The organism is Nocardia sp. NPDC003979 (assembly GCF_053605015.1).
The window spans coordinates 168,096-223,893 of sequence record NZ_JBSGIJ010000006.1 but is presented as its reverse complement, the minus strand read 5'-3'; the positions used below and the strand labels follow the sequence as shown (position 1 = coordinate 223,893).

Below are 55,798 nucleotides of genomic sequence, written 5' to 3'. Positions count from 1 at the left end.
TGCGCAGTTCCGCGCATACGGGTCCGAGTTGCTGCCGGATCCACTCGATGACGAATCCGTGCTCGTCGTTGTTCTTGCTGCTGGACAACAACTTACGGGCCTGCGCCGCGTCGGCTGCGGCATCGGGCAGGCGCGGCAACGTGCCCGCGAGCGGATGCAGGCTCACGCGGTCACCGTGGCGCGTGACCAGTACCTCGGGCGTCGCGCCGAGCAGTGTCTGCGATACCCGGCCCGCCACCGACAGGTCGACCGCGTACACATTGGCCGTCGGATGCCTGGTGAGCAGGTACCCCGCGAGCACTTCGGGATCCAGCGGCGCATCGGCTTCGACGACAACGCTGCGCGCGGCGACCACCTTGCGCAACTCGTCGGCCGGATCGGCCAGCTGTTCCACCAGCTTCCGAACGCGCGCCACATGCTCTGCCGCACTGGGCGATTCGGATACAACGCGCATCTGCGGCAACGGTGGCAGCGCGGCCGGACGCCACGGCCCGGCCGTGTGCAGAGCGGTCTCGGGCTGCCACAGCGCGGCGGGTTCGCGGGGATCGAACGGCAACGCACCGACCACAAACTCGGGCGCCCCGTCGCGCAGCGCCGCGACCGCCGCCGTCGGATCGGCGAAACTCGCGCGCACCCCCTCGGCGCGCAGCACCGCGTCCGGCCGGGCCAGCAGAAATCGGTTCATAGTGCTTCGACCATAACGCCGGGAACCCACCGCCGAACCGCGAGAGCGACGCAACTCTCAGTGCTCGGGCGGCACCAGGAACACCGGCCGGTGCCCGTGCTTGAGCACCGCCTCGGCCACACTGCTGTGCAATAGTGCACGCAACCCGGTATTACCCCGTGTACCTGCGACGATGATGTCAACATCGAGCTCGTCGGCACAGTCGACGATGGCGTTCCAGATGGTTGTCGTGCACTCGACGGTTCGCGCCTCGGCATCGATACCGGCCTGCTTGGCCAGCTGCACGCCCTCGGCATTGATCTTGCGGGCATCGGTGTAGGCGATGTCCTCGATCTCCTCGTCGGGCACCCATTCCGGTTGCATCACCCCGGCGAGCCCGGAGATGCGGGCGGCCTGGCGGACCATCGGTTCCCAGGCGGTGAGCAGAATGGCGCGTTCGGCGGAGAGGAACCGGCCCGCGTACTGCACGGCGCGCTTGGCATGTTCGGAACCGTCGTAGGCGATGAGCATCCGATCGCACGGCATGACGACCTCCTGCGCAGGGTCTTTCCCCCAGGTTACCCGGCCATTTGCCGCTTGAACCCAACCTGACGACGGCACCGGTTCCGGTCCGGGTCTACCGTGGAGTGCATGCGGAAATCGCCTGTGGTCGTGTTCGCAGTTGTCGCTGCCGTCGCCACCGCGTGTTCGGGAGGGTCGTCGACCGAGACGACCACCGCCGCGAGCAGCAGCGGTACGGCGCCGTCGTCGGAGAGCGGCGCGCCTGCCGCCACCACCGGAGACCAAAAACCTTGCGGCGCCGATTATCTCGGCACCTTCTCGCAGCGCGAGAAGCTCGCCCAGCTGCTCACCGTCGGCATCACCGGCGCCGACGACGCCACGAATGTGGTGACCACCGAGCAGGTCGGCGGCATCTTCGTCGGAAGCTGGACCGATCCGGGCCTGCTCGATCGCGCCCAGCTCGACGCGGTGAAAGCCCTCGCCAAAGCGCCGTTGATGGTGACGATCGACGAGGAAGGCGGGCGTGTCTCGCGCGCGTCGGCCGTGATCGGTGAGGCGCCCTCGGCTCGGGTGGTCGCCCAGACGCAGACGCCCGAACAGCACTACCAGAACACGCTCACCCGGTCGAAGGCGTTGAAGGACCTCGGCATCACGGTCGATTTCGCGCCCGACACCGATGTGAGCGCCCAGCCCGACAACAGCGTCATCGGCGACCGCTCCTACAGCGACGACCCGCAGGTGGTCACCGAATACGCCGACGCCTACATCCGCGCCTCCAACGAGGTCGGCCTCGGTTCGGTCATCAAGCATTTCCCCGGCCACGGCTCGGGTTCCGGCGATTCGCACACGGGCGCGGTGCGCACGCCCCCGTTCGACGAGCTGAAGACCAAGGACCTGATCCCGTTCCGCGATCTGGTGAACTCCGGCGCGGCCGTGATGGTCGGCCACCTCGATGTGCCGGGCCTCACCGAACCCGACACCCCGGCCAGCATCAGCCCGGCCGTGATGTCGCTGCTGCGCCAGGGCACCGGCTACGGCGCCGCGCCGTTCAACGGCCCGATCTTCACCGACGATCTGGGTGGCATGGCCGCCATCACCGACCGCATGACGATCGCCGAAGCCGTCGAGGCCGCGCTCGTCGCCGGGGCCGACAACGCGCTCTGGATCACCACCGATGCGGTGCCGCAGGTACTCGACCGCTTGGAGCTGTCGGTGTCGAGTGGCAAACTGCCCGCTGATCGAGTCGATGCGTCGGTGCTGCGGATGGCCCGCTACAAGGGTGTCGCACTGGGCTGCTGAGCGGCGTGGCGACTGTGCGGCAAATGGGCACGGGTGGAACTTACCTTGCAGTAAGATGGGGTCTCACCCTGCGGTAGGAGAGTGGATGGCAGGCGGGACGAAGCGGCTTCCCCGGGCGGTTCGCGAGCAGCAGATGCTCGATGCCGCCGTCGAGGTATTCGCGCGCAAAGGCTTCCACGACACATCGATGGACGCGATCGCCGCCGAGGCGAAGATCTCCAAACCCATGCTCTACCTGTATTACGGCTCCAAGGACGAGCTTTTCCGCGCGTGCATCCAGCGCGAGGGGCTTCGCCTGATCGAGGCCGTCGCGCCCGCGGGCAACCCCAAACTCACGCCGCACGAGCAGGTGCGAACGGCACTCGAGGGCTTCCTCGATTTCGTCGACCGCAACCGGCAGTCCTGGCAGGTTCTCTACCGGCAGGCAATCGGTCAGCAAGCATTCGCCGCCGAGATCGAGAACGCCCGCGAGCGCGTCATCGAACTCACCGCGAAGCTGCTGGAATCCAGCGCCAAGCACGCCGAGCCAGGCACCAATTTCGAGGTCGTCGCCGCCGCGGTGATCGGTGCTGGGGAGGCCATCGCCGACCGCGTCGCCGGTGGCCGCATCGAGGTGGCCGAGGCGGTCGACCTGCTCGACGATCTGGCCTGGCGCGGTCTGGCGGGCCGCAAACCCGAGTAGCGGTTGCCCCGGCCGTCGCGACCTGCGATCGTGCTTGTCTGGTAGTTCACGACCGACGGGGTGGCAGTGTTCGGAGTGTTGAAGCCGTGTGCGCACGGTGCGGCGAAGTACGGCATCGATCCGGACCAATGGCAGGCGCACATGTGCGGGCTGTGTCTCGGCCTGCGCGACGGCCACGGCCAGCTGGCCCGCGCGGCGACCAATACCGATGCGATCGTGCTCAGCGTGCTCACCGAGGCGCAGGCGGGCACGGGTTCCCGGACGAACGCCGCGCCCTGCCCGTTGCGCGGTATGCGCCGGGCATCGGTGGTCGCGGCCGACGCGCCGGGTGTGCAGCTGGCCGCCACGGCGTCACTCCTGTTGGGCGCCGCCAAGATTCGCGATCACGTCGACGACGGCGATGCCGGTGCCCTCGCGCGCGGCCCGATGCGTAAGGTCTCCCACTCCTGGGCGGCCCGAGCGCAACGTCAGGCCGACAACATCGGCCTCGACGTGGCTCCGCTGTTGGCGGCGATCGCGACGCAGTCGAGCATCGAAAAACGGGCAGCATCAGGGCATCTCGTGTCGAACGCGGCACCCGCGACCCTGGACGCCCTCACCGGCCCCACCCAGCTGTGCGCGGCCACCCTGTTCGGCCACACCGCCACCCTGGCTGGCAGGCCGGAAAACGTTGCCGCCCTCGAGGAGATCGGCCGCCACGTCGGCCGCATCGCCCACCTTGCCGATGCGATCGAAGACCTCGAACGCGATCGCGCCCGCGGCCGCTTCAACCCGCTCGACGCGACCGGCACCGATATGCCGCGCGCTTACGAACTGGTCCGCGAGAGCGAGGCGAGCATCCGCCGGGCGGCAGCCGAGACCGAACTCGACCAGGTGCCGACGGTGCGCTGGGCCCTGCTCGATCCGCTGGCTGCGCTGTTGCGCAACCTCGGCCGCGGGCTCGGGCTCGTCACCGGGCACACCTGTCGCGCCTCGGCGAATCACCAGCCCTACCAATTCCCTTCCGCACCGGAGCAGAAGTCGTCCGGACCCGGCCCGCTGAAAGCGATCGGCCAGATCTGCGGCGTCTACTGCACCGGTGCGGCGTGCTGCGTCGACCACAACAGTCCCTGCGACGGCAGGCGAAAGAAGGCCTGGCGCAAGAAGTGCAAGGACTGCTGCGACGCGTGCGAGTGCTGCGGCAACTGCGGCGAGTGCGGCAAATGCTGCGGCGACGGTTGCTGCTGCGACTGCAACTGCTAGGAAAACCTCACTCGCACTTCACGATCGGGATGGGGTCGTACTTCACGGTCCGCGTGTGTCGCGAGATCTGCTGCCCCGTCTTGCGATCGGTGATCACCCTGGTATCGGAGATGGTGAATCCGGGCGCGCCCTCGGAGGCGATGCAGTCCTTGCCCTTGGGCAGGGTGATCTCGGTCGGTTCCGTCGGCTTGGTCTTCTCGCCCGTGATCGACTCCACGTCGACGGTTTTCGTTCCCCACAGCCGCACCGTGATGTCGGACCCGGTGGCGACGGCCTGGATGAATACACCGTGTTCGGAATTGTTGCGGAAGGCGAGGTCGATCGCGCCGTCGAACACTGTCGCCTCGCGCGCGGCGGGGTAGCGCGAGATGTAGTAGCTGTGCTCGGTGTGCCCGGCGTCTTCCATGCCCGCGAAGTAGGCGGCGTTGTACAGCGTGGTGGCGAACTGGCTGATGCCACCGCCGACCGCCGTGCTCGGCCTGCCCTTGTCGATGATCCCGGACTCGACATATCCTTCCGCGGCGGTGCGCGGACCGGTGAACCCGTTGAGCGAGAACGTATCTCCGGGTTTCACGACGGCACCGTTCACCTTGGCGGCCACGGTCCGGATGTTCACCCCGGAGGGTCCGCTGAACCCGCCGGTGGTGAATTCGCCGATGGTTTCGTTGATGCCGAGCTTCTCGGCGGCCTCGGTGGTGAGCTTCGGTTCGATGCGCTGATAGACGGCCTCGAACGCCCGCTCGCCCGGCTGGGTGAGCAGCGCGGGCAGCTTCTCCAGCGTCTTGGCCCAGTCGATCTTTTCGCCGACCACCGCCGGTACGACCGTCGGCTTTCCGGCGCCGACGGTGAACGTGGCGTCCTTGGGCTCGATCTCGGTGGTCACCACCTGTGGGCCGAGCAAGCCGATCACGGCGTCGTTGTCGATCTGCGGTGCAAGCCCGCCCTTGCCGTCGGGTACGAAACTCAGCACGCTCGCGATCTGCTCGGGCGTCAGTGCCACCCGGGTGTCCTTGGCCGCCAACGTGATCGGCGAGGCGACAGCTGGCGTGGCGATATCGCGCAACGCCGCCTGCACCGCTTCGGTTCGCACCTCGACCGGTGCCGCGACGACGGGCAGGTCGAGCAGGCTCACCTCGGCCCAGCGCTCGGTGATGGTGCTGCGCGCGCCGTCGATGTCGAGCACCCGGCCCGGGACCGGCGGCACCGCGACGGGTGCGCCGTTCTCGAAGCGAACGGTGCCTTCCACGGTGGGGTTGTCGTGAGTGCGGAACGTGCTCAACTGCTGATCGAGCGCGGCGTTGTCAACGGTGCTGGACACGGGGACGTCGCGCGTCCCGAACAGTGAGACCAATCGACCGACCGGGTTCAGCGGCTGACCGCCGACGGCATCCCAGGTGGCGTCCCAGTCGATGCCGAGACCGGCTGCCGAGGGCACCATGCTGGCCTGCACATCACCGATGCGCACGGGCAGCGGTTGGTCGGCGCGTGGGCCGAGGACGCTGCGCAGCTTGGCGTCGGCCTCGCCCTGTTCCATCCCGCCGACCTCCACGCCGGCGACGACGACGCCGCGTGGCACCTCGCCCACGTTCAGCGCTAAGTCGGCCAGATAGGCGGCGGTGCCGACCGCGAACACGGCACCGACGGCGATCCCGATCCGCTTGACCAGCTGCTGGTCGCCCGGCGGGGTCGGCTGCGGCGCCTGTGGGCGGTGGTCACGGGCGATGGTGCTGATGGGCTGGGTGGGCAGGGCGGTGGTGTCGGCATCGAAAGTGCGATTTGCTTCGAGCAGCTTGCGTAGTCCGACCTCGCCCCGCCCTCGGTCCGCCGGTCGTCCGGCGGTCGACTCGCTGGGCACGGAGGTCCTTCCGTTTCATGGGCCCCGTTGGGTTTACCGGGTGCCCGCCAAGGGTAACGGCCCGGCGCGCACTCGGCAGCCCGGCGAAGTGGGGCAGACAGCAGGAAGGCCCCGTGTAGTTGCCGGGTCGGGGGTCTGGCAACTACACGGAGCCGATCTGTTTATCGCGGCCCTCACCGGGGCGTTACAGCCGATTTTCGGTCGATTTCGACCGGGCGCGCGATGCCGCCGGGCAGCTGGGCTCGGTCGCACGCGACAATCAGGGGTGAGACTCGCCACCAGGGACCGGACAACGAGGGAGAACTGATGCAGTTGGGAATGATCGGCCTCGGCCGGATGGGCGCCAATATCGTGCGCCGCATCGCGCGTGACGGGCACAGCGCCGTCGGGCACGAGCGCCACCAGGGCCACATCGACGAGCTGTCCGCCGAGCTCGGCGACAGCTTCCGGGGCAGCACCGACCTGAAGGAATTCGTCGGGATGCTCGACGCGCCACGGGTGGTGTGGGTGATGATTCCCGCCGGTGCCACCGGCGCCGCGATCGACGAGCTCGCCGACCTGCTCGAGCCGGGCGACACCATCATCGACGGCGGCAACAGCCGCTACCACGAGGACATCAAGCGCTCGAAGGCGCTGGCCCCCAAGGGGATCCACTACCTCGATGTCGGTACCTCGGGCGGCGTCTTCGGTCTGGAACGCGGCTTCTGCCTGATGATCGGCGGCGAGGACGAACAGGTGCGCAGGCTCGAGCCGCTGTTCAAGTCGATCGCGCCCGGTGTCGATGCCGCACCGCGTACCCCCGGCCGCACCGGTGAGCCGACCCCGTCCGAGCAGGGCTGGCTGCACTGCGGCCCGGCGGGCGCGGGTCATTTCGTGAAGATGGTGCACAACGGCATCGAGTACGGCGCGATGAGCGCCTACGCCGAGGGGCTGAACATCCTCAAGCACGCCGATATGGGCGCCGATCACGGCGGCGAGCACTCCGCCGAGGAAACCCCGCTCGAGCACCCGGAGTACTACCAGTACAAGCTCGACATCCCGGAGATCACCGAGGTGTGGCGGCGTGGTTCGGTGGTGGCCTCCTGGCTGCTCGACCTCACCGCGGGCGCGCTGTTCGCCGACCCGAACCTCGATTCCTTCAGCGGCCGGGTGTCCGATTCCGGCGAGGGCCGCTGGACCATCGACGCCGCCATCGACACCGCCGTCCCGGTTCCGGTGCTGTCGGCCGCGCTGTTCCAGCGCTTCTCCTCGCGCGGGGAGGCCGAATACGCCGACAAGATGCTCTCGGCCATGCGCAAGGCGTTCGGCGGCCACATCGAGCTGCCGAAGTAGACGTCCGCACCCGGCCGCCCGTCATCACGGGCGGCCGGGCCCGCGTGGGGCACAAACTTCCGGAGATTACCTGGTCAAACGAGTCTTCGAGAGTAAAACAAGGATGTTCCACAAATAATGGAACACGTTCTTGTTTTTCAGGACAACTGTCCAGTTCCGCCGTTACCTTGTCGCCAGAGGGGGAGCACCACTCGATGAGGATTCGCCCCACCTGTCCAGGGTGGGCTTTGGAGGAAATCATGATCCGGACTTCGCGCACCGCCGCGGGAATCGCCACGACCGCGCTGGTCATCGCCTGCGCGGGCGTAGCCCTCGGCTCCGGCGTCGTCGCCGCCGACAGCACCTGCTCGGTTCGTAGTCACGCCGAGAAGCGCGACGCGAGCACCGTCGGCGTCACCCACGTCTACGACAAGATCGCGAGCGCCGAGGAGATCGGCGTGGGCACCACGGTCACCTACAAGGTGGTCGTCGGGACCACCGGCATCGGCAACCCCTACGTCAACACCATCACCGACTTCCCGCCCAGCGGCTTCGGTGCCCCCGTCAAGACCACGGTCACCGCCTATCACGCCATCGGCGGCCAGGTCACCGAGGATGTGACGCCCGAACCGAACGCCGGCGGCTGGAAGGTCACCAGCACCGGCTGGTTCGTGAACTCGGGCAACCCCGTGACCCTCACCATCACCTACCCGGTCCCGTCCTCGTTGCAACCAGGTCAGCAGGTGACCAGCGGTGGTGTCGGCGTCGCGGGCACGGTGGGCGTGAGCAACGAAATGCCCAACCTCACCGCGTGTTTCACCGCGCGTGGCGCCAATGCGGGCGAGACGGTGATCGGCAGTCTCGGCGAGAACGGCCTCGGGTCCTCCGACGGTCAGCTGAGCTCCACCGGTTCGGCCACCGACATCCTCTCCGACGTGCTGCGCAACCTGATCGGCAGCTGATGTTCGCCCGGCTGTGTTCGATCGTGGCAGCGATCTCGGCGTCGATAGTGCTCACGGTCGGCACGGCCGGGGCCGATGTCTCCCGCCTCGACAGCGTCGAGCGGCCCGGTCAGCGGCAGCAGACGCTGCACGTGTACTCCGCGTCGATGGACCGGGTCATCCCCCTGCGGGTGATCACACCCTTCGACACCAGCGAACCCCGCCCGACCCTGTATCTGCTGAACGGCGCGGGCGGGGGCGAGGACGTGGCGAACTGGTACGACCAGACCGATATCGTCGAGTTCTTCGCCGACAAGAACGTCAACGTCGTCACCCCCGCCGAGGGCGCGTTCTCCTACTACACCGACTGGCAGCGCGACGACCCCAAGCTCGGACGCAACAAGTGGCAGACCTTTCTCACCGAGGAGCTGCCGCCGATCATCGACGTCACCCTCGGCACCACCGGGGTGAATGCGGTTGCGGGCCTGTCCATGTCGGCCACCGCTGCCCTGAACCTGGCCATTGCCGCCCCTGATCGCTACCGCGCAGTCGGCGCTTTCAGCGGCTGCGCCACGGTCGAAGATCCGATGAGCCGCGCGTTCATCGACCTCGTTCTGGCCCGCGCCGGCGCCGATCCGGTGAACATGTGGGGCCCGCCCGACGACCCCGCCTGGCGGGCCAACGACGCCTACCTCAACGCGGATCGACTGCGCGGCAGGACGATCTACCTGTCCAGCGCCTCCGGGCTCCCCGGACCCGCCGAAACCCTTCCGCCCGGAGCGACTCCCGGCAAAGCCCTCGGCATGGCCAACCAGATCATGCTCGGCGGCGCCATCGAAGCGGCGGCCAACTTCTGTACTCAGCGGCTGGCTGCACGCCTGAACGAGTTGAACATCCCCGCGCACACCATCTTCCGGCCTGCGGGCGCGCACACCTGGCACTACTGGGAGCAAGATCTGCATGCCTCTTGGCCGTTGCTCGCCGCCGCCATAGGTACGGAATAGCCAGTTACACAAAAGGTTTCGCGAGTCAAGCCCCCACAAGTTTCGGAAACGCCCTCGCTGAAACCCCCGATGTGACAGTTAGCTCTGCTCAGTTACCCGAGAGGTTCCCCCATGCACCGTCGAATGATCCGAGTCCTCGTCACCACCGCTGCTGTCGCGGGCATCGCCGCGGGCGCCACCTCCCCGGCCCTCGCCGCCCCCGCGCAGCCCGCGGTCATCGCCGAGTCCGGCTCCGCGGGCACCGGTTCCGCCCTCATCGACTTCCCCCTCGGCATCATGAAGCTTCTCATCTGCGGTCCCTGGGGCGCCGCCGAGCCGCACCCGAACCCGATGTGCCGCTGACAAAGGCGCGAAGACAACTACGGCGGCCCCCGGATTCCGGGTGCCGCCGTAGTTGTTTCAGCGTGTGACTACCGCTCGATGATCGCGACGACGCCCTGGCCGCCCGCGGCGCAGATGGAGACCAGCGCGCGGCCGGAACCCTTCTCCGCCAGCATCTTCGCGGTCGAGGCGACGATGCGGCCGCCGGTCGCGGCGAACGGGTGGCCCGCGGCGAGCGAGGAACCGTTCACGTTGAGCTTGCTGCGGTCGATCGAGCCGAGCGCACCGTCGAGACCCAGGCGCTCCTTGCAGTAGGCGTCGGACTCCCACGCGGCGAGCGTGCACAGCACCACGGAGGCGAAGGCCTCGTGGATCTCGTAGTAGTCGAAGTCCTGCAGCTTCAGGCCGTTGCGGGCCAGCAGACGCGGCACCGCGTAGGTGGGCGCCATCAGCAGGCCGTCGGGGCCGTGGATGTAGTCCACCGAGGCCACCTCGGAGTCCACCAGGTGCGCGAGCACCGGCAGCTTGCGCTCGGCGGCCCACTCGTCGGTCGACAGCAGCACCGCCGACGCGCCGTCGGTGAGCGGGGTGGAGTTGCCCGCGGTCATGGTGGCGTCGCCCAGCTTGGTGCCGAACACCGGCTTCAGCGTGGCCAGCTTCTCGACGGTCGAACCGGGACGCAGGTTGTCGTCGCGGGTCAGCCCGAGGAACGGGGTGATCAGGTCGTCGAAGAAGCCACGGTCGTAGGCGGCGGCCATGTTCTTGTGCGAGAGGTAGGCCAGCTCGTCCTGTGCCTCGCGGGAGACGCCGAATTCCTTGGCGGTGATGGCGGCGTGCTCACCCATCGACAGCCCGGTGCGCGGCTCGGCGTTGCGCGGGATCTCGATGCCGAGCATCGAGGGCCGCAACTGCCCGACCAGCTTGAGCCGGTCCTTGTTGGTCTTGGCGCGGTTGGCGTTGAGCATCCACTCGCGCATGTCCTCGCTCACGCCGATCGGCGCGTCGGAGGTGGTGTCGGTACCGCCGCCGATGCCCGCCTCGATGCGGCCCATCGCGATCGCGTCGCCGACGGTCGCCACGGCCTGCAGGCCGGTGCCACAGGCGAGCTGCAGGTCGTGTGCGGGGGTGTAGGGCGAGAGCTTGGAGCCGAGCACGCTCTCACGGATCAGACTGTGCTCGCCGACGCGCTTGAGCACGGCGCCGCCGACGACCATGCCGAGGCGTTCGCCCTGCAGGCCGAAGCGGCTGACCAGCCCGTCGAGGGTGGCGGTGAACATGTCCTGGTTGGACGCGTGCGCGTAGGCCTTGTCGGAGCGCGCGAACGGAATTCGGTTACCGCCAACGATCGCGACCGGGCGCTGCGTCTTCGCGGTTTTGGCGGTACCTGCCTTGGCCGCCGTCGAGCGGGCTTTGCTTGTCACTCGAGTTCTCCATGGTCTCGTCGGGTGATCGGTTGTCATCCAACTTACTCTGGAGTAAGTTCGTTGTCGACACCGTACCCGCGAATGTGAAGGTAGGAACAGTGGCAGCCAAGAGCAAGGGCGCACCCAACCTCTACGGATCCTTCATCCACTCCGCCCCCGGCGCGTTCCTCGCGAGCAAGCTGGGCCTGCCCCAGCCCGCGGAGCTGCGCCGCTACAAGGCAGGCGAGCCCGCGCTTCCGGGCCCGGTGCTGCTCGGCGGCAAGGGTCGCCTCGCCGAGCCGATCCGTGCCCTGCTCACCGATTACACCATCGCCGACTCGCTCGAGTCCGGAACCAAGTACGGCGCGCTGGTCTTCGACGCCACCGGCATCGACTCCATCGAGAAGCTCGAGCAGCTGTTCGAGTTCTTCCAGCCCGCCATGCGCAACCTCGCGCCGTCGGGCCGCGTCGTGGTGCTCGGCAGCACGCCGGAGCTGGTCGGTTCGGTCGACGAGCAGATCGCCCAGCGCGCGCTCGAGGGCTTCACCCGGTCCGTTGCCAAGGAACTGCTGCGCGGCGCCACCGCCCAGCTCGTCTACGTGCACCCCGAGGCCGGCTCCTCGGCCACGGGTGTCGAGTCGACCCTGCGCTTCCTGCTCTCGGCCAAGTCGGCGTTCGTCGACGGTCAGGTCATCCGCGTCGGCAAGGCCGATTCCGTGGCGCCCGCCAGCTGGGACAAGCCCCTCGCGGGCAAGGTCGCCGTGGTCACCGGTGCCGCGCGCGGTATCGGTGCCACCATCGCCGAGGTGTTCGCCCGTGACGGCGCCACCGTGATCGTCGCCGACATCCCCGCCGCCGGTGAGGCCCTGTCCGAGACCGCCAACAAGGTCGGCGCCACCGCCCTGGCGCTCGACGTCACCGCGCTCGACGCCGCCGAGCGCCTCGCCGAGTTCGCCACCGAGCGCTTCGGCGGCATCGACATCGTCGTCCACAACGCGGGCATCACCCGCGACAAGCTGCTCGCCAACATGGACGAGGGCCGTTGGAACTCGGTCATCAACGTCAACCTCGCCGCGCCGCACCGCATCACCTCCGGCCTCGTCGCCAAGGGTGTGCTCTCCGAGGGTGGCCGTGTGATCGACGTGTCCTCCATCGCGGGCATCGCGGGTAACCGCGGCCAGACCAACTACGGCGCCTCCAAGGCGGGCGTCATCGGCATGGTCGACGCCGAGGCGCCGCTGCTGTCGGAGAAGGGCATCACCATCAACGCGGTGGCCCCCGGCTTCATCGAAACCGCCATGACCGCCGCCATCCCCGTCGGCACCCGCGAGGCGGGCCGCCTGATGAGCTCGCTGCTGCAGGGCGGCCAGACCGTCGACGTCGCCGAGACCATCGCCTACTTCGCCAGCCCGGCGTCGAACGCGGTGAGCGGCAACGTTGTTCGCGTCTGCGGGCAGAGCCTGATCGGCGCCTGATGACCCAGACCATCACGCTCACCGAGATCCCGGGCAACGGCTCGCTGTACGCGAAGGCGGCCATCGGCGCCGTCCCGCTGCCCGCGCCGCTCTCGGGCCGCAAGCCCGTACTGCCCGACCGCCGGGTCGCCATCGAGGGTGTGCGGGTCGACCCCGACCACCTCGCAGCCTACTGCCACGCCACCGGCCTGCGCTTCGGCGACACCCTCCCGCTCACCTACCCGTTCGTCCTGGCGTTCCCGCTGATGATGGAACTGCTCGTGGCGCGGGACTTCCCGTTCACCGCGGTGGGTTCGGTGCACTTCTCCAACGTCATCGAACGCACCCGTGAGATCTCGGCGGCTGAGCCGTTGGACTTCACCGTGCACACCGAGAACCTGCGCGAGCACCCGAAAGGCCTGCTGGTAGACGCGGTTACAGAGATCCGCGTCGGCCGTGAACTGGTGTGGCGTCAGGTGGCGACCATGCTGCATCAGCAGCGCACCTCGCTGTCCGGCGGTCCGAAGTCCGCACCCCCGCCGGAGGAGGTTCCCCCGCCGCCGCTGCGCGTGCAGCGTGTCGATCAGAAGATCATCAACCGCTACGCCGCCGCCTCGGGCGACCGCAACCCGATCCACGTCTCCGGAATCGGCGCCAAGGCAATGGGTTTCCCCACCACCATCGCCCACGGCATGTGGTCGGCGGCGACAATCCTCGGCACCATCGAGGGCCGTGTCCCCGAAAAGGCCACCTACACGGTCAAATTCGGCAAGCCGATCCTCCTGCCTTCCTCGGTGAACATCTACGCCGAGAAGGCCGACACCGGCTGGGATCTGTCGATGCTGCACCCCAAGAAGGGTTTCCCCCACCTCACCGCCACCGTGCGCTGAGTTCTTCGTTGCCGGAAGGCCGCGTATCCCATTCGGGATATGCGGCCTTTTCCGTTGTGCACGTGGTTATATGGCAGGCAACCAGTAGCTATACAGTGTCCATCAAACCGGTTGCGCGACAATCGTTGTGGCTGATCGTTCTGTTACTGGTCCTGCATGTGACATCAATCATGGTGTACGCCAGGTATTAGCTGGGTAACAAGATGGGTTCGGCGCCGTGCCGAAAGATCACGAGTACATCGGGCTTCGGGTCGAATCCGCCTCGGGGCCGCAACCGACCGCTTGTACTGCAGTGTTCAACTTTTCCAGCTGGCATCGAGTTGTGGATTCCGAACGATCGTTCTGAAACCCTCGCACACCTCTCCGATTACCTCTCGCTTGACGGCAAATGTTCAGCATTGCCCTGGCAAGTGCCCCGAAAACAAGTGTCTGCGGAACTGTCCGCCCCCCGTGTTAGAACCTTTCCAGTCGGCAACGCAGTCGGCAATCATGCTTAATACCAAGGGGTTTCACTTCATGAAGAAGATCCGCACGCTCGGTTTCGGCATCGCCCTCGCGGCCGGTATCGCCATGTTCGGCACCGGTGTGGCCTCCGCCGCCGAAGAGCCCGCAACCGGCTCCTCCGAAAGCCTGGCCGCCATCGTCGAGGCTCTGTCGTCCGGTTCGGCTGCTGCGGAGGACCCGACCGATCCGGCCACCGACATCGCCGAGGAGCCGGCGGAGACCCCGGACACCGGTTCGGCTGACAGCCTGGCCACCATCCTCGAGTCGCTGTCCTCGGGCTCGGCCGGCGCCGAAGAGCCCACCGACCCGGCCACCGACATCGCCGAGGAGCCGGCGGAGACTCCCGAGACCGGTTCCGCTGACAGCCTGGCCACCATCCTCGAGGCCCTGTCCTCAGGCTCGGCCGGCACCGAGGAGCCCACCGACCCGGGCACCACCACCCCCTGATTCATCAGCACGTAGAAAACAAATGCCCCGTCCCACGACGGGGCATTTGCCATACCGGCACAGCATCGGCCGCCATCGACACCCCTCACGGAGCATGGTTTCGTTGGCGGTGGCGTGCTTGGATCGCTAATCATTCGGAGGATGGGCTGTGTACAAGATGAGGGCATTTGGGTCTGCTGTCGTGGTTGGGCTCGCGTTGACTTTGTTGGGTGCTCAGGCTTCGGCGGTTCCCGGCCTGCCCAGCGGGTCGTCGGAGGTCGTCCCTCCGACCGCCGAATCGATCAGCGCTGCGTTTCCGCGGTTGGTTCCGCAGAGTGCGGAAAGTGAAATCGGGTACCGGGGTGCGACCTGCTGGCAGACCGATCGCGGGTACGTTCCCAGCGCCAATGCGGGTGACCCAGAATTCGGCAACTGGGCGTGGCAGTGGCGGTGTTATGGCGGAGGGGATGGCAACGACCCCTTCTATCGGATCTACGCCTACCACTCCGCCGTCGACGTTCAGTCGGTGGTCGCCGCCCTCCCGCCGTCATCGGTGACGACCGACGTCAATCACGGCCGCGAATACACGAACCATCAGTACACCGACAACGGAAACAAGATCATCACCACCTTCTCGGGCGACGCCCAACGCGCAACCTTCCTCATGTTCACCGACGGATACGGCACACCGGACGAGGTCATGAACTGGTGGCGCGAGGCCCCGCTGAACTAGAAACCGGCAGCCGACCGCATCGCAGACGGTGCCGCCTTATGGGGATTGGTAGCAGCCGTGCTGGCACGTGTTGCCGCCATGCGGCTCTGCTTACATAAAGAGCGAAAGCGGTTGTGCCGCAGTGTATTAAGTGAAGCTCTTGCCGTGCTTGATGCTACGATCGCCGGTTGCCCGCGTGTGAGCGGGCTCGAGCGAGACTAGGGGTAGGCGTGTCGACGCCAGGAGAAATTTGGTCTGAGCAGACCGACTTCAGTACGGCCAATGGGATCTATTGCGGTGTGTGTGGAGGTACGCCTGCCGTGCGCACGCCGATTCGATCGCATCGTGGATTCTTGTGGTTCATGCGATTCATCACCGAGCCGGGACCGTTCTGCAGAAACTGCGGGACGGCGACGTATCGGCGATTGACCGCCGAGAGCGCGTGGCTCGGCTGGTTCGGGCTGATCTCGTTGGTGGCGAACCCGGTGACCATGTTGCTGAACATCGGGGCGGCGAACCGGGTGCGGCGTTTGCCTCCACCGATTCCTGGTGCTCCCGGCCCGTCGCTGGACCCCGGCAAGCCGCTGTGGCGGCGGGCGGGCATGCTCGGACTCCTGATTCCGGTGATATTCCTGCCCTTGTTGGCGATCGTCCAGGTGAACGCAGAGGAGCGGTCCGCGAGCAGTGCCGAAGTCGGGGACTGCGTGGTGAACCGCAACGGCAACCGAACCGAGGACGACAACCCGAATGTCGAGAAGATCGCCTGCTCCGACCCACGCGCAACCGGAAGGGTGATCGCCAAAGTCAGGGGCAGCAAGGGACATTCGGATTTCGCGAATGACTACTTGTGCGCCGGTTACACAGCCACGGAGTTCTTCTACACCACAGACGACTTCACTCTTTGCCTCGTAACGCCGTGATGAGATCCGGGACCGGAAGGGTGGGAGTGAATCGCGTTCTGTTGCAACGAGCCTTGACTGATCCTGGGCTCCGAGCACTACCTGCCCAAGTCGAGGGTCTCCTCCGAGACCTCGCGGCTCCACCCCGTCTCGGCGCTCACCTCCGGGCGGTGCACGAAGTGGCGTGGGAGTTGGTCGATTGGGTCGAAATCCGTAATCGAGGCTTGTGGTTCGACCGCGAGGCTGTGCTGTTCGGCGCGGCAACACACGACATCGGCAAGATCCTTCATCCCGAGGAGTTGTCGGGGCCAGGTTCGGCGCACGAGCTGGCCGGTTTCGAACTCCTCGTGGCACACGGCTTCGACGAGAAGTCGGCGCGATTCGCACGAACCCACAGCTCGTGGACCGCGGCCGAGGTCGAAACGGAAGATTTGCTGGTCAGCCTGGCAGACAAGATATGGAAAGCGAAGCGTGTTCCTGAACTGGAGGAACTGATAGTGCAGCGCCTCGCCACCGCTGAAGGTCAGCCATCATGGCAGGTATTCATGGCCCTCGACGACGAACTCGATCGCATCGCCGCCCACGCCGACCACCGACTCGCTTTCCAGGGAGGCTATCCGGTCCGTGCATAACCTGACGGCCTGCCACCACCTGACACCGAAGTTCGTCGTTGGCGTTCCGATGACCCAATCGACCCGATGAAGGATACGTTGTATGCCTAGCTTTCCTCTCGATCTGCAAGCATCTATAGACAAAGAGATTGGACTGCTCGCTTTAGCGGAGATGTATGAAGACGATATATCTGCGGACCTGGTGATCGCTATTGATGGCGGCCGGTACAGTGTTCGAATGCACTCGAATACCCAGCCGGTCATATTCCCTGATGATGAATTGTTGACGTCGGTAGGGAGGTTCGTATCCCTGCATGCCGAATATGGCACCCGCTTGCAATCCATTGCCTATCATTACGAGAAAGATCCGACCGGATCATGGGACTGGTCGGCGGTATTCCAAGACGATCGGCGATAGGGTGTTCGGAGTGGCGCAGTGGGTCAGCTGAATTCTTCGCCCGTTTGGTGAACACGGATTGGCCGACGGATCGCGAGGTCAGTCGGTGGCGAGGTCGGCCGGGGTCGGGACAACCACTCCGTAGATGTCGCCGATGGTGGCGAGGGCGGCGGCGTGGAGTTGGGGGGCGGGGACTTGGGCTAGGGGGCGGGTGGCGCAGGCGTTGGCTACTACGGTGGGTTTGTTGCCGCGGAGGAAGGCGCCTTCGGCGGTGAAGGTGACGCACATGTGGGTCATGAAGCCGGCGATGATGACGGATTCGTTGCCTGCGGCATCGACGAGGTCGCCGAGTTCGGTGTCGACGAAGGAGTTGGGGAAGGACTTCACGACGACGGCTTCGTCGGGGGTGGGGGTCAGTTTGGGGTGGATCTGGCCGATGTCGGTGGTGATGTCGTAGGGGCTGCCTTCGCCGCTGTTGTGCATCACGTGGATGACGGTGGTGCCTGCGCGACGGGCTTGGTCGAGCAGGTCGGCGGCGGCGTCGAGCGCCGGTTCCCAGCCGGTCAGTTCCATGACACCGCGGGTGTAGGTGTTCTGGTAGTCGACCAGGATCAGGGTCGAGGTGGCGAGGGCGGCGGGGGTTTCGTCGAGGCCGCTGAGCTGGCGCAGGGTTGTGGAGGTCATGGGTTCCACGCTATGGCCGGCCAGTGATGTCTGCAATGTCATGTAACCTGCAGATTCGGACATCGGCAGGAGGTGGATGGTGGGACGGCTCATTGTGGTGGTGCTGTTCGAAGGGGTCGACCTGCTCGACGTGACGGGGCCGCCCGAGGTGTTCTCGCTGCTGCAGCGGGAGATGGACGAGCCGACCGGCTACGAAGTGGTGCTGGCCGCCGAGACTTTGGATCCGGTCACGACCTCGGCGGGGGTCCGGGTGCTGCCCGACGTGACGTTCGACGGGTTGGCCGGGCGGCGGATCGACACGATCGTCGTGCCGGGCGCGGTCGAGACCGATGAACGGCGACAAGTTCGCGCGGTCGTGGAACCAGTTGTGGTAAAGGCTGTTTCGACGATGGCGACCGGTGCTCGCCGGGTGGCTTCGGTGTGTGTCGGGGCGCATGTGCTCGCGGCGGCGGGGTTGCTCGACGGCAAGCGCGCCACCACGCACTGGTCGACCGCGCACCAACTCGCCGCCGAGCATCCGGCGGTGCGGGTCGATGCCGATCCGATCTATATCCGCGACGACAATGTGTGGACCGGCGCGGGGCTCACCGCCTGCCTCGATCTCACGCTGGCCCTGGTCGCCGACGACTTCGGTGAGGAGCTCGCGCTGCGCGTCGCCCGTCAGCTGGTGATGTTCCTGAAGCGGCCGAGCGGCCAGAGCCAGTTCAGTGTTTCGCTCGAGCCGGTCTCCACCACCCGCCGCATCGACGAGCTGCGGCACTACATCGCGGGCAATATCGCGCGTCCGCTCACGGTGACCGAGCTGGCCGAACAGGCACATGTGAGCGAACGCCAGCTCACGCGGATTTTTCGGACCGAGCTGGGGATGACGCCTGCCGCCTATATCGAGGCGGCGCGGGTGGAGGTCGCGCGGCATCGGCTCGAGACGACCGACGAAACGCTGCAGCGCATCGCGGCCGGCTGTGGGTTCAACACCGTCGATACCCTGGCGCGCGCCTTTCGCCGACGGCTCGACACCACCCCTGCGGAGTACCGGAATCGGTTCCGCATCGGGTGATCACTAAGCTGTCGACTTTACGGTGAATTGCTGAGTAACAAGGGGTTTCGGGTGTTCGGTATCGCGGAAGAATGGCCGACGTGGCCGGTTACGACAATGCTGTGGGCAATGACGGGTCTGATACGCCTGCTGACCAGCGGTTCGGGCGCCTGAGCAAACCCTCGGCTGCTGTCTTGCCCCCCTTTCAGACGTCTGCCGAGCGGTCTGGCGTGGTGTTAGACATCTTGTGCGGCGGAAATTCGCCGCAAATCTGAAAGATGAGGGGTTCACAATGGCAAAGATTCGTGCATTCGGTGTGGCGATGGTCGCGGCGGCTGGCATGTCGATGATGGGCATGGGGGTCGCGGCCGCCGAGGAACCGGCCACCGGGTCGTCGGAACTGCTGAGCGGGCTCACCTCGGGCACCGCGGAGACCGAGCCCGTCGCGGAGGAGCCGACCGGCTCGCTCGAGGGCCTGGACCTTGCGGCCCTGCTCGCCCTGCTGAGCAGCGGCTCGGGCGAGGCCGAGACCGTGGCGGAGGAGCCCGCCACCGGTTCTGCCGAGGGTCTGGATCTGGCCGCGCTGCTCGCGCTGCTGAGCAGCGGCACCGCCGAGACGCCTGCCGAGTAACAGGCCCTGGACCGGGTGCGAACGCACCGACGGGACCGGCCGTCGGTGCAGATGAGTTCTTCTCACGTTCATCCGAATTATGTGCTGCGTAATTCGGCGCTGATAAGAAGTGACTATTCGTCTAGAAGGAGAAGCATGTTCGACACCCTGGTCCAGATCCTGCCCCTGCTCGCCGCCTTCGCCTCCGGGTCGGCCGGCTGAGCATCGAGGCAGTTCAACGCGGCGCCCGTCGGATTTCGACGGGCGCCGTTTTGTGTGTTTTACCGCGACGGGATCATCCGGTACAGCCACCACGGGCGGGTGGGGAAGGCCGGGTCGTAGATGCGCAGCAGGTAGCGGCGTTCGACACCGGTGGTGCGGTCGCGCACCCGCACATGCCGCCGGGCGACATCTTGCGGCCGGATTTCACTGGCCCACACCGCGTCCCAATCAGGTGAGACGGCACAGGCGGTCGTGATCGCGGTGACGCGCTGGGTGGGAGCCAACGGCGACAGCATGCGGAAGGCGTGCACGAGCACCTGAGCTTCGGTGGTCCAGTCGAGCAGGGCCTTCTTGGCGGCCGGGTTCAGGAACATCCATTCGAGCAGGTTCACTCCGGCGCCGGTGCCGGGGAAGATGCGCTGGTACTCGGCGTTCGCGGCGAGCAGGTCCATGGTGGGGAAGCGCTGGTAGCAGGCCGGATGGGTGAGACTGCCCAGGTCGGCGAGGTCCTCGGTCGACGGTGCCGTCGGCGCGGCGCCGGTATCGACCGACGGCAGACCGAGCACGAGAATGTGCTTTCGGTACCACGGCGGCACATCGAGACTGTCGAAAAGCCGTTGCAGCATCGCGGTATTGGGCACCAACGCCCCGGTCTCGATCTGCGTGACCAGCAGCGGCGCCATCTGCGCCCGAGCCGCCAGCTCCGCCCGCGCCAACCCCGCCGCCAACCGCCGCTCGCGCAAATACACACTGAGCGCAGAACTTTCAGCCATCCCAACCCCCGAGCCTCACCCCGACGACGGTAAAACCAAGGGTACGCCGCAAAGATCACCCGGAAACAACGAAACGGTCCGGAGCTCGAAAGCTCCGGACCGTCCGAGAGACGCGAACCTAGAGGGTGTTCAGGTCGATTGCGGCGGCCATCGCTCGGTAGCCTGCCGCGTTCGGGTGTTTGTGGTCGCCGGAGTCGAAGGCAGGGTCGAGGCGCTCCGGGTCGGCCGGGTCGGCGACAGCGGTGTTGAAGTCGGCGACGGCGTCGAATTCGCCGCTGGTGCGGATCCATTCGTTCAGCGCGCGCAGTTTCGCGGCGGAGGTGGGGGTGTAGTACTCGGCGCCCTTCATCGGCAGGAGGGTTCCGCCGATCACGCGCAGCCCGGCTCGGTGGGCGCGGGCGATCATGTCGCGGTAGCCCGCGATCAGCTGTTCGACGGTGACGACCGGGTTGGGCTTGTAGGTCGGCAGATCGACTTCCGAGAAGCCGATATCGTTCAGTCCGCCGAGCATGACGACCGTGCGGGCACCGTCCTGGGCGAGGACGTCACGATCGAAGCGGCGCAATGCGCTCTCGCCGTACCAGGGCGAATCGCTGATGATGGTGTTGCCGCCGATGCCCGCGTTGAGGACGGGGCGTGGGGTGCCTGCGGCGGCGAGGCGGTCGGCCAGGGCGTCGGGGTAGCGGTTGTTGCCGTCGTTGTCGGAGCCGAAACCGTCGGTGATCGAGTCACCGAACGCGACGATCGCATCCGCGGCGGCGGCGCCGCTCATCCGCACGTTCGACAGGTAGTACCAGGAGTGTGTTGTCTCGGTGAAGGCGGTCGCGTCGGCGTCTGAGGCGTGGTTGCCGGCGGCGCGGTAGGACGTCGCATAGCCCTGGGCGTGGAAGGTGGCGGGTCCGGTGGGTTCGTCCAGATACAAAGTGACCGTGGCGAATTCGAGGGGAGCCAGCTGCAGCTCGGCGGGGTCGCTGGTCAGATCGGTGCCAGGGGCGATGGTGGCGGTGTCGCTGCCGTGGAAGCGAAGGGGACGCAGCGTGTCCTGATGTACGCGAGCCCCGGAATCGGTGCGGGCGATCGTGGCCGAGGCGATGCGGAGATCGGTGCGGCCGAAGCGGTTGGAGAGGGTGATCCGGGCGGAATCACCGCCGGTGGTGACCCGGACGACCTGGCGGAGTGTGTGCTGGGCGAATCCGTCGAGCGACCAGTTCGGCTCGAAACCGGTGCTCGGCTGCTGCATCGGCACCGACCAGGCGGTGCTCGCGGTGTCGGCGGGGGCGGCCTGGGTGTTGGTGCAGGCTGCGGTGAGGGTGGCGGTGATCGTGATTGCGGCGGTCATCATCTTCTTCCAGACGTGCATGGGTTCGTCGATTCTCGGTAGTCGGTCTAGCCGCGGCGCTCGAGCGCGCGGGCGAACAGGGTGGTGAGCAGGGCGGCGGCGGCCAGAGCTGCGCCGATCCAGGCGGGCGCGGTCAGGCCGAACCCGGCGTCGATGGCGGCGGCGCCGAGCCAGGAGGCGACCGCGATGCCGATATTGAAGGCGGAGATATTGGCGGCCGAGCCGAGCGCCGATTCGCCGCCCGCGGTGTCGAGTACGCGCATCTGGACGGCGGGCACGATGGCGAAACCGGTCGCGCCGAGCGCGAGGATGCTGACGGCCGCGCCGACCGGATGCCCGGCGACTACCGCGAAGATCATCAGCACCACGGTCAGGGCGGCGAGCGCGCCGATCAGCGTAGGTAGCAAGGCGCGGTCGGCCAGCCGGCCGCCGACGATATTGCCCGCGAACAGGCCGGCGCCGAAAACGACCAGCAGCCACGGGACGGCACCGTCGGGCAGGCCGGTCACCTCGGTCAGGATCGGTTCGAAGAAGGTGAACGCCGCGAAGACGGCACCGAATCCGAGCGCGGTGATCGAGAGCGCCAGCCATACCTGCGGGCGAGTGAACACCGCCAATTGCTCTGTCAGCGAGATGGATTCGCCGCGTGGCTGGTGCGGGACCAGCATGAGGACGGCGAGCAGCGCGGCCACCCCGACGGCGGTCACCGCCCAGAATGTCGACCGCCAGCCGAATGCCTGGCCGAGCGCCGTGCCCAGCGGCACGCCGGCGACATTGGCCAGGGTGAGCCCGGTGAACATCGTGGCGATGGCGGCGGCCCGGCGGTCGGGTGCCACCAGGCTCGCCGCCACCACGGAACCGATGCCGAAGAACGCGCCGTGGGTGAGCGCGGCGACGATCCGGCCGGTGAGCAGCAGTTCATAGGTGGGAGCCAGGGCCGACAGCAGATTGCCCGCGATGAAGAGGCCCATGAGTGTCGCGAGCATGGTCTTGCGGGGGACCCGCGAGCCCAGCGCGGTCATCAGCGGCGCGCCGACGGCGACGCCTGCGGCATAGCCGGAAACCAGCAGGCCCGCGGTCGGGACGGAGGTGGACAGGTCGTCGCCGATCACGCCCAGCAGGCCGACGATGACGAATTCGGTGAGGCCGATTCCGAAGGCGCCCAGCGCAAGCGCGCCGAGGGCGAGAGTCGGCCGGTCGGTCCCCGCCCGGGGCGGGGCGGTCAGTGTCGTGGTCATGTGAGTGTGCAACTCCCTTAGTGGGAAAATTGTTCCGTTAAGGCCATTCGTGTCGGTACCCGGACGTACGGTTTCGAATGGAGTGATTTCAGACTGCCGGTCGCGTTCACGTGCATCAACGGCCGTCGCCGACATGGTCGATTAGCGGGAGTTATGGAACGGCAGGAGATCGAGATCTTCCTGGCTCTATGCGAGGAACTGCACTTCGGACGGGCCGCCGAACGGCTGTATCTGACGCAGGCGCGGGTCAGCCAAACCATCAAGAAGCTCGAACGACACTTCGGCGCACAGCTTTTCGAACGAACCAGCCGCCAGGTGCGGCTCACGCCGGTCGGCCGGATCCTGCGCGACGACCTGCTCCCGATCCGCACGCAACTGAACCGGGCCATCGAACGCGCGCAGGCCGCGGCACGCAGCGTGGAAGGGACACTGCGCGTGGGTTACCTCGGCGGGTTGGCGGCGAGCCTGCTGGTCGACACCGTCCTGGAGTTCCGGAACCGCCACCCCGAATGCGAGGTACACGCCCGCGAGGTCCACCTCGGCGATGTCTTCGGCCCGCTGCGCCGCGACGAACTCGACCTGGTCATCAGCCACTCCCCGGTCGGCGAACTCGACGTGGTCGCCGGACCTGTCCTGCTCACCGAGCCCACGGGGCTGGTGGTTCCGCGCGATCACGCCCTCGCCCGCAGAAGTTCGATCGACAGCACCACCGTGGGCCTCGAGGTGATCGCCATCGGCGGACCCGCAAGCGCGTACTGGCACCGCTACCTCGACGAAACCTGGCACATCAGCCCGGTAGGCCCGAACGGTGCGCAAACCTTCGAAGACGTACTGACCGCCGTCGCTTTCGGCGCCGGGGTCCACCCGGCCGGAGCCCACGCCGAACGCCACTACCCCCGCCGCGGAACGGTCTATGTGCCGTTCAGCGACGGACGAGGGCACGTGTGGCGCCCGGTATGGCTACCGGGCGCGGAATCCGCACGACTACACGCGTTCGTACAAATGCTGCTCGAAGCAGTCGCCCAGCAAGGCGCGGAACACTACTTCGGCTAGGGCGGGGAGCGGCGGCTCAGAGTCGACCGAGGTCGACCTCGATCGGGAAAGGCGCTGCGGCGCGAATAATTCCGGTGTGGACCTCGCTGTCGCGGTAGGACCGGGTGGCAGGGTCGAGAACATAGGTATAGGTGAGGGGGAGCCCTGTCGGGGACTGTTCGACCCGCCAGTAGAAGGCAATTCCGGCTTTGGCGTACTGATCGACTTTGACGATCCGATCGGTCGTCTCCGAGCCGGGCGAGACGACCTCCGCCACCAGCAGCACATGCTCGGGGCGGGTAGGGGAGATGTCGAGGGTGTCGGCCCGATAGACGACGACGTCGGGGCGGCGATTGGTGAGCGGGACATCCTGGAGGCGGATGTCGAAGTCGGTGTCGGCGTTCCAGTCCGGGCCTGCGGCCGCGTCCAACGCGTTCGCGAGAATACGGGCGAGTCGGTTGTGGCGTTTGGTCGCGCTCGGGCTCACGACCACCATCCCGTCGACGATCTCGACACCTGCACACTGCTCCTCGGTCCAGGAGTCGTATTCCGCTGCGGTGATCTGGCGATGCATCCACGCCGGAGTGACGGCTTCGATGGTCATGACACCGCTCCTCCCGGACGCTCTCGGGCGGACTGATTCCGCCGACCCAGTCTACAAGCCGTACGCCACGAGGCCCCGGAGTCGTGGACTCCGGGGCCTCGTAGGCAGTGATTATCCGAGCACAGCTCAGAAGGCGGCTTCGTCGAGTTCCATGATGTCGTTGTCCAGCGTGGTGAGGATCTGACGGGTGGCGGTCAGCTCCGGCAGGACATTGCGGGCGAAGAACTGCGCCGAGGCGACCTTGCCGGTGTAGAACGGCACGTCGGAGCCGGTGGCGCCGTTGTCGAGGGCGGCCAGGGCGATCTCGGCCTGGTTCAGCAGCATCCAGCCGATGAACAGGTCGCCGACGGCCATCAGGAAGCGGACCGAACCCAGGCCGACCTTGTACAGTTCGGACGGCTGCTCCTGGGCACCCATCAGGTGGCCGGTCAGGGTGGCGGCCATGGCCTGCACGTCCTCGAGCGCGGTGGCGAGCAGCTTGCGCTCACCCTTGAGGCGCTCGTTGGCGTTGTCGGCGTCCAGGAACTTCTGGATCTGGCCGGCCACGTGAGCCAGGGCCACACCGCGGTCGCGGGCGATCTTGCGGAAGAAGAAGTCCTGCGCCTGGATGGCGGTGGTGCCCTCGTACAGCGAGTCGATCTTCGCGTCGCGGATGTACTGCTCGATCGGGTAGTCCTGCAGGAAGCCCGAGCCTCCGAAGGTCTGCAGCGAATCGGTCAGGTACTGGTAGGCGCGCTCGGAACCGACACCCTTGACGATCGGGAGCAGCAGGTCGTTCACGCGGAACGCGACGTCCTTGTCGGCACCCGAGACGGCCTCGGCGATCTCCGGGTTCTGGTGCGCGGCGGTGTAGAGGTAGATGGCACGCAGGCCCTCGGCGTAGGCCTTCTGCATGGCCAGCGCGCGACGCACGTCCGGGTGGTGGGTGATGGTGACGCGCGGCGCGGTCTTGTCGGTCATCTGGGTGAGGTCGGCACCCTGCACGCGGGTCTTGGCGTACTCGAGCGCGTTCAGGTAACCGGTCGACAGGGTCGCGATGGCCTTGGTGCCCACCATCATTCGCGCGTTCTCGATGACGTCGAACATCTGGGCGATGCCGTTGTGCACCTCGCCGACCAGCCAGCCCTTGGCGGGCACGCCGTGGCCACCGAAGGTCAGCTCACAGGTGGCCGAGGCCTTGATGCCCATCTTGTGCTCGACGTTGGTGACGAACACACCGTTGCGGTCGCCGAAGGTCTCGGTCTCGAAGTCGAAGTGGGTCTTCGGGACATAGAACAGCGACAGGCCCTTGGTGCCCGGTCCGGCGCCCTCGGGGCGGGCCAGCACCAGGTGCATGATGTTCTCGAACATGTCGTCGGAGTCGGCCGAGGTGATGAAGCGCTTCACACCCTCGATGTGCCAGGAGCCGTCCTCCTGCTTGATCGCCTTGGTGCGGCCGGCGCCGACGTCGGAACCCGCGTCGGGCTCGGTCAGCACCATGGTGGCGCCCCAGTTGCGCTCGGCGATCTTCTTCGCCCATTCCTTCTGCTCATCGGTGCCGTTGTTGTAGAACACCTGAGCGAAGCCCGCGCCTGCGGCGTACATCTGGATCGGCGGGTTGGCGCCGAGCACCATCTCGGCCAGCGCCCAGCCGATGACCGACGGGGCACCGAGGCCACCGAGCTCCTCGCGCAGCGGGACCTTGACCCACTCGCCGTCCTCGAGCGCCTTGTAGGACTTCTTGAAGGACTCGGGGATGGTGACGGTGTGGGTGTTCGGGTCGAAGACCGGCGGGTTGCGGTCGGCGTCGGCGAACGACTCGGCCAGCGGGCCCTCGGCCAGGCGGCGGACCTCGGAGAGCATTTCCTTGACAGTGTCGGTGTCGAGGTCGCCGAAGGCGCCCGCGTCGAGCACCTTGCCGACGCCGAGAACCTCGAAGAGGTTGAACTCGAGGTCGCGAACGTTTGCCTTGTAGTGGCCCATGTGAGTACTCACTCTCCGTTGAGTTCTGGTGCGGTCGGTTGTGTGCCGTTCCCGCCCGTCAGGTCGTCCACCGGGTAGCTGTCCGGTTTTCCGCATGCTACTCGCGGGTAACTTATTCACCATATTACCGATGGGTAAGGCTCTCGGCAAAGGGGTTCGTCAGCAATGTGACGTGAAAAACACGCGCGCGTGCCGAGACGTTGCTCGCGGCGACCGCGGGGCTACCGTGAGGTGTGCGCATCGAGACGTCAGCCGGCCCGGCCGAGATCGAGCTCGACGAGGTGACCGACCCGGCATTCCTGCTGGTGATGACCCATGGGGCGGGCGGCGGCGTCGATGCGAAAGACATTCTCACCGTGCGTGATTCGGCCCTCGCCGCCGGTGCCGCGGTAGCCCGGGTTGTGCAGCCGTACCGGGTTGCCGGGCGGCGGGCGCCGGGCAATGCGGTGGCCCAGGACCAGGCATGGGTCGAGATCGTCACGGCGTTGCGCGATCGATTCCCCGGTGTGTCGCTCGTGCAGGGCGGCCGGAGCAACGGTGCGCGGGTGGCGTGCCGGACCGCCGTCGAACTGGGCGCGCGCGGGGTGATCGCCCTGTCTTTTCCGTTGCACCCGCCCGGAAAGCCCGAGAAGTCCCGGCGCGAGGAGTTGGTGTCGGTGGGCGACGCGCAGGTGGTCGTCATCAACGGTGGCAGCGACCCGTTCGGGATCCCCGACCCGGCCGATGCCGCCGAGGTGCGCGTCATTCCCAAACAACCTCACTCCTTCCGCACCGGATTCGACGTGATCGCGGCGACAGTGCAACCGTGGTTCGGCCGGTGGAGTTAGGCTTTCGGCACATCGGACCAGGTAGGGGGAGCCAATGAAAGCGCTCATCGTGTGCACGTCCAAGGCGCTCGGCAATACCAGGAAGGTCGCCGACGCCATCGGCTCGGTGCTCGACGCGCGGGTGGTGGATCCGGCCGAGATCAGCGCCGCCGAGCTGGGTGATTACGACCTGATCGGGTTCGGGTCGGGGGTGTACTGGATGTCGCTCGACGCCCGGCTGCGCGCCTTCGTCGACGCGCTGCCTCCCGGACAGAACCGCGACGCCTTCATCTTCGCGACCAGTGGCATACCCGAGACCCGTTTGCGTCCCTACCTGCGGAATCTCGGCGAGCAGCTCGAAAACAAAGGGTTCGAACTGGTCGGTGGATTTTCCTGCCGAGGGCTCGACACGATGGGACCGCTCGCGCTGATCGGAGGGCTCAACAAGGGGCGGCCCAGCGAAGACGATCTGGCCTCGGCCAGGGCTTTCGCCGAGCAGCTACGCGGTCGGTTCGACTGACTCGGCCACGACAAGGGCGTCGATGGCATCGGCGCCCTCGGTGGGCCGGAACACCTCGCGAGCGGTGGTGATGGTGACGCCGGTGCCCTCGAGATCGGCGCGGATGTCGTCGGGAGCGAACAGGATCGTCGGATCCTGCGGGCCGCCGTAACCGTCGGTGATGTTGCGGGTGGCGTGGCCCAGGACCAGCAGCATGCCGCCGGGAGCGAGCATCGACGCGAGTTGGTGCAGGAGTTGGCGCCGCTCCTGCGGTGGCAGGTGGACGAAGACCATCAGGATCAGTTCGAACGGACCGCTGACACCCGCCGCGTCGAGGTCGGTGATATCGGCGCAGGTCCACTCGACGCGCGAACGTACCGACCGCGACAGGCGCGCGGCGACCGTTCGCCCTTTGTCGATACCGACCTGGGCGAAGTCGACGGCCTGCACCTGCCAGCCGTGGGTGGCCAGCCACAGCGCGTGGCGGCCTTCACCGCAGGCCAGATCGAGGGCGCGCATCGGGGCGGCGGTGCCGTCGGCTTGCACCGGGAGCCTGCGGTCGAGGCCGTGGACGTATTCGACGACCGTGCTGTTGGGCGGTGCGCCCCAGACCAATTCGCTGCGGGCATAGCGTGCGTCCCACTCCGCCGCGTCCATGCTGTTCCGCCTCCCCGCGAATTTCGGCCAGACTCAGGTGCGTTCTCGGTGCGACGCGGCTGGCGGTGTGTCGCTGCCATGTTAGCCCGTGCCCGGTGAGTTACCCATGTGCTTACTTGCGGTGGTCGAACTGTCAGAGGGATGTGCGCATGAGGATGACGTTGTACTGGGTGTGGACGGTTGTGAGGAAATAGAGGTCACGGCCGGTTTGGTACGGGAAGATCTGCGGGGCGTAGGCGGTGGGCAGTTCGCGGGCATCGATGAGGACTTCCGGCGGGCTCCACGGGCCTTCCGGTGACGGTGCGCGGCGCAGCACCACCGAATTGGCGGGGTCGGTGGTGAGGGAGACGAACTGGCCGAGGTGCTCGTTGTACATCACCGACAGTTCGGCTGCCCCGGCCATGATGGGGGCCGCGGCGTTCGCGTCGCCGCGCTTCCAGCCGCCGCCGTCCCAGTACTCGTAGGCGTCCAGATTCTCGATCTCGCCCTCGGGCACGCGGGCGAGGAAGGCTTCGTTGTCGCGGCCCGGCGGGGTGCCGAATTCGTAGACGAAGCCGCCGTCCTTCAGGAAGGCGTTCATCTGGAACTTGTGGTGGCCGTTGTCGTTAGGCCTCCGGGTATGGGCAAGGTCCGCCCATGTCTCGCCGTTGTCCGACGACACAGCCAATCCCGAATAGTTCGTGGTCCACTCGCCGGGCGCGTCCCAGCTGCGCACCGACATCAACGACATGTACTGCACCCCGCCGACCGACACGCCCGCCGTGGGGATCCGGCTGATCTCCTCGCCGTCCTTCGGGCTGAAGACGAGTTCGCGGGCCTGGCCGATACCGTCGCGCACCACACTGTGGAAATGAATGCCCTCGGCCGGGTTGCGGCTGAAACTGCGGGCCAGGAAGTTCGAACGCCAAGCCCATTTGCTGTCGCGCAACAGGTTCGGGAGGCCGACGCCCGCGGTGTCACCGAACGCGGTGAGCATCTCGCCGTGCCCGTTGTCCCACATGATCCCCAGGTCGGTGCCGAGGACGTTGTAGGCGTGGGTGGCGTTCGGGCTCGCCATGCCGGTCACCTGGAACACGGCCTGTGCCCGGCCGTGCAGGACCGGCAGGCCGTAGGTGCCGTTGAGGACCGGGATCGGGTTGACGGCGTTCGGGTCGGCCGTGGCGGGCGCCGTACCGACGAGCAGTACCGCCGCGGCCCCCGCCAATACGGTCATCGCGAGCGAGCCGGATTCGTTCACGTCAGCCTCCGGGCACACGGGAATAAGCGCACCTGTTTGATTCGGTGCACTTTTTCCGTCGGATTGGTGAACTGAAACTAACAGCCGGACGCGGGCCGAAGTACTGTGAGGCGACCTAGTGTTGGGGCGACGTTTACTTGTCCCCGTCAGCGAATAATTGCCTTACGGAGCAGCAGGGGAATTTGCGCGGCACGCTCGGCGGCGAAACTGCCGCGTGCGGGCCGGTGCCAGGACCGGTCGAACAGGCGCTTGGCGGCGGCGACCGCGCGGGGATCGCGGGCCGCGATCCGCTCGGCCAGGGACTCGGCGGCGGCCACCGGATTGTCGGCGATATCGGTGACCAGACCGATCCTTCTTGCGTGATCGGCGTCGACGCGCTCGGCGGTCATGGTGAGCAGCAGGGCCTGATCGATGCCGATGAGCTGCGACAACGATGCGGTGCCCGACATGTCGGGAATGAGGCCGTGCGCGGCTTCCATCACCGAGAACTCGGCGCCAGGAGCGGCGATGCGGAAGTCGGCGGCGAGGGCGAGTTGCAGCCCGCCGCCGAAGCAGCGGCCGTGCACCGCGGCGATCACCGGGACGTCGAGGCGTCGCCATGCCCAGCAGGCTTCCTGGAAAGTATTGGTGCCCCGCCACGGTCGCGGCAGGAATTCCCGCACAATGGCGATCGGGTCGCGGGTCGCGGCGGCTATATCGAGTCCGCTACTGAAACTCGGGCCGTTACCTGTCACGATGACCGCGCGAATTTCCTTGTGCACGGACACCGCATCCGCCGCTGTGACTAGGTCACGCAACATTTCCAGCGTCAGTCCATTGTGTTTCGCCGGACGATTCAGCGTGACAAAAGCGCGTGCGTTCTCGAACCGCAGATCGATGTGCTCTCCCATGACCCGATCTTACTCATGAGTCAGTTCGAGGGTGTGGCCCATCCGCCGCCGTTCGGGCATGATCCAACTCGGCCACGCATCGGCCGATGCGTGTCGACCGGGAGGACACACAGAGTGCGGATCTGTCTGATCGCCGCAGCGCTCGTCGCGCTGCCGGCACTGTCGGCCTGCGGCAGCGAAGAGCCTGCGGTAACCCAGGCGGAACTGTCGAAATCCCTGCAGGACAAGGGTTTGAAGGACGTCTCGCTCGCCGACTGCGCCGCCCAGGTGTTTCTCGACTCGGGCATGTCCCAAGACGGCCTGCGCGTGATGGTCGCCAACGGCCAGGCCGGCGACCAGGCCAAGGAGCTCAACGAGGAAGACGCGGCCAAAGTGGGTGCGGCTCAGGCGAAGATCGCCGCCGAGTGCGTGAAGCTGGGCGGCTGACGCCGGGACGGTCCTGCGCTCGGATCGTTGTCGGTGGTAGCTGATGGCTCGGTGGCGCACCGGTGTTGCCGGAGGGCTTCGACTGGCCGAGAACCGTGGGGCACTACTACGAGCACGTCGCCACCATCGATCTGGGCAAGCTACCCGCGATAGATCTGAATTTGCCTGATGCGGGGACCATTTCGCTGTTTCATGACGGCGGTGGAATCGTCTGCTGGTCCCCGGCGGGGTGGCGACCACCGAGGCTGATATCCCGTCTCGGCTGATCGACCAGCGCAGGGCATCAGATCGGCGGCTGGTCGTACCAGATTCAGGGTGAGAACGACCGCGGAGTTCTGCCTGGTAGCGCGGCGGAACAGCGCTTCTACTCGCACCGGGATCTGCCGGAGGGGCAGCTGTTGCTTGCCCAGATCGACCACGACGGTGGCAACGGCATCGGGTTCGGTGACATGGGGATGTTTTACTGCTTCATCGCACCGGAGGACCTGGCGGCGGGGAATCTCGGCGCGGCAGTGGCGTATTCGGAAAGCCACTGACGCGGTAGTGGTCGGGCTCGGAGGGGATATGGCTTCGATCACAGGGCTTGACCTGAATTTAAGTTGAGGTTGGAGGCTGTGGGCAGCGCCAAAGCTGGTGCGATCGTCCAGAGGAGGGGCCTCAATGAGCAACTGGCACGTCGATTCCGCAGGGTCGCGAGGCGGTCTGGGTACGGCTCCGCTGCGAGTCGCGGTGGTTGTCGGCAGCACCCGGGAGGGTCGGTTCGGTACAACCGTCGCGGACTGGTTCGTCGGTGAGCTTCGGCGCCACGGCGCCCTCGAGGTGGAGATCGTCGATACCCGACAGGTCGCGCTGTCGCACGCCTTCGGTGCGGTCACCGATCACCCGTCGCGGGCAGAGACCACTGAAAAGCTCTCCAGTGCGGACGCTTTCGTGGTAGTGACGCCCGAGTACAACCACAGCTACCCGGGTGCGCTGAAGAACCTGATCGACGAACATCACGTCGAATGGCAGGCCAAGCCGGTGGGTTTCGTCTCCTACGGTGGGATTTCCGGTGGTCTGCGCGCGGTGGAACATCTGCGGCCGGTCTTCGCCGAACTGCACGCGGTCACCATCCGTGACACGGTCAGTTTCGCGAACCCGTGGCGGCGATTCGACGACACGGGTGAGCTGGCCGATCCGTCCGATGCGGTCACCGCCACCAAGACCATGCTGAAGCAATTGACTTGGTGGGGCGAGGCATTGCGTACCGCCCGTGCCGCGAACCCATACGGGGCGTGAGGGTCGTGATCACTACCGCGAAGGCTGCAGCGCCCGTCGCCGCCCGCAATCCGATGACGATCGCCCTGGTGCTGGTGCTCGGCACAATCATGGCCACGTTGGACCAGACCATCGTCAATGTCTCGATCAATACGTTGTCCGCGGAATTCGACGCGGGCCTGAACACCATCCAGTGGGTGGCGACCGGTTACTCGCTCGCGCTCGGCGCTGTGGTGCCTGCCTCGGCGTGGCTGGTCGGCCGGTTCGGCGCCAAACGGCTGTACCTGACCGCGGTCGCCGCGTTCGCGATCGGTTCCGTGCTGGCCGGGCTGGCCTGGAACATGGAATCGCTCATCGCTTTCCGGGTCGTGCAGGGCGCCAGTGGCGGGCTGCTCATGCCGGTCGCGATGACGATCCTGCTGCGCGCGGCCGGGCCGGACGGGCTCGGGCGGCTGATGAGCACCCTCGGTCTGGCCATTCTGGTCGGCCCCTTGCTCGGGCCCGTGATCGGCGGCTACCTGATCGACGAGGTGTCGTGGAGGTGGATGTTCTTCATCAACCTGCCGATGGGTGTGCTGGTGCTGGTCCTGGCCGCGCGGATAGTGCCCGACGACCTGCCGGAACCTCGGCACGCACTCGACCTACCCGGGCTCCTGTTGATGTCGCCAGGTCTGGCCCTGCTGATCTACGGGGTGACCGCGGCCGGTGAGCAGGCCGGATTCGCCACGCCCGCCGTGCTTGTCCCGCTTGTGGCCGGGGCCGTGCTCATCACCGCCTTCGTGCGACGGTCCCTGACCACCGAGGATCCGCTGCTGAACCTGCGGGTCCTCGGCAACCGGATCAGCGGCCCTGCCGCGCTGCTGCTCGCCCTGTTCGCCGGCGGCTACTTCGGGTCGATGCTGTTGCTGCCCTTGTATTTCCAAGTCGTCCGTGGCGAATCCGCTCTGGTGGCAGGTGCACTGGGCATCCCGTTCGCGCTGGCCTCCGGTCTCACCATGCAGGTGGCGGGCCGATTGATCGATCGGATTCCGCCCGGCCGCTACCTGCCGCTATCGATCACGGTGGCACTCACCGGTTTCGTACTGTTCATCGTCCAGCTGGACGCGGACGCGTCGTACTGGGCACTCGGCGCGAGCATGCTGCTCATGGGCGCCGGTGGTGGCGGCACGATGATGCCGGTCATCACGACCGCGACCCGATCGCTGAGCCGGGAGGATCAGCCTGCGGGATCGACGGTGCTGAACATGATCAGCACCACCGCCCTCGCGGTCGGCACCGCGGTGTCGTCGGTGACCCTGGGCGCCATGCTCCCGGTGACCGGCGGGCTGCAAGCGCTGCACGGCATGGAGCCGGCCCGGCGCGCCGACATCGCTCCCGCCCTGGCCGAGGCGTTCCAGCACACCTACCTGATCGCTCCCGTCATGATCACGCTCGCGTTGATCCCGGCCCTGCTGCTACCGCGCCGGTCGGCCGGCGGACCAGCCGCGGGATGAGCCGGAACCAGGCGGGCAGCGCTCCGCGCGGAGGCCTGAGTACTCAGCGGGAGCCGGCTGGACGAGTAAGTGGCATAGATGGCGCAGTCTGGTTGTCTATCCTGCCGTCATGTTCTCATCGAGCGGCTGGGCTCGCGTTCTTGCTGGACTCGGGGCCTGCGTCGCTGCGGTACTGGTGTTGGTCTACTCGTTCTTGTTGATGGTGGAAGGTGCACCGGACGAGGAGGTCTCGGCGGGCACCACAACCTCCTCGTCACCAAGCTGGTCGTTGTGGGCCTCGCGGGTGTGGCATTGATCGTCGGTGCTGCGAGCGGGTGGCGGCGGGCGATCGTCGCCGGCTGCTCGTTGTACTTCATCGATTTCGCACTCTGGCTCATTTGGTCCACCGGAACTTTCCGGCTTCCGACCTACGAGCACCCCGACCCCGGCCCGGTCGCGCTACCACCGGTGTTCTGGTTGACCCTGATCACCGTGTGGGTCGTCTTCCCCGGACTGCTCGCAACCCTCGCGCATCGACAGTCCCTATAACCACCGGCCGCACAAAAAGCCTCCCCGCGTCCAGGGCTGGCCTGAGTTCGCGGGGAGGCGGGAGAGCCGATGACGGGAATCGAACCCGCGCTACCTGCTTGGGAAGCAGGAGTTCTACCATTGAACTACATCGGCAGTTGTGCGATCGCGACTCTATCAGAACTGGCGTGCGGGGATGCAAGTCTTCGGGGGCTCGGTCGGGTGGTGGGGGCGTCACCTGCTTAAACTGGGCCGGTGCTGCTCTCCGATCGTGACATTCGCGCCGAGATCGCCGCTGGGCGGCTCGGGGTCGAGCCGATGCTCGAGTCGATGGTTCAGCCGTCGAGTATCGATGTTCGGCTCGACGGGCTGTTCCGGGTGTTCGACAACAGCCGGTACACCCATATCGATCCGGCCCAGCAGCAGGACGAGCTGACCAGCCTGGTCGAGCCGAAGCCGGGGGAGCCGTTCGTGCTGCATCCGGGGGAGTTCGTGCTGGGGTCGACGCTGGAGATGTGCACGTTGCCTGACGACCTGGCCGGGCGGTTGGAGGGCAAGTCGAGTCTGGGCAGGCTCGGGTTGCTGACGCATTCGACGGCCGGGTTCATCGACCCGGGGTTCAGTGGGCACATCACGCTCGAGCTGTCGAACGTGGCGAATCTGCCGATCACGCTGTGGCCGGGGATGAAGATCGGGCAGCTGTGCCTGATCCGGTTGACGAGCCCGGCCGAGCATCCGTACGGGAGTGCGGCGGCCGGGTCGAAGTATCAGGGCCAGCGGGGGCCGACGCCGTCGCGGTCGTACCTGAATTTCCCCCTGTCGCCCGATTCGCTCAACGCGGTCGAGACGCGCTGAGGACCGACTTCCAGTGCGATCCGCAGCACGTTCGTGAGCGGCGGGAACACGTCGCCGGGGCACGGCGGGCGCACCCAGTGGCAGCCCTCGCGGCTCCAGCGGCCGAGGCTGGTCGGGAGCATCACGGCGCTGCCGGTGCCGGGGACGTCGATATCGAGGCCCGACAGTTCGGCGGCCAGATCGTCGGTGGGTCTGGCATCGGGTGTGGCGAGCACGCTCCAGCGGATCTGACGAGCGAGCACGGGACCTTCCGTTCGTTGGTCGCGCAACCGCGCGAACACCTTCTCGGCGCGTGCGGTCGGCAGATGGACCACACACAACCGATCGGTGATCGGCAACATCACGAAGCCACCACGCTCGCGCACGGGCAGCCCGAATTCGCGCTGGTAGCAACGCACCCAGTCATCGACAGTCCTGGCTTCCACCCCTTCAGGATCACCCCGCACGGCGGTCGGTGACCACTGCCCCGCACCGCCCTTTCGCTGCCTCAGACAACCGATTCGGCGAACATGTGGTGTGTCTCACTGTCGCGCTCGTACTCTGGAAGATGTTGTCCATCGGATGAGGTGACGTCGTGGTCGGGGAGTGGACGGGTAGAGAGGCCAGAGCTCTTCGCGATGCCAAACGAATGAGCATCCGGGAGTTCGCGGCTCATCTGGGCGTGCACGAACGGCTGGTGTCGAAATGGGAAGCCGGTGGGTCGCGGGTGAAGCCGCGGCCGGTGAACCAGGCGGCACTCGATACGTCGCTGGCCCGCTCCGACGAGGTGGTCCGCGCCAGATTCACGGCGCTGCTCGCCCCGGCGGGCGAGACCGACCTGCTCGCCTTCGTCGACGCGGGGGTAAGCAAAAGCGCTGTGCCCGAGTTGATGTCGGAGAGGGAGTTGATCATGGCGGCTGCGCACGAGGCCAGCGAACACGCGGCCGCCGCGGAGAGCACCAATGTCGGACCGACAACGTTGGCCCAGCTCGACGCCGACGTGCGACGGATCGCCACCGAATACGTCTATGCCGCACCGGCTCCCATGATGGTGGAGATGCTGCGTGTACGGCGGCGGGTGTACCGGCTGCTCGACGGGCAGCAGAAACCGGTGGACACCTCGCACCTGTATTTACTGGCGGGCACCCTGTCGGGGTTGCTCGCCAACGCGAGCACCGACCTCGGCTACCTCGATGCCGCGGGCGAACAGATCAGGGCCGCTTGGGCTTACGCCGAACTCAGCGGGCACAACGGGTTACGGGCATGGACGCGCGGCATGCACGCGCTGATCGAGAACTGGTCGGATCGCCCGCGCAACGCGGTCCAATTAGCCCGTGGCGGGCAGGAATTCGCGCCGGGCGGATTGGCGCGCGTGCGGTTGCTCAATATCGAGGCGCGGGTGTGGGCGCGGCTGGGGAACGACTCCGAGACCGACCGATGCCTACGCACGGCCGAGTCGGTCGATCCGGACCGGCGCGAGGAATTGCACGACGAGATCGGCGGGGTGTTCGGCTTCCCGACGGCCAAGGCCGCGTACTACGCGGGCGCCACCTGCATCCAGCTCGGCCGTGCCGAACAGGCGCTCGCGGCCACCGAACGCGCGATCGCGCTGTACTCGAGCGGACCGCCGCTGCAGCGTTCCTACGGTGCCGAGTCGCTGGCGCGCGTCGACAACGCGGCCGCGCACCTCATCAACGGAAGTATCGACGGTGCGGCCGACGCCCTGCGCCCGGTGCTCGGCCTGCCGGAGGACCGGCGCATCGCTCAGCTGGGCGAACGGCTGGTCGGTCTGCGCCGCCGGATCGCCGCCCCGAACTACCGCAATGCGGTCGAAGCGCGTGGGCTCGACGAGCGCATCGAGGAGTTCTGCCTGGAAACGGCGGCTCAGGCGGGCAAACCCCGGCTGTGAACGCGGTCGGTAACCATCCCTAACATGGGGTGGGTGAGTCCACAGCATCCGCATGTCGCCCCGCGCGTCCTCGAGCAGTCGAAGAAACTGCAGGACGTGGTCTACGAGATCCGTGGGCCTGTACACGCGCAGGCAGCACGCCTGGAGGCCGAGGGCCATCGCATCCTCAAGCTCAACATCGGCAACCCGGCCCCGTTCGGGTTCGAGGCGCCCGACGTGATCATGCGCGACATGATCGCGGCGCTGCCGTACGCGCAGGGGTACTCCGAGTCCAAGGGCATCCTGTCGGCGCGGCGCGCGATCGTCACCCGCTACGAGCTGGTGCCGGGCTTCCCCGAACTCGACGTGGACGACGTCTACCTGGGCAACGGCGTGTCGGAGCTCATCACCGTCACCATGCAGGCGCTGCTCGACAACGGCGACGAGGTACTCATCCCGGCGCCGGACTACCCGCTGTGGACGGCCATGACCAGCCTCGCCGGCGGCACCCCGGTGCACTACCTGTGCGACGAGGAGAACGGCTGGCAGCCCGATATCGCCGATATCGAATCGAAGATCACCGACCGCACCAAGGCGCTGCTGGTGATCAACCCGAACAACCCGACCGGCGCGGTGTACTCGGCGGAGGTGCTGCAGCAGATCGTCGACCTGGCGCGCAAGCATCGGTTGCTGCTGCTCGCCGACGAGATCTACGACAAGATCCTCTACGACGACGCCAAGCACATCTCGCTGGCCTCGCTGGCTCCCGACCTGCTGTGCCTGACGTTCAACGGCCTGTCCAAGGCCTACCGGGTGGCCGGGTACCGCTCGGGTTGGCTGGCGATCACCGGGCCCAAGGACCACGCGGCCGGATTCCTCGAGGGAATCGATCTGCTCGCCTCGTCCCGGTTGTGCCCGAATGTGCCCGCTCAGCACGCCATCCAGGTGGCGCTGGGCGGCCATCAGAGCATCGAGGACCTGATCCTGCCCGGCGGACGCTTGCTCGAGCAGCGCGATGTGGCGTGGGAGCGGCTGAACATGATCCCCGGTGTGTCGTGCGTGAAGCCGCGCGGCGCGCTGTACGCCTTCCCCCGTCTGGATCCGAATGTGCACGAGATCCACGACGACGGGAAGCTTGTGCTCGATCTGTTGTTACAAGAGAAGATCCTCATGGTGCAGGGCACGGGCTTCAACTGGCCCGCCACCGACCATCTGCGGATCGTGACGCTGCCGTGGGCACGGGACCTCGCGGTGGCGATCGAAAGGTTCGGTAACTTCCTGTCCAGTTACCGACAGTGAGTGTCACTGTGTCAGGGGCCTTGACGGGGACGGCATAGGGTTAGACCGGCTGAAACCAACTCAGGGTTCGGAAACTGGGGATTTTGAAGATGCACTAGCGCAAAAGTCCAACTTTTGTGTACAGTAGGCATCGGCGCTTCGGCGCCCCGGCCCGGTCGTCTACCCCCCCCCTGGACGACCGAGAGCCCTAGGTACGCGCGCCTACCCCCCTGGGCGCCTGCCTGAGGGCGGCGGAGACAACCCCCTGCTCTCCGCCGCCCTGTACCGGGGGTGAGTACATGGGTAACTCATCGGGAACGGGCTGACGTACCGACCGCCATGGTCTGGCCGCCTGGATAAATCTCCCCGCATCTAGATCTGGCAAGAAGTTCTCGGAGTGGCGGGTCAGCGAGTCGTTCTTGAAAACGGATTCCCTTAAGCTCTCTCGGGTGAGCGATCATCATCACCACCATCACCACGATCATTCGGGGCCCATCGCTATCGGGGCTACCGCGGCCAAGGTTGTTGTCGGGCTGTTGGCGGTTATCGGGGTGGCGGTGTTGATTGCTACCGCGCTGTTGTGGCCGAGTAAGCCCGAGATCGATATTCCCGCCCCGATGGGGACCGTCAGTGGTGGGGCGGTGCAAACCGAGGCCGGGACCGTCGTCATGCAGGAAGTCGGGCTGTGTGGGAGTCCCTCGCACGGGAAGGCGTTTCCCGACAAGCCGGTGCAGCCGCAGGTGGGGTACTCGTGTCAGCGCAGCATCATCGACATCCGGTCGGGGCCCGACGAGGGTAAGAAGACGCTGTTCGAAATCGCGCCGGGGCCGGGGCAGCCCGATCTGCGGGTGGGCGACGAGATCCGCATCGTGCGCGCCGCCGACCCGAGCGGCGGGACCATCTACGGGTTCGAGGACTACTCGCGCGGGTTGCCGCTGACATTGATCGTGATCGCGTTCGTCGCGGTGATCTGTATCGTCGCGCGGTGGCGCGGGTTCCGGGCGCTCGTCGGGCTGTGTTTCGCCTTCGGCGTCGTGGTGATCTTCCTGCTGCCCGCCCTGCTCGACGGGAAACCGGCGATCCCGGTCGCGCTCGTATCGGGAGCGCTGATCCTCTACGTGGTGCTCTACCTCGCGCACGGACTGAATCTGCGGACCAGTTCGGCCCTGCTCGGCACGCTGGCATCGATGCTCGTGGCGGCGGCATTGTCGTGGCTGACGTTGAAGGTCACCCACCTCACCGGGCTGTCCGAAGAACAGAACACCAACGTGGCCACCTACATTCAGCACGTCAGCATCACCGGGCTGCTGCTCGCGGGATTCATCATCGGCTCACTCGGCGTGCTCAACGACGTCACCATCACCCAGGCCTCGGCCGCCTTCGAACTCGCCGCCCTCGACGAAGGGGCTTCGCGGCGCGAAATCTTCACCGCAGCCATGCGCGTCGGCCGCGACCACATCGCCAGCACCGTCTACACCCTCGTGCTCGCCTACGCCGGTGGCGCGCTACCGCTGCTGCTGCTGTTCAGCGTCGCCGGACGATCCATCACCGACGTACTCACCGGTGACGCCGTCGCCATCGAGATCACCCGATCCGCGGTCGGCGGTATCGCCCTCGCCCTGTCGGTGCCGTTGACCACCGGCATCGCGGTGCTGCTCGCCCGGCCCTTCGGGGCGCAGAAGGCGACCGTCGCGCCGCCACGCGCCCGGCACGCCAGGAACTGAACTACCGCCCGGGCGGCGGCATACCGGGCAGCACCACCGGCGGCAACGTCGGCACCACGATCGGCGGCAGGCCCGGCACCACGGTGAAGGTGTTGGGGCCCTGCGTCGGCGCCGGTTCTTCCGTCGGGGTATTAGGCGGCAGCTGGACGGGCGGAGCTGCCACTGTGCCGTGCACCGCTTCGGTGGTCGACGGCGGCGCTGTGGTCGGTACGGTCGAGCGCGGCGTCGAACTGGCCGGTACCGCCTGCGACCCGTCGCTGGAATTACCGCTCTCGAGCACCTCGGGGCCGTAGCCGAGGCCGATACCGATCGCCGCGACCACCGCAAGCGAACTCACCGTGAGCACCGCGCCGTTCAACTCCCGGCGACTGTGGCCGCGACCGGTCAGCGCGGCGAGCGGACGCCTGCCACGGGTCGGGGCGGTGAGCCAGGCGGGCGTCACATCGTCGAGCTGCTCGATGGGTGCCATCGGCGGCGCGACGGGCGCCTGCGCAACCTGTGCGGGTCTGGCGAGCAACGCGGCACCGCGAGCCAACGCGGTTTCCGGTTCGACCGGAACGATTACCGGCACACCGATCGTGCGCTCGAGCACCCGCGCGATCAGCGGAATCCGGGCCCCGCCACCGATCACCAGCACCGCCTGCACCGGATGCTGGGCCCGGATGATGACATCGCGGGTCATCCGCGCCGACGACTCGATCGCCAGCATCATCAGCGCTTCGAAGTTCTCCTGGGTGAGCAGCACCAGCCCCTGCTCACTCGGCAACGCCACCGCGTTGCTGCTCGACAACTGCTCCTTGGCCGCCCGGCACAACGCGTCGAGCGCGGCCAGGCCGGCCGGATCGGCGGGGTGGGCGATCCGGCCCGATGCGATCTGCTGCTCGCGGATCAGCGAATCGAGGTAGTCGCCGCTGATGTCGCTGATGCGTTCACACTGGTGCACATCGCTGGTTCGCGCGTCGACCACGCTCACCGTGAGGCCGGAACTGCCCAGGTCGTAGACGGCCAGCGTGGACACTTCACGCAGGTCGGCGGTGGCGTGCGCGAAATGCACGGCGGCAACGGCTTCGGGAATCAGCTGATAGTTGGTGAGTTGCCTGCGGGCCATGGCGGCGCGGATGGCACGAGCCTGCGGTTCGCTGCGGAAGGTGACGGTGGTAGCCGCGACCTCGGGGCCCGCGGCGAGGGTGGCGGCGATCGCGTCGGCCGCCGATTCTTCCGCGTGTTGTTCGGGGACCGGAAGGGTATGCACCTGAAAGGAATTCGGTGCACCCCCGGGCTGCGGGCGCGCCAGGCGCACCGTCGCCGCTCCGACGGAAACTCCCAAAACCGCACTCATCAGCTGCCCATCTCGTTGCACGACATGCGGAGCCTGCACAACCTGCCAGCCCCCGCCCGCCGTAACTCTACGGGGTGCCGAGTCCGGCGTACACCCACCCGGCATCACGCCAGGCGTGACGATCCAGACAATTGCGACCGTCGATGATCGAACGGGAACGTACCACCGGCTCCAGATCGGCCGGCGTCAAATCCGTGAATTCATTCCATTCGGTAAGGACCAGAACCACATCGGCGCGATCACACGCCTCGGCGACGGAGGTCGCGTAGTTCAGCGTGGGGAAGACGCGACGCGAATTCTCCACCGCTTTCGGGTCGTACACGGTGACCACGGCGCCGTGCAGCTGGATCATCCCGGCCACGTTGAGCGCGGGCGAATCGCGCACGTCATCGGACTCCGGCTTGAACGCCGCGCCGAGCACGGCGACGTTCGCGCCGAGCAGGGAGCCACCGCAGGCACGGGCGGCCATGTCGACCACTTTGGTGCGGCGGCGCATATTGATGTTGTCGACCTCACGCAAGAATGCGACCGCATGATCGGCGCCGAGTTCGCCCGAGCGGGCCATGAAAGCACGAATGTCCTTCGGTAAGCAGCCGCCGCCGAAACCCAGTCCGGCATTGAGGAATCGGCGGCCGATGCGCGCGTCGTAACCGAGCGCGTCGGCGAGCATCGTGACATCGGCGCCCGTTGCCTCACAGACTTCGGAAACGGCGTTGATGAACGAAATCTTTGTGGCCAGAAAGGCATTCGCCGAAACTTTCACCAATTCGGCGGTGGCCAAATCGGTGAGCAGGAAAGGGATTTCGGCATCGATGAGATCGGCGTAGATGTCGCGAATGTGTTGTTCGACCCAATCGGCGCGCTCACGGGTGCGGTCGAGGCCGAGGACGAGGCGGTCGGGGCGCAAGGTGTCCTGCACCGCGAAGCCCTCACGCAGGAACTCGGGGTTCCAGGCCACCTCCACGTCGACGTCGGTGAGTGCGCGAGCCCGGACACCGAGGGCGGCGGCGGTTCCCACCGGGACGGTCGACTTGCCGACGATCATCGCCGGACGTTCCAGCATCGGGACAAGGGTGTCGACCACGGCGTGTACATACTTCAGGTCGGCGCCGTACTCACCCTTCTTCTGCGGTGTGCCGACACCGAGGAAGTGGACATCGGCGTGCGCGGCCGCGTCCTCGTAGTCGGTGGTGAACCGCAGCCTGCCCGCCGCGAGGTTGCGTTGCAGCACCTCGTCCAGCCCCGGTTCGTAGAACGGCACCACCCCGTCGGCCAGTTTGGCCACCTTGCCGGGATCGACATCGACCCCGACCACATCGTGCCCCAGCTCGGCCATACACGCTGCGTGCGTGGCCCCCAGGTACCCCGTTCCGAAGACTGTGCATCGCATACTCTCGTTGGTAAGCGGCGCGCGTGGCTACGCCGCGTCAGCGAGGCAAGGGCGGGCGCAACATCTGGTGTACAGGGGGGAACGTGAGTTCGTCCCGCCGTTGTATGGAGCGTCTACCTGCGGTGATATCTCGCTGCTGTGTGCATGGTTCGGTTCGTGGGCGTGCATCGAGCAGTGGCTAGCTCGGTTTGTGGTGCTCGGCCAGGAGCCTGATGAGGGTCATGACCAGGCCGAGGTTGCGGATCTCGTCCAGTCCGATCAGGGGGATGGACTTTCGCGAGCGGGTGTAGAACCAGAGCATGCCGTCGGCCGCGGTCGCTTTCACGAGGTCGGACCAGGCCCGTGACTTCGAGCCCACGTGCAGCTCGGTGGCGCTGATCGCGATCTTGTGGAAGTCCAGGGTCTTGCCGCGCTGTAGTTCGGCCCAGGCATCGGGGAGCTGGGTGCGGGCGATGCCTGCCTGCACCTCGGGTCCCCACACGCCTTCGAAGACGAACGGGGCGCCGCGCTGGATATCGGTGACGCGTCGACCGTCGAGGCGCGGAGTGGTGACGTGGGCGCCGCGGCCGATCGCGAACGCGCGGCGGTCGTCTCCGACGAGCACCCATCTGCTGTCGGTGAGACCGCCGTTGATGGAGCGGTTGTAGTTCCAGACCGAGGTCGAGCGCCAGGCGAAGGCGGTGGGTGGGTGGTCGCCGGTGAAGGCCAGGCCGTCCTCGTAGACGTAGAGGCGGGCGTTGTTCAGGCGGGTGAATACCCAGCGTTGATACGGGCCGAAGACCTCACGCAGTGCACCTAGGTTATGTTGGGCCGCAAGCTCTTCGATCGCGGCTGGTGTTGCTTCGCGTTCTTGTATGCCGCGCAGTTCTGTTCCCACGGATTCCCCCCGGTGTCACCGATGCTGCTGTGCAGCACGATGTTTGATCCTGTGGCACAACTTATCCGGGATCCGGCCGCTCGGCCAGTGGTGTTGCCTCTTTCGGGTGGGTGCTCGGTCGATGTCGCTCGGGGCGGGGTCGGCCGGGCTCGGTGACCGGATGGGGGCATACCATCGGCGGATGCGCCGCAAGGTGGTGGTGGGTTGTGTGGTCGCCGTGGTGTTGTTCGGGGTGGTGCTGTGGCCGGTGTACGGGCGGCCGCAGACGGATGAGGCGCGGCGTGCGGATGCGATTCTGGTGCTCGGTGGGGCGCACGACGGGCGTGAAGAGCTCGGGTTGCGTTTGGCCGCAGAGGGATTCGCGCCGCGGGTGTTGATATCGGATCCGTATGAGCGCAGTGCGATGGTGAATCGGATCTGCCACGGGGGCTACTCGTTCGAGGTGATCTGTTTCGATCCGAGTCCACGGACCACACTCGGCGAAGGCCGCGCCCTCGCCCGTCTCGGGGCCGACTGGGATCGCGTCATCGTCGTCACCTTCACACCCCACATCTCCCGCGCCCGCTACATCCTCGGCAAATGCTGGCCCGGCGAACTCCTCTTCGTCGACCCACGCCCCCACCTCTCACCCGCCCGCTGGGCCTGGGACTACGTCTACCAATCCGCGGGCTACGTCAAGGCCTGGTTCGCCGACTGCTGAATCAACTGGTCGACAGCCGGTGATGCGGCTGACCTGTTACCTCGGCGATCGTCTGATAGTCGTTGTCCACATGCATCACGGTCGCTCCGTGGACCTCCGCTGTCGCTGCGATGATCAAGTCCGGGATCGGAATTCGATGTGCACCACGTTCGGCCAGCAGACCTTGCACGGCAAGTGCGCGATCCATTACTTCCGCGGTGACCGGCAGCCACACCAGCGACTTCTGCAGGCCGATCCGTTCGTTGTAATCGGATAGCGTTCGCGCCGAATACCCGATCTCGAGGGCGGTGAGATGGCATGCGGCGACAAGTGCTCCCGGCGTGCTTGTGGCAGCGTGGAAATCCGCTGCGGCTGCGGGGTCCCGGAGGACCCACTCGAAGGCGGACTTGTCCGCCAACATGAACATCGTCCTCAGCGCCAGGCCCCCTGCATTCCCTCTGCTGACAAGTCGGTGCCGGTATCGCGCAGATGCTGGAGCATCTTCGCCACGGCACGTCGGTTCGCGACCTCGCGTAGTGCGGCGTTGACCGTCGCCACCTTGGTCTTCGTCCCCAACTCTTCTGCGGCCAGGCTCAAGGCATGGTCGTCGATGTCGATCAAGGTTCGGGACATACAGCAACCTCCAGATATCAAACCCCTGAGTTCGATGATATCAGGGCCTGGCAGTGCCCGGTAAACAGAAGTGAGGCGCGGATTCTTGGAATCCGCGCCTCACTGGGTTGTTCAGTTGTCAGTTCTTGCGGCCGGGGGCCTTTGCTCCGGACTTGAAGCCGAGGCCGCCGGGCTTGGCGGTCGGCGGGGCCACCGGTGGGGTGCCGTTGCCGTTGGAAGGTGTGGGCTCGGGGGCCGTGTCTTCCTGGGCGGTGGGCTCAGCCGGGGCTTCCGGTTCGGCGGGGGCCGCTGCCGGTTCCGCGGGCTTCGGGGCGCCGGGGGCCTTGGGGCCGGGGCGCTTGAAGCCGGACTTCATGGCGAGGCCCTTGGCGGCGACGGTCGGCTTGGTTTCGGTGGGGGCCGAAACCTGTTCGGCGGCAGGGGCTTCGGAGGCCGGTGCGGACTCGGTCGCGGGGTCCGCCGCCGGGGCGGCCGGAGCCTGTGCCGATTCCGCGGGCTTCGGGACGCCCGGAGCCTTAGGGCCGGGGCGCTTGAAGCCGGACTTCATCGCGAGGCCCTTGGCGGCGACCGTGGGCTTGGTCTCCGTGGCAGCAGGTTCGGCGGGCGCTTCCGCAGCCGGAGCCGCTTCAGCAGCCGGAGCCGCTTCAGCAGCCGGAGCCGCATCGGCGGCCGGGGCAGCAGGAGCCTTGGCGCCGGGCGCCTTGGCGCCGCCCTTCATGCCGAGTCCGCCACCGGGTGCCTTGGCGCCACCCTTCATGCCCAGACCCTTGACCGGGGGAGCGGTGGTCTCGGAGGCCGATTCGGCGGCCGGAGCTTCGGTAGCGGGCGCCTTCGCACCCGGAGCCTTGGCGCCGCCCTTCATGCCGAGTCCGCCACCGGGAGCCTTCGCCCCGCCCTTCATACCGAGACCCTTGGCGGGCGCGGCCGGGGCCGACTCCGCTTCGGCGGCAGGGGCCTTCGCGCCGGGCGCCTTGGCGGCACCCTTCATGCCGAGACCGCCACCGGGGGCCTTCGCGGCACCCTTCATGCCCAGGCCACCACCGGGCGCCTTGGCAGCACCCTTCATACCGAGTCCGCCACCGGCCGGCGCGGCCTTGGGGGCAGCTTCGGCGGGGGCTTCGGCGACCGGCTCCGGCTCGGGTTCGGGCTCCGGCTCGGGTTCGGCCTTCGGCTCCTGGACGACGAGCAGGTTCGCCGACAGCTCGGCGGCATCGATGCGGGTGATCGAGTCGAGCATCAGCTGCGACACGTCGACCACCTCGACGCCCTCGCCCTGGCCCTGCTCCTGACGCGCGGTGACGCCGTCGTTGAGCATGACGCGGCAGAACGGGCAACCCGTGGCGATCTTGGTCGGGTTGGTGGACAGCGCCTCGTCGACACGGTCGACATTGATGCGCTTGCCGAGTTGCTCCTCCATCCACATGCGGGCGCCACCGGCACCACAGCACATGGAACGTTCGCCGTGGCGCGGCATCTCGACCAGGGTCGAACCGGAGGCTTCCATCAGCTCACGCGGCGCGTTGTAGATCTTGTTGTGGCGGCCGAGGTAGCAGGGGTCGTGGTAGGTGATCTGCTGGGAGACCTGCGCGACCGGGACCAGCTTCTTCTGCCGCACCAGGCGGTTGAGCAGCTGGGTGTGGTGCACGACCTCGTAGGTGCCACCGACCTGCGGGTACTCGTTGTTGAGCGCGTTGAAGCAGTGCGCACAGGTGACGACGATCTTCTTCTTCGACTGCTCGACGCCCTCGAACACCGAGTTGATGACCTCGATGTTCTGCATCGCCAGCTGCTGGAAGAGGAACTCGTTGCCCGCGCGGCGAGCCGAGTCACCGGTGCAGGTCTCCTCGGCGCCGAGCACCATGAACTTGGTGCCCGCGGTGGCGAGGAGTTCGGCGACGGCCTTGGTGGTCTTCTTGGCGCGGTCCTCGTAGGCGCCTGCGCAACCGACCCAGAACAGGTATTCGTAGCCGTCGAAGCTGTCGGCGTCCTTACCGAAGACCGGGATGTCGAAGTCGACTTCCTTGATCCAGTTCAGGCGGTCCTTGGAGTTCTGGCCCCACGGGTTGCCCTTGTTCTCCAGGTTCTTGAACAGGCCGGCCAGCTCGGAGGGGAACTCCGACTCGATCAGCACCTGGTAGCGGCGCATGTCGATGATGTGGTCGACGTGCTCGATGTCGACGGGGCACTGCTCCACGCAGGCACCACAGGTGGTGCAGCTCCACAGCACCTCGGGGTCGATCACACCGTGCACGTCCTCGCCGCCGACGAGCGGGCGCTCGGCCTCGGTGCGGGCTTCCTCGGTGATCTTGGCCAGCTTGGCCTCGTCGGGCTTGCCGTCGGCGTCGACCAGGCCGATCTCGTCGCCGCCCATGTCCTTGCGGCCGCCGGCCAGCAGGTAGGGCGCCTTGGCGTAACCGTGGTCGCGCAGCGACATGATGAGCAGCTTGGGCGAGAGCGGCTTACCGGTGTTCCAGGCGGGGCACTGCGACTGGCAGCGACCACACTCGGTGCAGGTGGTGAAGTCCAGCCAGCCCTTCCAGGAGAAGTCCTCCATCTTGCCCGCGCCGAGGGTGTCGGTATCGGGGTCGACGTTCTCGATGGTGAGGACCTTGCCGTCCGACATCATCGGCTTGGCAGCACCGAGGGCGACGCCGCCGTCGGCCTCACGCTTGAAGTAGATGTTGGGGAACGCGGCGAAACGGTGCCAGGCGACGCCCCAGTTGACGTTGCGGCTCACGACGACGACCCAGACCAGCGCGGCCATCAGCTTGAAGAAGGCGAACACCGACACCGCTTCCGCGCTGGCGGGCAGCACCGAGGCGATGTGCATGCTGACGAAGTCGCTGCTGGCGTGGGATTCGCCGGTGTAGGCCAGGACGAGGGACTTCGCGCCGAGCATGCTGATGCCCTCGACGAGCACGATGAGCTCGACGAAGTAGGCGGCGAAGAAGTTGGAGCCGGAGAAGCGCGACTGCCGGGCGGGGACGCGGGGGTGGTTCAGCTGACGGATGACGATCAGCACGATCGCGCCGATGATGGTGCCGAGGGCGAGCAGTTCGTCGAGCAGGTGGTAGACGAAGGTGTTACCGACCAACGGCCAGGTGAATGTGGGGCTGAAGATCTGCCCCTGCGCCTGGAAGACCGTGACGAAGCCGAGCATGAAGCCGACCATGACGAGCCAGTGCGCCCAGCCGACGGTCCGGAACTTCACCATGCGCGTGTGCGCGGCGAACTCCTTGATCATGGTGGCGAACCGCGGCACGAACGGAGTGAACCGGTCGGGAGCGGGCTGCCCGAGCATGATCGTCCGAGCCATCTTCCGGATGGCGAGGCCGAACCCGATCCACGCGGGGACACCGACCAGAATGGAGATGATGCCCAACGTCAAAGATATGGGGCTCATGCTGTGGCCTTTCGTTCACGAAGCGACGCGGTGCCGCTCGTCCCAGGTCGCATCATAGTACGGTCCAAGTTACCCGCCAGTAGGGGTAGGGATTCTATGTTACCGGTGGGTAGCTTCGATGTCTTCCCGGAGCTGAGCATCATCCTAACGCTGCAGTTCAGGGGTTGATTCGGCGCATGGCCGTCGCGGCTCGTTCCGGGATCGCCGCGGGAGGTCCCGCGTGTCGATGGGGCTTGCAACGGCGACGGGTGCGGCAGCTGGGGGCTCGCGCCGCGGCCCGATGCCCGGCGGCGATGTGAAACAAGATGGAATTAATCTATCGTCCAGTTTGTTCGGTCCCGTGGAAATAATTCCCGGCGAAATTCACATTCTCACCTGAGCGAGCTCGCGGCTGTGAGTTGCATAGACCATTCTATTCTCTACGCACAGGCTGGGCGGATCGTGACTTCGGGGCATGAACCTGCATGTCCAACTGTGGGTTTCACCAGTTGGACACCGTCAGGTCGGTTCGTTACCGGCCGGTCGGGCCGGGCGCCGCACGCCCCTGACCGGCGCATCGACCGTGGGCGAGGGGCTCGGATCGAACACTTGCCCGAATTGGCTCACTGCGATATTTTTTTACGCGGCTCTTGATCTTGATATCGATGCACAGCTTGAAAGACTGGGGGGCTTGATAGGTGAATCGCCCGCTGAAATCCAACCGGGTAAAACAGTCTGTGGAAATCGCCTCGCTCGTCATGGCGGGCTCCCCCCGATTCGAAGGGGAGGACCCCGCTCATATCGAGCGGCTGGTCGAGGCGGAATGGCCTTTGCCGCCCATTCTCGTCCATCGTCCGACGAATCGGATAATCGACGGATTTCACCGGACGAGCGCGGCGCTACGTAAAGGCCTCACGCACATCGACGCGTATATGGTCGATGGTTCCGAAGAATTGGCGTTCATTCTCGGCGTGCAGGAGAACGTGCGGCACGGCCTGCCCTTGTCGCTGGCCGATCGCCGGGCTGCGGCGGAACGCATCATCCGTTCCCATCCGCACTGGTCGAATCGGTCGATCGCCACCGCCGCCGGGCTTTCCGCGAAAACTGTGGCGTCGATCAGAAGTGGTACCGGTGATACGTCGCAAGCGAGTCATCGGCTCGGCAGTGACGGCAGGCTCCGGCCGGTCGACACGAATTCGGCGCGCAAAACGGCCGCCGAACTCCTGCTGGCCCGCCCCGATGCCTCGCTGCGCTCCATCGCCCGCGAAGTCGGCCTCTCGCCGTCGACCGTCCGCGACGTCCGGGCCCGCCTGGAAAGCGGCATGGGCCCGCTCGTCCAGCCCGACGACACCAGGACCCCGGTGCCTGGTGGACCGGCGGAGAACGACCGGCTCGCGCCGACACCGCACAAGAAACAGGTGGACCTCGACGCCCTGCTCGCCGTACTCTCCCGCGACCCGGCGCTGCGGATGAGCGTCGGCGGGCGCGAATTGCTGCGGTGGCTGCATCAGCATGCGGTGAACGCGGGCGACGCCGAGAAGATCGTCGAATTCGTGCGACCCCATTCCTCCTACCATGTGATCGAACTCGCCAATCAATGCGCGGCCAATTGGGCAAATATCGCCCAGGCCCTGCAAGCCGCTTCCGATAATGCGTACGGTAATTCGCCGGGCGCCCGTTCGGCCTGAACTTCCGAACTGTTCCCATTCTTACGGACCTAAGGATCGGCATGTCCAAAATCGCCGTTGTCACCAGTGGACTGCAATACGACATCGTGGGGAAGAATCCCGAGCGGGAAGCCGCTATCGCGGCTGCGACGCCGCGGGTGAACGAATTCCTGACCGAAATGCGCAAGCGGGGCTGCACGGTTTATCACCTGCAACTCCTGAATCAGCCCGACGACCCGCTGGCCGAGCGTTACGACGGTCGCGTACCGGCACTGCGCGGAACGCCCGGCGCCGAGGTGATCCGCGAATTCGTCGACCCCGACGACGTGATCCAGGAACGCAGTAAGGACAGCGGGTTCTACGAAACCGACCTGCACGACCGGCTCCAGGCCGAGGGCGTGGAAGCCCTGGTGCTGATCGGTCTGCAGACCCAGATCTGTATCCAGACCACCGCTGCCGACGCCTTCTTCCGCGGCTACATCGTCGCGGTGCCCGGCGACTGCGTGTTCTCGGCGCAGGAGGCCGACCGGGTGCGGGCGCTGGACTGGCTGGAGAGCTACTGCGCCACCGTCGCCGACTCCGCCGAGATCCTGCGGCTCATCGACACCACAGGCGGCATCCCGCGCAAGGAGACGAAGACACCATGACCGTGGCCACGCAGCACATCCAGCTCGACCACGGCACCGGCGCTGTGCTCTCGGGCGAGCTGGTCGACTTCATCGCCCGCACCCTCGGCGATGTGTACGTGGGGGAGATGGAGGACAGCGCGGTCCTGCCCGTGGAGGGCGACCGGATCGCGATGACCACCGACAGTTTCGTGGTCGACCCGCCGTTCTTCGGCAACGGCGACATCGGCAAGATCGCGGTCTGCGGCACGGTCAACGACCTGGCCGTCTCGGGTGCGGTGCCGCGCTATCTCACCCTCGGGCTCATTCTCGAGGCCGGATTGTCCTTCGACCAGCTCGAGCGTGTGCTCACGTCGGTGCGCGAGACCGCGCGCGAGGCGAGGGTGCAGATCGTGTGCGGCGACACGAAGGTGGTGCGGGCGGGCGAGGCCGATCAGCTGTACCTCAACACCAGTGGTGTCGGGTTCTTCCTGCGCGAACCGCTGCGGATGGACGCGGTCCGCCCCGGCGACGCGGTGATCCTGTCGGGCCCGATCGGCAATCACACGGTGCACCTGCTCTCCATCCGGGAGGGGCTCGGCTTCGAGAGCCGGGTGCTCAGCGACTGCGCGCCGCTCAACCTGATGATCGACGGCGTGTTCGCGGTGGTACCGCGCGAGGCGGTGCGGTCGATGCGTGACGTGACGCGCGGTGGTCTCTCGGCGGTGCTGCACGAATACGCGGGCCGCATGGGCAAGGCCATCACGATCGATGAGCGGTCGCTGCCCATCCAGCACGAGACCGCGATGGCGGCGGACATGCTCGGCATCAATCCGCTGAACTGCGCCAACGAGGGCTGCCTTGCGATCTTCGCCGACCCGGCCGCCGCCGCCGACATCGTGGCCGCGCTGCGCGGGCACGAGTACGGCAGGCACGCGACGGTGATCGGCGAGGTGACCGGCCGGGACGGCGCCGCGGTCGTGTTGCGCGACGCCGACGGGCGCGAATCGACACTGCAACCGCTGCGGGGCGCCGAGCTGCCCCGCCTGTGCTGACCGGGCCGCCATGACCGCCACCTGGCAGATCAGGGTCACCGGGGTCGTGCAGGGCGTGGGGTACCGCCCGTTCGTCTACAAACTCGCCCGCGAACGGCAGCTCACGGGCTGGGTGCGCAACGATCCCGAGGGCGTGCTCGTCGAGGCGAGCGGCGCCGCAGCCGCGCTGGAATTGTTCTGCGCCGAGCTGGCCGACCGGGCGCCCGAGCTGGCTCGGGTGGACCGGGTGGTGGCGCTGAGCCGGGTGGCGGGCAGGTCGGGCGCGTCGAGTTTCGAGATCGTGCACAGCGAGCACACGGGGCAGAAGGTGGCGCTCGTCCCCGCCGACACCCACGTGTGTGCGGACTGTCTGGCCGAGCTGCGCGACCCGGCCGACCGGCGCTATCGCTACCCGTTCATCAACTGCACCAACTGCGGGCCACGCTATTCGATCATCCGGGCGTTGCCCTACGACCGATCGCAGACCACCATGCGCGCGTTCACGATGTGCGCGAATTGCGATGCGGAATACCGGAATCCGATGAGCAGGCGGTTTCACGCACAGCCGAACGCCTGCGCGGACTGTGGGCCGAGGCTGTTGCTCGCCTACCCCGACGGGACGGTGCACGAGGACGCGTTGAGCCGGAGTGTGCGTGAGCTGTCGGACGGTCGGATCGTCGCGGTGAAGAGTGTCGGTGGTTTCCATCTGGCCGTCGATGCGATGAATGCCGCGTCGGTGGCGCTGCTGCGCAAGCGCAAGCGGCGCGATTCGAAGCCGTTCGCGGTGATGGTGCGGGATCTGGACACGGCGCACCGGATCGTCGAACTGTCGCCTGCGGAGGAGCAGGTGCTGCGTTCGCCCGCTCGGCCGATCCTGTTGGCACGCAAGCGTACTGGTGCGGTACCGGAAAGTGTCGCGCCACGGAATCCGAACCTGGGAGTGATGCTGCCCTCGGCGCCGCATCACCATCTGCTGCTCGACGAGGCCGACACCGATGTGCTCGTGATGACCAGCGGCAATGTGTCGGGATACCCCATCGTGCACCGCAATGAGGACGCGCTGGCGCACCTGTTCGAGATCGCGGACGCGATTCTGTACCACGACCGCGAAATCGAGTCCAGAGTGGACGATTCCGTGGTCCGGGTATCGAACCACCCGGATCTGGACGGGCCGCTGCTGACCTTCCTGCGCCGTGCGCGCGGGTACGCGCCGTACCCGGTGGAAGTGGGTCGTCCGCTGCGGCCGCTGGTCGCCTATGGCGCCGAACTCAAGACGACGGTCGCGTTGTCGGCCGGCACACGGGTGTATCTGAGCCAGCACATCGGTGATCTGAAGAACGACGAGACGTTCGAATCGCACCGCCGCACCGCTGCCCACCTGGCCTCGCTGTACGATCTGCGACCCGAGGCCGGGGTGTACGACATGCACCCGGACTTCCGGATCAATGTGGGCCACAGCGGTATCGGTGAGACAGGTGAGCCGATCGCGGTGCAGCACCATCACGCGCACATGGCGGCCTGCATGGCGGAGAACAAGCTCGACGGGCCCGCGATCGGCGTGGTGTTCGACGGCGCCGGGTACGGCACGGACGGCACCATCTGGGGCGGTGAGTTCCTGGTCGGTGACTACGGCAAGGTCGAACGGGCAGCGCATCTGCGGCGGGTGGCCCTGATCGGTGGCGATCAGGCTGTGCGCGAACCGATCCGGACGGGTGTCGCTGTCGCTGTCGACGCTTTCGGGTCCATCGACGGCGCGGTGCAGGCCTTTTCGGCGCTCGCGACGCTTGATGACGAGCGCAGACACGTCTACGCGACCATGTGCGCCCGTGGCATCAACTCGCCAGAGGTGACGAGTATGGGTCGGTTGTTCGACGCGGTAGCGGCTCTGCTCGGCGTGTGTTCGCGGGCCGAATACGAGGCGCAGGGCCCGATCGAACTCGAGGGCCTGCTCGATCGCGACCTCACGCTCGTCGACGGCTACGGGTTCGGCTATACCGCAGAAGAAGTCGACCACCGGCCGGTGATTCGTGCGATCGCGGCCGACCTGGCCGCCGGGACCGCGCTCGAACGGATCAGCAGGCGGTTCCACAGCGGGGTCGTCGCCATGGTCGTCCGGCAGTGCCGGAACCTGGCCGACACCAACGGTATTCGGCAGGTGGTGCTCTCCGGCGGCGTGTTCCTCAATGAGTTCCTGCTGGTCAACTGCATGGTGATGCTCGAACGCGCCGGACTGGCGGTGTACAGCCATCGGCAGGTTCCGCCGAACGACGGTGGGATCGCCCTCGGGCAATTGCTGGTGGCCGACCGGGCGAAACAGGAGTGATGATGGGTTCTTCGCAATTCGCGGTGGTGCTGCCGATCGCGCTCGTGGTGGTGATGCTCGGCCTCGGACTCACCCTGACACCGGACGACTTCCGGCGGGTGGTCCGCCATCCGAAAGCGGCGGCCGTCGCCCTCGTCTGCCAGCTCGTGGTGCTGCCGCTGATCTGTGTGCTGCTCGTGCTCGCCTTCGGGCTCACCGGGGTGCTCGCGGTCGGCATGATGCTGCTCGTCGCCTCGCCGGGCGGCACCTCGGCCAACCTGTTCAGCCACCTCGCCGGTGGCGATGTGGCGCTCAACATCATGCTCACCGCGATCAACTCGGTGATCGCGGCGTTCACCATGCCGATCGTGATCACCCTGTCGGTGGCGGCGTTCATGGACGGTGACGCCTCGGTCGGGCTGCAACCGGCCAAGCTGGTGCAGGTGATCGTCATCGTGCTGGTGCCGGTGGCCGTCGGGATGTGGATCAGGCACGCGCGGCCCGCGTTCGCCGACCGGATGGGTAAACCGGTGAAGCTCGGTTCCATGGCGGTGCTGGTCCTGGCGGTCGGCGTGGCCGTCGGGTCCGAATTCGACACGCTGCGTGCGAACTTCGGCAAGCTCGGCGCGATCACAGTGCTGCTGTCTGTGCTGAGCCTGGCAGTCGGCTATTACGTGCCCCGCTGGTTCGGGGTCGATATCCGGCAGGCCATCGCCTCGTCCATGGAGATCGGTATCCACAACGCGACGCTGGCCATCGCGGTCGCGGTGTCGGCGCTGGGCAGCGAGGCGATGGCGGTGCCCGCCGCCACCTACGGGATCGTGATGGGTGGGCCGGCGGCGGTCGCGGCGTTCCTGCTGGCGCGACGGTCCCGCACGGAATCGGGTGTGTCCGCGCCGGTCGCCGCGACCGCACTGCCCCTGAGCTAGGGGAACCGTTTGGCGATGGCCTCGGCGATCTCGACGGGCGCGTGCTCCTGGATGAACTGGCGGGCCTGCGGCAGCTCGACGACCTCCACGTCGGTGAAGGTCGACACCATGCGGGGAATGTGGGCCTTGGGCCGGTACACCATGTCGCGCATGCCCCACACCAGCAGCGTCGGCTTGTCGGCGAGGACCGCGGGCACGTCGCGGGCGAGCTGAGTCATCAGTGGGCGGGCGTCGACGATCTGCTTGGCGATCACCGCGAGACCTTTGCGGGCCTGCGGCGACGGCTGCACCAACCGGTAGTGGTCGATCTCGGCCGCGCTCAATGTCTTACCGAGCTCCGACAGCAATACGCGCTCGACGAGGAAGTTCTGCTCCAGAACCCGCCGCTGCATCGGTCCGGTGCGGATGGCCTGGGCGAAGACGCGGTTCGCCATCGCCTCGATGGGCCAGAAGATGGTGTTGCCCAGCACGATTCCGCGCAGGCGGTCCGCTCGCGGGATGCTGGCACCCAGGCCGATCGGGCCACCCCAGTCGTGCCCCATCAGCACGTAGTCGTCGAGGCCGAGGTGGTCGATGAGCTCGCCGAGGATGCCGGTGTGCTCGGCGACGGTGTAGCCGAAACCCTCGGGCCGCTCCGACAAGCCGAAGCCGAGATAGTCGACGGCGACGCACCGGTATCTGGTGCGCAGCTCGGCGATGACGTGGCGGTAGAGGAAGCTCCAGGCGGGGACGCCGTGGCAGAACAGAATCGTCGGCCCCGATCCCTCATCGATGTAGTGGACACGGCCTGCGGACGAGTCGAACCAGCGTGACTCGAAGGGGTAGAGG

At 66.8% G+C, this 55,798-nt stretch carries 55 protein-coding genes, 1 tRNA gene and 2 pseudogenes (2 of these 58 only partly in view); 36 read left to right on the top strand and 22 right to left on the bottom strand.

The features are described 5' to 3' along the window. Together ACWEVR_RS15990 and ACWEVR_RS15985 are read right to left on the bottom strand one after the other, a co-directional pair. A protein-coding gene (locus ACWEVR_RS15990; RefSeq protein ID WP_452467533.1) for an isochorismate synthase crosses the window boundary here: on the bottom strand, positions 1–685 show its 5' portion. It extends 407 nt beyond the left edge of the window; only the first 685 of its 1,092 coding nucleotides appear in the window; it begins with the start codon at positions 683–685; its stop codon lies beyond the left edge, outside the window. Between the two features lie 57 nt (positions 686–742). Next, the gene (locus ACWEVR_RS15985; protein WP_067497170.1) at positions 743–1,210 is read right to left on the bottom strand and encodes a universal stress protein; all 468 of its coding nucleotides are present in this window, start codon (positions 1,208–1,210) and stop codon (positions 743–745) included. 105 nt (positions 1,211–1,315) lie between these two features. On the opposite strand from ACWEVR_RS15985, the gene ACWEVR_RS15980 reads away from it, so the two are divergent. From ACWEVR_RS15980 to ACWEVR_RS15970, 3 genes are all read left to right on the top strand, one after another. Next, positions 1,316–2,485, top strand: a complete 1,170-nt coding sequence (locus ACWEVR_RS15980) for a glycoside hydrolase family 3 N-terminal domain-containing protein (RefSeq protein ID WP_452467532.1) — start codon at positions 1,316–1,318, stop codon at positions 2,483–2,485. Positions 2,486–2,570: 85 nt separating this feature from the next. Continuing rightward, positions 2,571–3,167 carry a TetR/AcrR family transcriptional regulator gene (locus ACWEVR_RS15975; RefSeq protein ID WP_452467531.1) on the top strand — a complete coding sequence of 199 codons (597 nt, stop codon included), beginning with the start codon at positions 2,571–2,573 and terminating at the stop codon, positions 3,165–3,167. Positions 3,168–3,227: 60 nt separating this feature from the next. Further along, the gene (locus tag ACWEVR_RS15970) at positions 3,228–4,409 is read left to right on the top strand and encodes a DUF5685 family protein (protein WP_452467530.1); all 1,182 of its coding nucleotides are present in this window, start codon (positions 3,228–3,230) and stop codon (positions 4,407–4,409) included. A gap of 7 nt (positions 4,410–4,416) precedes the next feature. Here ACWEVR_RS15970 and ACWEVR_RS15965 read toward each other — a convergent pair whose 3' ends face one another. Continuing rightward, entirely contained in the window at positions 4,417–6,264 is a 1,848-nt protein-coding gene (locus tag ACWEVR_RS15965; protein ID WP_452467529.1) for a VanW family protein, read from the bottom strand. Between the two features lie 306 nt (positions 6,265–6,570). Between ACWEVR_RS15965 and gnd the strand changes: the two genes are divergently transcribed. From gnd to ACWEVR_RS15945, 4 genes are all read left to right on the top strand, one after another. Next, a complete protein-coding gene (gene gnd, locus ACWEVR_RS15960) occupies positions 6,571–7,596 on the top strand; it encodes a phosphogluconate dehydrogenase (NAD(+)-dependent, decarboxylating) (RefSeq protein ID WP_452467528.1) in 1,026 nt (341 codons plus the stop codon). A 239-nt stretch (positions 7,597–7,835) separates the two neighbouring features. After that, positions 7,836–8,537, top strand: coding sequence for a hypothetical protein (locus ACWEVR_RS15955; RefSeq protein WP_452467527.1), 702 nt, complete (start codon positions 7,836–7,838; stop codon positions 8,535–8,537). Next, positions 8,537–9,520, top strand: a complete 984-nt coding sequence (locus ACWEVR_RS15950; RefSeq protein WP_452467526.1) for an alpha/beta hydrolase — start codon at positions 8,537–8,539, stop codon at positions 9,518–9,520. The genes ACWEVR_RS15955 and ACWEVR_RS15950 overlap by 1 nt, the downstream gene beginning before the upstream one ends. Positions 9,521–9,631: 111 nt before the next feature. Then, on the top strand, positions 9,632–9,862 hold the full coding sequence (locus tag ACWEVR_RS15945) for a hypothetical protein (protein ID WP_439265989.1): 231 nt from the start codon (positions 9,632–9,634) through the stop codon (positions 9,860–9,862). 68 nt (positions 9,863–9,930) lie between these two features. Here the strand turns inward: ACWEVR_RS15945 and ACWEVR_RS15940 are convergent, their stop codons facing one another. Next, entirely contained in the window at positions 9,931–11,262 is a 1,332-nt protein-coding gene (locus ACWEVR_RS15940) for an acetyl-CoA C-acetyltransferase (RefSeq protein WP_452467525.1), read from the bottom strand. 101 nt (positions 11,263–11,363) lie between these two features. Between ACWEVR_RS15940 and ACWEVR_RS15935 the strand changes: the two genes are divergently transcribed. The 7 genes from ACWEVR_RS15935 to ACWEVR_RS15905 all read left to right on the top strand — a co-directional run bounded on the left by ACWEVR_RS15935 (position 11,364) and on the right by ACWEVR_RS15905 (position 17,158). Continuing rightward, positions 11,364–12,719, top strand: a complete 1,356-nt coding sequence (locus tag ACWEVR_RS15935) for a 3-oxoacyl-ACP reductase (RefSeq protein WP_452467524.1) — start codon at positions 11,364–11,366, stop codon at positions 12,717–12,719. Next, positions 12,719–13,588, top strand: a complete 870-nt coding sequence (locus ACWEVR_RS15930) for a MaoC family dehydratase (protein ID WP_452467523.1) — start codon at positions 12,719–12,721, stop codon at positions 13,586–13,588. The genes ACWEVR_RS15935 and ACWEVR_RS15930 overlap by 1 nt, the downstream gene beginning before the upstream one ends. Positions 13,589–14,104: 516 nt before the next feature. Beyond that, positions 14,105–14,539, top strand: a complete 435-nt coding sequence (locus tag ACWEVR_RS15925) for a hypothetical protein (protein WP_452467522.1) — start codon at positions 14,105–14,107, stop codon at positions 14,537–14,539. 301 nt (positions 14,540–14,840) lie between these two features. Then, on the top strand, positions 14,841–15,251 hold the full coding sequence (locus tag ACWEVR_RS15920) for a hypothetical protein (protein ID WP_452467521.1): 411 nt from the start codon (positions 14,841–14,843) through the stop codon (positions 15,249–15,251). Between the two features lie 470 nt (positions 15,252–15,721). After that, complete coding sequence (locus tag ACWEVR_RS15915) at positions 15,722–16,150, top strand: LppU/SCO3897 family protein (protein ID WP_452467629.1); 429 nt, start codon at positions 15,722–15,724, stop codon at positions 16,148–16,150. 149 nt (positions 16,151–16,299) lie between these two features. Further along, entirely contained in the window at positions 16,300–16,761 is a 462-nt protein-coding gene (locus tag ACWEVR_RS15910) for an HD domain-containing protein (protein ID WP_452467520.1), read from the top strand. 82 nt (positions 16,762–16,843) lie between these two features. Then, positions 16,844–17,158 (top strand): hypothetical protein, encoded by a 315-nt coding sequence (locus ACWEVR_RS15905; RefSeq protein ID WP_452467519.1) that lies wholly within the window; start codon positions 16,844–16,846, stop codon positions 17,156–17,158. Positions 17,159–17,236: 78 nt separating this feature from the next. Here ACWEVR_RS15905 and ACWEVR_RS15900 read toward each other — a convergent pair whose 3' ends face one another. After that, positions 17,237–17,821: a cysteine hydrolase family protein gene (locus ACWEVR_RS15900; protein WP_452467518.1), complete on the bottom strand. Its 585-nt coding sequence runs from the start codon at positions 17,819–17,821 to the stop codon at positions 17,237–17,239. A 79-nt stretch (positions 17,822–17,900) separates the two neighbouring features. On the opposite strand from ACWEVR_RS15900, the gene ACWEVR_RS15895 reads away from it, so the two are divergent. The 3 genes from ACWEVR_RS15895 (at position 17,901) to ACWEVR_RS15885 (ending at position 19,689) form a co-directional block, all read left to right on the top strand. Then, positions 17,901–18,878, top strand: coding sequence for a GlxA family transcriptional regulator (locus tag ACWEVR_RS15895; protein ID WP_452467517.1), 978 nt, complete (start codon positions 17,901–17,903; stop codon positions 18,876–18,878). Positions 18,879–19,149: 271 nt separating this feature from the next. Further along, positions 19,150–19,488 carry a hypothetical protein gene (locus ACWEVR_RS15890; RefSeq protein ID WP_356985502.1) on the top strand — a complete coding sequence of 113 codons (339 nt, stop codon included), beginning with the start codon at positions 19,150–19,152 and terminating at the stop codon, positions 19,486–19,488. A 51-nt stretch (positions 19,489–19,539) separates the two neighbouring features. Then, positions 19,540–19,689 carry a hypothetical protein gene (locus tag ACWEVR_RS15885; protein WP_357150644.1) on the top strand — a complete coding sequence of 50 codons (150 nt, stop codon included), beginning with the start codon at positions 19,540–19,542 and terminating at the stop codon, positions 19,687–19,689. Between the two features lie 59 nt (positions 19,690–19,748). On the opposite strand, the gene ACWEVR_RS15880 is transcribed toward ACWEVR_RS15885, so the two are convergent. The 3 genes from ACWEVR_RS15880 to ACWEVR_RS15870 all read right to left on the bottom strand — a co-directional run bounded on the left by ACWEVR_RS15880 (position 19,749) and on the right by ACWEVR_RS15870 (position 23,039). Further along, positions 19,749–20,462 carry an MmyB family transcriptional regulator gene (locus ACWEVR_RS15880; RefSeq protein ID WP_067643721.1) on the bottom strand — a complete coding sequence of 238 codons (714 nt, stop codon included), beginning with the start codon at positions 20,460–20,462 and terminating at the stop codon, positions 19,749–19,751. A gap of 118 nt (positions 20,463–20,580) precedes the next feature. Beyond that, positions 20,581–21,822: an SGNH/GDSL hydrolase family protein gene (locus ACWEVR_RS15875; RefSeq protein WP_452467516.1), complete on the bottom strand. Its 1,242-nt coding sequence runs from the start codon at positions 21,820–21,822 to the stop codon at positions 20,581–20,583. 26 nt (positions 21,823–21,848) lie between these two features. After that, a complete protein-coding gene (locus ACWEVR_RS15870; protein WP_452467515.1) occupies positions 21,849–23,039 on the bottom strand; it encodes an MFS transporter in 1,191 nt (396 codons plus the stop codon). A 153-nt stretch (positions 23,040–23,192) separates the two neighbouring features. Between ACWEVR_RS15870 and ACWEVR_RS15865 the strand changes: the two genes are divergently transcribed. Beyond that, a complete protein-coding gene (locus tag ACWEVR_RS15865) occupies positions 23,193–24,092 on the top strand; it encodes a LysR family transcriptional regulator (RefSeq protein WP_452467514.1) in 900 nt (299 codons plus the stop codon). Between the two features lie 16 nt (positions 24,093–24,108). Here ACWEVR_RS15865 and ACWEVR_RS15860 read toward each other — a convergent pair whose 3' ends face one another. Then, positions 24,109–24,675 carry a Uma2 family endonuclease gene (locus ACWEVR_RS15860; RefSeq protein ID WP_357150640.1) on the bottom strand — a complete coding sequence of 189 codons (567 nt, stop codon included), beginning with the start codon at positions 24,673–24,675 and terminating at the stop codon, positions 24,109–24,111. A gap of 126 nt (positions 24,676–24,801) precedes the next feature. After that, on the bottom strand, positions 24,802–26,637 hold the full coding sequence (locus tag ACWEVR_RS15855) for an acyl-CoA dehydrogenase (RefSeq protein ID WP_357394152.1): 1,836 nt from the start codon (positions 26,635–26,637) through the stop codon (positions 24,802–24,804). A 233-nt stretch (positions 26,638–26,870) separates the two neighbouring features. Between ACWEVR_RS15855 and ACWEVR_RS15850 the strand changes: the two genes are divergently transcribed. Together ACWEVR_RS15850 and ACWEVR_RS15845 are read left to right on the top strand one after the other, a co-directional pair. After that, positions 26,871–27,464: an alpha/beta hydrolase family protein gene (locus tag ACWEVR_RS15850; protein ID WP_452467513.1), complete on the top strand. Its 594-nt coding sequence runs from the start codon at positions 26,871–26,873 to the stop codon at positions 27,462–27,464. Between the two features lie 34 nt (positions 27,465–27,498). Next, a complete protein-coding gene (locus ACWEVR_RS15845) occupies positions 27,499–27,963 on the top strand; it encodes a flavodoxin family protein (RefSeq protein ID WP_452467512.1) in 465 nt (154 codons plus the stop codon). Here ACWEVR_RS15845 and ACWEVR_RS15840 read toward each other — a convergent pair. From ACWEVR_RS15840 to ACWEVR_RS15830, 3 genes are all read right to left on the bottom strand, one after another. Continuing rightward, positions 27,943–28,599 carry a class I SAM-dependent methyltransferase gene (locus tag ACWEVR_RS15840; protein ID WP_378670239.1) on the bottom strand — a complete coding sequence of 219 codons (657 nt, stop codon included), beginning with the start codon at positions 28,597–28,599 and terminating at the stop codon, positions 27,943–27,945. The genes ACWEVR_RS15845 and ACWEVR_RS15840 overlap by 21 nt on opposite strands. Positions 28,600–28,732: 133 nt before the next feature. After that, on the bottom strand, positions 28,733–29,812 hold the full coding sequence (locus ACWEVR_RS15835) for a DUF4185 domain-containing protein (RefSeq protein ID WP_452467628.1): 1,080 nt from the start codon (positions 29,810–29,812) through the stop codon (positions 28,733–28,735). 170 nt (positions 29,813–29,982) lie between these two features. Then, entirely contained in the window at positions 29,983–30,726 is a 744-nt protein-coding gene (locus ACWEVR_RS15830; protein WP_452467511.1) for a crotonase/enoyl-CoA hydratase family protein, read from the bottom strand. 114 nt (positions 30,727–30,840) lie between these two features. On the opposite strand from ACWEVR_RS15830, the gene ACWEVR_RS15825 reads away from it, so the two are divergent. The 6 genes and pseudogenes from ACWEVR_RS15825 to ACWEVR_RS15800 all read left to right on the top strand — a co-directional run bounded on the left by ACWEVR_RS15825 (position 30,841) and on the right by ACWEVR_RS15800 (position 34,430). After that, on the top strand, positions 30,841–31,152 hold the full coding sequence (locus tag ACWEVR_RS15825) for a hypothetical protein (RefSeq protein WP_452467510.1): 312 nt from the start codon (positions 30,841–30,843) through the stop codon (positions 31,150–31,152). Between the two features lie 59 nt (positions 31,153–31,211). After that, a pseudogene (locus ACWEVR_RS15820) lies at positions 31,212–31,418 on the top strand (hypothetical protein); the annotation flags it as partial. An 18-nt stretch (positions 31,419–31,436) separates the two neighbouring features. Continuing rightward, a pseudogene (locus ACWEVR_RS15815) lies at positions 31,437–31,688 on the top strand (DUF1963 domain-containing protein); the annotation flags it as partial. A gap of 124 nt (positions 31,689–31,812) precedes the next feature. After that, positions 31,813–32,430 (top strand): NADPH-dependent FMN reductase, encoded by a 618-nt coding sequence (locus ACWEVR_RS15810; RefSeq protein ID WP_452467509.1) that lies wholly within the window; start codon positions 31,813–31,815, stop codon positions 32,428–32,430. A gap of 5 nt (positions 32,431–32,435) precedes the next feature. Further along, positions 32,436–33,902 carry a DHA2 family efflux MFS transporter permease subunit gene (locus tag ACWEVR_RS15805; RefSeq protein WP_452467508.1) on the top strand — a complete coding sequence of 489 codons (1,467 nt, stop codon included), beginning with the start codon at positions 32,436–32,438 and terminating at the stop codon, positions 33,900–33,902. 270 nt (positions 33,903–34,172) lie between these two features. Continuing rightward, entirely contained in the window at positions 34,173–34,430 is a 258-nt protein-coding gene (locus ACWEVR_RS15800) for a hypothetical protein (RefSeq protein ID WP_452467507.1), read from the top strand. Positions 34,431–34,494: 64 nt separating this feature from the next. On the opposite strand, the gene ACWEVR_RS15795 is transcribed toward ACWEVR_RS15800, so the two are convergent. Beyond that, positions 34,495–34,565 (bottom strand) — tRNA-Gly (locus tag ACWEVR_RS15795). A 99-nt stretch (positions 34,566–34,664) separates the two neighbouring features. On the opposite strand from ACWEVR_RS15795, the gene dcd reads away from it, so the two are divergent. Further along, positions 34,665–35,264, top strand: a complete 600-nt coding sequence (gene dcd / locus ACWEVR_RS15790; protein WP_067497111.1) for a dCTP deaminase — start codon at positions 34,665–34,667, stop codon at positions 35,262–35,264. Here the strand turns inward: dcd and ACWEVR_RS15785 are convergent. Further along, the gene (locus ACWEVR_RS15785; RefSeq protein WP_452467506.1) at positions 35,177–35,689 is read right to left on the bottom strand and encodes a hypothetical protein; all 513 of its coding nucleotides are present in this window, start codon (positions 35,687–35,689) and stop codon (positions 35,177–35,179) included. The genes dcd and ACWEVR_RS15785 overlap by 88 nt on opposite strands. A gap of 203 nt (positions 35,690–35,892) precedes the next feature. Here ACWEVR_RS15785 and ACWEVR_RS15780 point away from each other — a divergent pair, with 203 nt between their 5' ends. From ACWEVR_RS15780 to ACWEVR_RS15770, 3 genes are all read left to right on the top strand, one after another. Next, a complete protein-coding gene (locus ACWEVR_RS15780; RefSeq protein WP_166655743.1) occupies positions 35,893–37,152 on the top strand; it encodes an XRE family transcriptional regulator in 1,260 nt (419 codons plus the stop codon). A 24-nt stretch (positions 37,153–37,176) separates the two neighbouring features. Next, positions 37,177–38,430, top strand: coding sequence for a pyridoxal phosphate-dependent aminotransferase (locus tag ACWEVR_RS15775; protein ID WP_067643759.1), 1,254 nt, complete (start codon positions 37,177–37,179; stop codon positions 38,428–38,430). Between the two features lie 428 nt (positions 38,431–38,858). Next, positions 38,859–40,133, top strand: coding sequence for a YibE/F family protein (locus tag ACWEVR_RS15770; RefSeq protein WP_067643761.1), 1,275 nt, complete (start codon positions 38,859–38,861; stop codon positions 40,131–40,133). Between the two features lies 1 nt (position 40,134). Here the strand turns inward: ACWEVR_RS15770 and ACWEVR_RS15765 are convergent, their stop codons facing one another. From ACWEVR_RS15765 to ACWEVR_RS15755, 3 genes are all read right to left on the bottom strand, one after another. Beyond that, entirely contained in the window at positions 40,135–41,385 is a 1,251-nt protein-coding gene (locus ACWEVR_RS15765) for an Hsp70 family protein (RefSeq protein WP_452467505.1), read from the bottom strand. 154 nt (positions 41,386–41,539) lie between these two features. After that, positions 41,540–42,862 (bottom strand): UDP-glucose dehydrogenase family protein, encoded by a 1,323-nt coding sequence (locus tag ACWEVR_RS15760; RefSeq protein WP_067497104.1) that lies wholly within the window; start codon positions 42,860–42,862, stop codon positions 41,540–41,542. A gap of 178 nt (positions 42,863–43,040) precedes the next feature. Beyond that, positions 43,041–43,739, bottom strand: a complete 699-nt coding sequence (locus ACWEVR_RS15755) for a hypothetical protein (protein ID WP_452467504.1) — start codon at positions 43,737–43,739, stop codon at positions 43,041–43,043. A gap of 181 nt (positions 43,740–43,920) precedes the next feature. Between ACWEVR_RS15755 and ACWEVR_RS15750 the strand changes: the two genes are divergently transcribed. Continuing rightward, positions 43,921–44,439 (top strand): YdcF family protein, encoded by a 519-nt coding sequence (locus tag ACWEVR_RS15750; protein ID WP_452467503.1) that lies wholly within the window; start codon positions 43,921–43,923, stop codon positions 44,437–44,439. Position 44,440: 1 nt separating this feature from the next. On the opposite strand, the gene ACWEVR_RS15745 is transcribed toward ACWEVR_RS15750, so the two are convergent. The 3 genes from ACWEVR_RS15745 to ACWEVR_RS15735 all read right to left on the bottom strand — a co-directional run bounded on the left by ACWEVR_RS15745 (position 44,441) and on the right by ACWEVR_RS15735 (position 48,454). Further along, positions 44,441–44,839: a PIN domain-containing protein gene (locus tag ACWEVR_RS15745; protein WP_452467502.1), complete on the bottom strand. Its 399-nt coding sequence runs from the start codon at positions 44,837–44,839 to the stop codon at positions 44,441–44,443. 11 nt (positions 44,840–44,850) lie between these two features. Then, positions 44,851–45,051, bottom strand: a complete 201-nt coding sequence (locus tag ACWEVR_RS15740) for a type II toxin-antitoxin system VapB family antitoxin (RefSeq protein WP_452467501.1) — start codon at positions 45,049–45,051, stop codon at positions 44,851–44,853. 118 nt (positions 45,052–45,169) lie between these two features. Then, complete coding sequence (locus ACWEVR_RS15735) at positions 45,170–48,454, bottom strand: (Fe-S)-binding protein (RefSeq protein WP_452467500.1); 3,285 nt, start codon at positions 48,452–48,454, stop codon at positions 45,170–45,172. 911 nt (positions 48,455–49,365) lie between these two features. Here ACWEVR_RS15735 and ACWEVR_RS15730 point away from each other — a divergent pair. The 5 genes from ACWEVR_RS15730 to ACWEVR_RS15710 are packed head-to-tail and all read left to right on the top strand — an operon-like array spanning position 49,366 to position 54,970. After that, positions 49,366–50,121 (top strand): AsnC family protein, encoded by a 756-nt coding sequence (locus ACWEVR_RS15730; protein ID WP_243749776.1) that lies wholly within the window; start codon positions 49,366–49,368, stop codon positions 50,119–50,121. Between the two features lie 41 nt (positions 50,122–50,162). Then, positions 50,163–50,747, top strand: a complete 585-nt coding sequence (locus ACWEVR_RS15725; protein ID WP_357150625.1) for a cysteine hydrolase — start codon at positions 50,163–50,165, stop codon at positions 50,745–50,747. Continuing rightward, the gene (gene hypE / locus ACWEVR_RS15720) at positions 50,744–51,760 is read left to right on the top strand and encodes a hydrogenase expression/formation protein HypE (RefSeq protein ID WP_452467499.1); all 1,017 of its coding nucleotides are present in this window, start codon (positions 50,744–50,746) and stop codon (positions 51,758–51,760) included. The genes ACWEVR_RS15725 and hypE overlap by 4 nt, the downstream gene beginning before the upstream one ends. Positions 51,761–51,770: 10 nt before the next feature. Then, positions 51,771–54,062, top strand: a complete 2,292-nt coding sequence (gene hypF, locus ACWEVR_RS15715; protein WP_452467498.1) for a carbamoyltransferase HypF — start codon at positions 51,771–51,773, stop codon at positions 54,060–54,062. 2 nt (positions 54,063–54,064) lie between these two features. Then, positions 54,065–54,970 (top strand): bile acid:sodium symporter family protein, encoded by a 906-nt coding sequence (locus tag ACWEVR_RS15710; RefSeq protein ID WP_452467497.1) that lies wholly within the window; start codon positions 54,065–54,067, stop codon positions 54,968–54,970. On the opposite strand, the gene ACWEVR_RS15705 is transcribed toward ACWEVR_RS15710, so the two are convergent. Then, positions 54,967–55,798, bottom strand: the 3' portion of a protein-coding gene (locus ACWEVR_RS15705) for a haloalkane dehalogenase (protein ID WP_452467496.1). Its footprint extends 29 nt past the window's final position; only the last 832 of its 861 coding nucleotides appear in the window; its start codon lies beyond the right edge, outside the window; its stop codon occupies positions 54,967–54,969. The genes ACWEVR_RS15710 and ACWEVR_RS15705 overlap by 4 nt on opposite strands.

What these genes read in the sequence shown, in the direction of transcription:
- ACWEVR_RS15925 (WP_452467522.1), top strand. Translation starts at nt 14,105, where the DNA reads ATGAAGAAGATCCGCACGCTCGGTTTCGGCATCGCCCTCGCGGCCGGT.
- ACWEVR_RS15985 (WP_067497170.1), bottom strand. Translation starts at nt 1,210, where the DNA reads ATGCCGTGCGATCGGATGCTCATCGCCTACGACGGTTCCGAACATGCC.
- ACWEVR_RS15900 (WP_452467518.1), bottom strand. Translation starts at nt 17,821, where the DNA reads ATGACCTCCACAACCCTGCGCCAGCTCAGCGGCCTCGACGAAACCCCC.
- ACWEVR_RS15950 (WP_452467526.1), top strand. Translation starts at nt 8,537, where the DNA reads ATGTTCGCCCGGCTGTGTTCGATCGTGGCAGCGATCTCGGCGTCGATA.
- ACWEVR_RS15760 (WP_067497104.1), bottom strand. Translation starts at nt 42,862, where the DNA reads ATGCGATGCACAGTCTTCGGAACGGGGTACCTGGGGGCCACGCACGCA.
- ACWEVR_RS15860 (WP_357150640.1), bottom strand. Translation starts at nt 24,675, where the DNA reads ATGACCATCGAAGCCGTCACTCCGGCGTGGATGCATCGCCAGATCACC.
- ACWEVR_RS15775 (WP_067643759.1), top strand. Translation starts at nt 37,177, where the DNA reads ATGGGGTGGGTGAGTCCACAGCATCCGCATGTCGCCCCGCGCGTCCTC.
- ACWEVR_RS15865 (WP_452467514.1), top strand. Translation starts at nt 23,193, where the DNA reads ATGGAACGGCAGGAGATCGAGATCTTCCTGGCTCTATGCGAGGAACTG.
- ACWEVR_RS15955 (WP_452467527.1), top strand. Translation starts at nt 7,836, where the DNA reads ATGATCCGGACTTCGCGCACCGCCGCGGGAATCGCCACGACCGCGCTG.
- ACWEVR_RS15845 (WP_452467512.1), top strand. Translation starts at nt 27,499, where the DNA reads ATGAAAGCGCTCATCGTGTGCACGTCCAAGGCGCTCGGCAATACCAGG.
- gnd (WP_452467528.1), top strand. Translation starts at nt 6,571, where the DNA reads ATGCAGTTGGGAATGATCGGCCTCGGCCGGATGGGCGCCAATATCGTG.
- ACWEVR_RS15830 (WP_452467511.1), bottom strand. Translation starts at nt 30,726, where the DNA reads ATGGGAGAGCACATCGATCTGCGGTTCGAGAACGCACGCGCTTTTGTC.
- ACWEVR_RS15745 (WP_452467502.1), bottom strand. Translation starts at nt 44,839, where the DNA reads ATGTTGGCGGACAAGTCCGCCTTCGAGTGGGTCCTCCGGGACCCCGCA.
- hypF (WP_452467498.1), top strand. Translation starts at nt 51,771, where the DNA reads ATGACCGCCACCTGGCAGATCAGGGTCACCGGGGTCGTGCAGGGCGTG.
- ACWEVR_RS15915 (WP_452467629.1), top strand. Translation starts at nt 15,722, where the DNA reads ATGTTGCTGAACATCGGGGCGGCGAACCGGGTGCGGCGTTTGCCTCCA.
- ACWEVR_RS15740 (WP_452467501.1), bottom strand. Translation starts at nt 45,051, where the DNA reads ATGTCCCGAACCTTGATCGACATCGACGACCATGCCTTGAGCCTGGCC.
- ACWEVR_RS15810 (WP_452467509.1), top strand. Translation starts at nt 31,813, where the DNA reads ATGAGCAACTGGCACGTCGATTCCGCAGGGTCGCGAGGCGGTCTGGGT.
- ACWEVR_RS15905 (WP_452467519.1), top strand. Translation starts at nt 16,844, where the DNA reads ATGCCTAGCTTTCCTCTCGATCTGCAAGCATCTATAGACAAAGAGATT.
- ACWEVR_RS15880 (WP_067643721.1), bottom strand. Translation starts at nt 20,462, where the DNA reads ATGGCTGAAAGTTCTGCGCTCAGTGTGTATTTGCGCGAGCGGCGGTTG.
- ACWEVR_RS15945 (WP_439265989.1), top strand. Translation starts at nt 9,632, where the DNA reads ATGCACCGTCGAATGATCCGAGTCCTCGTCACCACCGCTGCTGTCGCG.
- hypE (WP_452467499.1), top strand. Translation starts at nt 50,744, where the DNA reads ATGACCGTGGCCACGCAGCACATCCAGCTCGACCACGGCACCGGCGCT.
- ACWEVR_RS15890 (WP_356985502.1), top strand. Translation starts at nt 19,150, where the DNA reads ATGGCAAAGATTCGTGCATTCGGTGTGGCGATGGTCGCGGCGGCTGGC.
- ACWEVR_RS15725 (WP_357150625.1), top strand. Translation starts at nt 50,163, where the DNA reads ATGTCCAAAATCGCCGTTGTCACCAGTGGACTGCAATACGACATCGTG.
- ACWEVR_RS15735 (WP_452467500.1), bottom strand. Translation starts at nt 48,454, where the DNA reads ATGAGCCCCATATCTTTGACGTTGGGCATCATCTCCATTCTGGTCGGT.
- ACWEVR_RS15730 (WP_243749776.1), top strand. Translation starts at nt 49,366, where the DNA reads ATGGTCGATGGTTCCGAAGAATTGGCGTTCATTCTCGGCGTGCAGGAG.
- ACWEVR_RS15855 (WP_357394152.1), bottom strand. Translation starts at nt 26,637, where the DNA reads ATGGGCCACTACAAGGCAAACGTTCGCGACCTCGAGTTCAACCTCTTC.
- ACWEVR_RS15885 (WP_357150644.1), top strand. Translation starts at nt 19,540, where the DNA reads ATGAGTTCTTCTCACGTTCATCCGAATTATGTGCTGCGTAATTCGGCG.
- ACWEVR_RS15875 (WP_452467516.1), bottom strand. Translation starts at nt 21,822, where the DNA reads ATGCACGTCTGGAAGAAGATGATGACCGCCGCAATCACGATCACCGCC.
- ACWEVR_RS15975 (WP_452467531.1), top strand. Translation starts at nt 2,571, where the DNA reads ATGGCAGGCGGGACGAAGCGGCTTCCCCGGGCGGTTCGCGAGCAGCAG.
- ACWEVR_RS15840 (WP_378670239.1), bottom strand. Translation starts at nt 28,599, where the DNA reads ATGGACGCGGCGGAGTGGGACGCACGCTATGCCCGCAGCGAATTGGTC.
- ACWEVR_RS15835 (WP_452467628.1), bottom strand. Translation starts at nt 29,812, where the DNA reads ATGACCGTATTGGCGGGGGCCGCGGCGGTACTGCTCGTCGGTACGGCG.
- ACWEVR_RS15930 (WP_452467523.1), top strand. Translation starts at nt 12,719, where the DNA reads ATGACCCAGACCATCACGCTCACCGAGATCCCGGGCAACGGCTCGCTG.
- ACWEVR_RS15980 (WP_452467532.1), top strand. Translation starts at nt 1,316, where the DNA reads ATGCGGAAATCGCCTGTGGTCGTGTTCGCAGTTGTCGCTGCCGTCGCC.
- ACWEVR_RS15780 (WP_166655743.1), top strand. Translation starts at nt 35,893, where the DNA reads ATGAGCATCCGGGAGTTCGCGGCTCATCTGGGCGTGCACGAACGGCTG.
- ACWEVR_RS15750 (WP_452467503.1), top strand. Translation starts at nt 43,921, where the DNA reads ATGCGCCGCAAGGTGGTGGTGGGTTGTGTGGTCGCCGTGGTGTTGTTC.
- ACWEVR_RS15710 (WP_452467497.1), top strand. Translation starts at nt 54,065, where the DNA reads ATGGGTTCTTCGCAATTCGCGGTGGTGCTGCCGATCGCGCTCGTGGTG.
- ACWEVR_RS15870 (WP_452467515.1), bottom strand. Translation starts at nt 23,039, where the DNA reads ATGACCACGACACTGACCGCCCCGCCCCGGGCGGGGACCGACCGGCCG.